Below are 55,158 nucleotides of genomic sequence, written 5' to 3'. Positions count from 1 at the left end.
GCCGATCCCGCGCGCTGCGCCGGTCACGACGACCACGCGGTCGGTCAGGTCGAGGTGCATCGTTGCTCCCGTCGTCGGTGCCTTGAATGGGCATACTATTCGAGCATGACGGATCAGCGTGTGCTCTGGGTCACGGGTGGGGGCAGCGGCATGGGGGCCGCGGGTGCAGAGGCGGCGGCACGGGACGGCTGGACCGTGGTGCTGAGCGGGCGTCGCGCGGACCGACTCGAGCAGGTCGCAGGCGCCATCCGGGCAACCGGCGGGACCGCGGACGTCCTGCCCCTCGACGCGAACGACCCCGCAGCCGTGGCCGCCGCACGTGACGTCGTGCTCGAGCGGCACGGCCGGCTCGACGGACTCCTGCTGGCGGCCGGGCTCAACGCCCCGCGACGCCGGTGGGACGACCAGTCGCTGACCGACTTCCGGGCGATCGTGGACACGAACCTCACCGCGGTCGTCACCGTCGTGGACGCCGCGCTGCCGGCACTCCGCTCGTCCGGCGGTGTCGTGGTCGTCGTGTCCTCGTACGCCGGGTGGTCCTTCCAGCCCGGGGCCGGCGTGGCGTACTCGGCGAGCAAGACCGCGCTCGGATCGGTCGTCCGGAGCCTGAACCAGCAGGAGGCCGAGCACGGCGTGCGTGCCACACACCTGTGCCCGGGCGACGTCGCGACGGACTTCCTGGACCAGCGGCCGGAGGTCCCCGACGCGGCCGCCCGCCAGCGCATGCTCCAGCCGGAGGACGTGGGGCGGACCGTCGCCTTCGTGCTCGGGGCGCCGGCTCACGTCCGCGTGGACGAGCTCGTGCTGTCGCCGGTCTCCCAGCGGTGACGAGCACCTTCGATCGGGTCCTCGACCAGGTCGGTGACGCCGTGGTCTCCGGCACCCTGGCCGCGGGGAGCCGCCGGAGCGTCGACGACCTGGTGGCCTGGACGGGTGCCAGTCGCAGCATCGTCCGCGAGGCGGTGCGTGTCCTCGTCGCCCTCGGCCTGCTCACCGCCAGGCGCCGGGTCGGCGTCACCGTCCTCGATGCGGATCGGTGGGACGTCCTGGACCCGCGCGTGGTGCGGTGGCGCCTGCGGGGCCCGGACGGCGACCGGGTCGCGGTCGAACTCCGCGAGCTGCGCGCAGCGGTCGAACCCGCCGCGGCCGCCGCAGCAGCCCGGCGAGCGGCGCTCGACGCCTGTGCGGACCGACGGGAGGCGCTCCGCACCACCGCGGACGAGCTCGCGGCCGCCGCGACCCGCGACGACCGCCCCGACTTCGTGACCGCGGACGTGCGGCTCCACGCGCTCGTGCTCGACCTGTCCGGCAACACGCTGTACCGACGCCTGCACCGGGTCGTGGGCCAGGTCCTGCTGGAACGCGGGAGCATCCGTCCGGACCGGCACGACGTCGGCCTCCACCTCGCGCTCGCCGGTGCCGTGGTGGACGGACGCCCGGACGACGCGGCCGCGGCGATGCGGGCGATCGTCGACCGGACGTGAGCGGCGCGCCGCCGACCTGCGAAGATGGAGGCCGGTGCGCTCCCTCCGGTGCCCGTGGAGGGTGAGTCGTGGACGCAGCACAGGACCTGGTCGTCCAGCTCGTCGGCACCCCGTGGGCCTTCCTCGTGGTCGGCCTGGTGCTCGCCGTCGGCAGCGTGGCGGTCTTCCTCCCCAGCCAGGCACTCGTCGTCGCGATCGGCACGCTCCTGGTCGGTGGCGACGGTGGGCTCGTGCCGGTGCTCTTCCTCGTCGTCGCGGCGTCGATCGGCATGGTCCTCGGCGACCTCGGGCTGTACCACCTGGCGCGCTCCGTCGACCTCGGTTCGCGGTCCTGGTTCGCGCGTCCGAAGGTCCGCGCGGCCCGCGACGCCATCGACGGCCGCTACCGTGCCGCTCCCGGTCGCATCGCGGTGCTCGGACGCTTCATCCCGATGGGCCGGTTGACGACGAACCTGGTCGGCGCGGACAGCGGGCTCGATCTCCGGCGCTTCCTGGTCAGCTGCGTGCTCGCCGACGTCGTGTGGGCCGCGTACTGCGTCGGCATCGCCGCGGCCACGGGGCGCTGGAGCCGCGAGCAGCCCTTCCTCGTCACGACCGTCGCCGTCGTGGCGTCGATCCTGCTCGGCTTCGCGATCTCCGCGATCGAGAAGGCCGTCCGACGACGCAGTGAGGCCGCCGCCGCAGCCTGAGGAAAGTAGTGTGGGCACCCCGTTCGAAGGAGAACCCGTGCTGCTCGACGACCTCGTGCCGGACCCCGACGCGCTCGACCGCATCGCCACCGGCAGCACCTGGGCCGAGGGCCCCTGCTGGATCCCGACCACGCGGACGCTGCGGTGGTCCGACATCCCCGGCGACCGGATCCTGCAGTGGCACGCCGACTCCGGGGAGACCTCGGTGTACGCCGACGGTGTCGAGTTCACCAACGGCCGCACGCTCGACCGCGACGGCAGCGTCGTGCAGTGCTCGCACGGCCTGCGCCGGGTGGAGCGTGACCGCGACGGGGTCGTCACACCGATCGTCGACACGTGGAACGGCGTCCGGTTCAACTCCCCGAACGACGTCGTCGTCGCGCGGGACGGCGGTGTCTGGTTCACCGACCCCGCCTACGGCATCACCCAGCCGCGCGAGGGACACCCCGGCGTCCGCGAGTACGGCGACCACTGGGTGTTCCGGTGCGGACCGGCGGGCGAGGACCTGCGGCCCGTGGCGACCGACCTCGACGAGCCGAACGGCCTGGCGTTCGACCCGGACGAGCGGGTGCTGTACATCGCGAGCTCGTCGGGCGACGAGCCGGTCATCCGCGCGTACGACCGCCGGGGCGACCTGCTGAAGAACGGTCGGGTGTTCGCGCGGCTCGAGCCGGGCGAAGGCGCGCCGGACGGCATCCGGGTCGACGTGCACGGCAACGTCTGGTCGTCGTCCCACCGCGGCGTCGTCGTGTTCGACCCGGCCGGGGCACGCATCGGCGAGGTCGCCGTCCCGGAGGTCACGTCGAACCTGTGCTTCGGTGGCGACGACGGCACGACGCTCTTCCTGACGGCAACGACCTCGGTGTACCGGATCGTCACGACGACGCGGGACGCTGCCGTATCCTGACTCGGCCATGCAGTGCGACTACTTCGACCGCGGGGTGTGCCGGTCGTGCACGCTCATGGGCCAGCCCTACGCCGACCAGGTCCTCGACAAGGAACTCCGGACGCGCGAGCTCCTGCACGACGCCGTCGAGGCCGCCGGGGGTCCCGGTGCGGTCTCCTGGTCACCGGCGATCACGAGCCCGGAGTCGGGGTACCGGAACAAGGCGAAGATGGTCGTCGGCGGGTCCGTCGAGCACCCGACCGTCGGCATCCTCGACCACCGGCAGCGCGGGGTCGACCTGCGGCACTGCGGGATCTGCACCCCCGGCATCCGGCACGCGCTGCCCGTCCTGGCCGGGTTCGTCACCACCGCGGGGCTGATCCCGTACGACGTCGCCGCACGCCGCGGTGAGCTGAAGTACGTCCTGGTCACCGAGTCGCCCGACGGCGAGCTGATGATCCGGTTCGTGCTGCGTTCGGAGGGGCAGCTGCCGCGACTCCGACAGCACCTCGACACCCTGCGCGCCGCGCTGCCGAACGCGGTCGTCGTGACCGCCAACCTGCTGCCCGAGCACAAGGCCGTCACCGAGGGCGACCGCGAGGTCGTGCTCACCGAGCAGGAGACCCTGCCGATGCGCCTCGGCAGGATCACGATGCACCTGCGGCCGCAGAGCTTCTTCCAGACGAACACCGGCGTCGCGACCGAGCTGTACGCGCAGGCCTCGACCTGGATCGACGAACTCGATCCCGCGTCGATGTGGGACCTGTACTGCGGCGTCGGCGGGTTCGCGCTGCACGCCGCTCGTCCCGGCCGCGCGGTGACCGGCATCGAGTCGAGCGCCGAGGCGATCCGCTCGGCGAAGCAGTCGGCGCGTGAGGCCGGGCTCGAGGGCGTCCGGTTCGCCGCCGACGACGCCACGGAGCACGCCCTCCGGACCCGTCCGGATGCGGTGCCCGAACTCGTCGTGGTGAACCCGCCGCGTCGCGGGATCGGCGAGCGGTTGTCGACCTGGCTCGAGGAGTCGGACGTGCAGCACGTCGTCTACTCGAGCTGCAACCCGGTGACCCTGGCGAAGGACCTGGCCCGCATGCCGTCGTTCCGGCTCCGACGGGCCCGGGTGCTCGACATGTTCCCGCAGACCGGCCATCTCGAGGCCGTCACGCTCCTGTCGCGGGCGTGATCCGGGCCTCCCGGTCGTCATTGCCAGGGAATTGCCAAGGTGACGTACCCGGGTACGGGTCGATGACCATGGCCATGGGAATCGAGGCGTACAGGTTTCCGCCAGGGGTACATAGCATGAACGGGTAGAACCGTTTGTCTCAGTTTGATAACGGTGAAGAGTTTCCTATGGTTGCCGACCGAGGTGCCGCCGGCCCGATGACCACTGCCCCCGGTGGCGCACCCCACAACTGACCGCGATCGGTCGGGGTGGGCAGTGGATCCCGCAGCAGATGCGGCTCGTGACCCCGGTGGAGCAATCACATGAAGAAGCTTTCCCGTACCCGCACCATCGTCGGCGGCCTGGCGTTCGCCGGCATCGCCGCGACCGGTGTCGGCCTCGCGGCAACCCCCGCGAACGCAGCGTCCGGTTCGACCTGGGACCAGCTCGCGCAGTGCGAGTCCGGCGGCAACTGGGCCATCAACACCGGCAACGGCTACTACGGCGGCCTGCAGTTCAACCTCGGCACCTGGCAGGCGAACGGTGGCGCTGGCAACCCCGCCTCCGCCAGCCGCGAGGCCCAGATCGCCGTCGCCGAGCGCGTCCTCGCCTCGCAGGGCTGGGGTGCCTGGCCCGCATGCTCCGCCCAGCTCGGACTGAGCGGCACCAGCGGTGCGGCTCCCGCAGCGGCCGCGCCGGCGCCCGCGCCGGCTCCGGCTCCGGCCGAGCAGGCCGCCCCGCAGCCGGCGGCTCCGGCTCCGGCCCCCGCCGAGCAGGCTGCCCCGCAGCAGGCCGCGCCGAGCACCACCGAGTCGACGCCGGCCCCGGCAGCGACCACGCCGAGCAAGCCGGCCCCGGTCAAGACGAGCGGCAAGACGTACACGATCGCCTCGGGTGACACGCTCGACACGATCGCGACGAAGCTCAAGATCGAGGGCGGCTGGAAGCAGCTCTGGGCCGCGAACACGTCGACCATCGACGACGCGAACCTGATCTACTCCGGCCAGGAGCTCCAGCTCCCCGCCTGATCTCTCCGCAGACCGAACACGACGACGCCCCACGACCTCGAGTCGTGGGGCGTCGTCGTGCGCGAGGCGGGGGCTACTGCGGGTTGTCGGTGAGCCAGCCGGCGACGTCGTCGGAGCGGAGCGCCTGGGACAGCGAGGAGACCTCGAGCCCGTTCAGCGTGACGATCGACTGCCCGTCCGGCGAGGTGCCGGAGCCCGCGGTCGGCACCGTGAAGGTCACCAGGTCGTCTGCTCCGACGCCCCGGAGCGACCAGCCCAGTCCGACCAGTCGTGAGAACGACAGGCCCGCGTCGACCGACAGGTGCTCGCTCGTCGCGGTGACGAAGTCCTGGATGCGCCCGGGGTTCGTGACGGTGTCGCGGGACAGCAGCCCGTCCACGACGCCGCGCATGAACGCCTGCTGGTTGCGGACGCGGGTGTGGTCGGCGTCGGCGAAGGCGTAGCGCTCCCGGACGAAGGCGAGCGCGGCGGCCCCGTCGAGCCGGTTCGCCCCGGTGGTGAAGTCGTGGCCCCGCGCCGAGAACGCCACGGGTGAGTCGACCGTGACGCCGCCGAGGGCATCGGTCATGTCCTCGAACCCGGCGAAGTCGATCTCGGCAACGTGGTCGATCCGGACGTCCAGGAGCTGTTCGACGGTCTGGGTGGTGAGGGCGACCCCGCCCCAGGAGTACGCGGCGTTGATCTTCGCCCGCCCGTGTCCGGGGACCTCGACCCACGAGTCACGCATGATCGACATGAGGTACACGTGCTGTCGATCGGCGGGGACGTGCGCGAGCATCAGCGTGTCCGACCGCCCCCCGAGTTCGGGCCGTGCACCCTCGGGGCCGCCCTGTGCGCGGGCGTCGGACCCGATGAGCAGGATGTTCTCGCCGCCCGTGGCGCTGGGCCGTGCACCGTCGGGGAACGGGTCGGCGATGGTGTCACGACCGGCGTCGAAGCTCCGCGCGAGCCCGCCGACGAAGACACTCGCGACGACGGCGACCACGACGGCGATGCCGACGAGTGAGCCGAGCGTCGCCACCAGGGCGACCAGGAAGGGCCGTCGCCGGCGCGTGCTGCGGATGGCGGTGCGGTGGGCGTGGTCAGCGGCCGCCCGGGCCGCGCGACGTTCGGACATGCGGGGGACTCCTGCGGGTTCGGGTCGGCGAGCAACCGACCCGAGGATCTTATCGCATGTGGTATTTCAAGTACAGCGTTTCAGTCCTGCTGTGGTTTCGCCAGGACCTCGCGAAGCGCGACCCGCAGGGCGGCGTCCTCGGGCAGGACCTCGCGCTCGATGTGCCGCGCGGTCTCCCAGGCCGACCGGCCGGCCGGCGTCACGCGGACCACGCGGCGGCGACGGTCCGCGGCGTGCGGGGTGCGCTCGACCAGGCCGTCGCGCTCCATCCGCTCGAGGGTGCGGGACATCGTCTGCGGCTGGACCCGGGCCGTGCGGGCGATGGTGTCGGCGCCGGTCGGGCCGGTCCTGATGAGGATGTCGATCGCGACCACCGCGGCGTGCGAGAGCCCGATGGCCCGGAGTCGTTCGTCCCAGTCCCGCTCGACGGAGCGTGCGGCCGCGGACAGCAGTCGTCCGAGGGGCCACTGCTCGGTCGTGTCCTCCATGTCGTGATTCTACGGTGGGCGGTGCGCGCGATCGTCAAGTAATCAGCATGCTGACGATCGGTGTACGCTCGCCGACGTGTCCCGCTTCCTCCGCATCGTCCTCCCCGCGCTCGTCATCGTGGTCTGGCTCGGCATCGCCTCGGTCGGCGGTCCGTTCTTCGGCAAGATCTCCGAGGTCTCCACCAACGACCAGACCTCGTTCCTGCCCGCCTCCGCCGACGCCACGAAGGTGCAGGAGCGGTCCTCGGAGTTCCGCGACGAGTCCGGGGCACCCGCGATCATCGTCCTCGAGCGTGACGGGGGACTGACCTCGACCGACCTCGCCGACGCGAAGGCGCTCACCACGACGCTGTCCGACCGCGCGGACGTCGAGGCCGTCAGCCCGGTGATCCCGAGCGAGGACGGCGATGCGGTCGAGATCGTCGCGACGCTCACCCAGGACGCCGAGACCGGCGCCGCGGTCGAGGCCGTCCGGGCCGACGTGGACGATGCGCTGCCGTCCGGTCTGCGCGGGTACGTCACCGGTCCGGCCGGGTTCACCGCCGACCTGACCGAGGCCTTCGCCGGCATCGACGGGCTGCTGCTCGGGGTGGCGCTCGCCGCGGTCTTCGTGATCCTGATCATCGTCTACCGATCCCCCCTGCTCCCGGTCCTGGTGCTCGGGACCGCCACGTTCGCCCTCTGTGCCTCGATCCTCGTGGTCTGGTGGCTCGCCAAGGCCGACATCGTGACGGTCAACGGGCAGGTGCAGGGGATCCTGTCGATCCTGGTGATCGGTGCCGCGACCGACTACGCGCTCCTGTACACCGCGCGCTTCCGTGAGGCCCTGCGTGACCACCGCACCGGCTGGGACGCGACGAAGGCCGCGCTGCGCGGGAGCCTCGAGCCGATCCTGGCCTCGGGCGGCACGGTGATCGTCGGGGTGCTCTGCCTGCTGCTGTCCGACCTCAACTCGAACAAGGCGCTCGGCCCCGTCGCCGCCATCGGCATCGCGTTCAGCCTGCTCGCCGCCCTGACGCTCCTGCCCGCGCTGCTGCTCGCGTTCCGCCGTGCGGCGTTCTGGCCCCTCCGTCCCGTGCACGGCAGCGCCCACCCCGTGCTCACCGGCCCCGACGCCCGAGGTGTCTGGGCACGCGTCGGCCGGCTCGTCGCCCGTCGTTCGCGGGTGGTGTGGATCGTCTGCACGGTCGGACTGCTCGCGATGGGCGCCGGCCTGTTCGGGCTCAAGGCCGACGGTGTGCCGCAGAGCGACCTGATCATCGGGTCGTCCCAGGCACGCGACGGGCAGGACGTGCTGGCCGACCACTTCCCCGGCGGCTCCGGCAGCCCCGCGCAGGTGATCGGCGCCGAGCGGGACCTCGACCAGCTCGTCGACGCGATCACGGCGGTCGACGGGGTCGACGGTGTCGTGGCCGCGGCGAAGGACAGCCCCGCCGGCACCGTCCCGGTGACCGGGGACACCGCAGGCAGCGCCGCGCCGACCGTCTCCCGCGGCGACGTCCTGCTCGAGGCGACCCTGTCGGACGCCGCAGACTCCGACGCCGCCGAGCAGACCGTCCGCGACCTCCGCACCGCCGTCGAACGGGTCGACCCGGGCGCGATCGTCGGTGGCGTCACCGCGACGGCGGTCGACACGAACGACACCGGCATCCGCGACCGCACGCTCATCATCCCCGTGGTGCTCGTCGTGATCCTGCTGATCCTGATGCTCCTGCTCCGCAGCGTCGTCGCACCGCTCGTCCTGATCGGCAGCGTGATCGTCTCGTTCGCGGCGGCCCTCGGTGTCGGTGCCCTCGTCTTCGACCACGTGTTCCACTTCCCGGGCGCCGACCCGAGCGTGCCGCTGTACTCGTTCGTGTTCCTGGTGGCCCTGGGCGTCGACTACAACATCTTCCTCATGACCCGGGTGCGCGAAGAAGCACTGCGCCACGGTCCGCGCGAGGGCGTCCTGCGCGGCCTGGGGGTGACCGGCGGGGTGATCACGTCCGCCGGCGTCGTGCTGGCCGCCACGTTCGCGGCCCTCGGCGTCATCCCGATCCTGTTCCTCGTGCAGATCGCGTTCGTCGTCGCGTTCGGCGTGCTGCTCGACACGATCGTGGTCCGGTCACTGCTCGTGCCGGCACTGGCGTACGACCTCGGGCACCGGGCCTGGTGGCCCTCGCGCCTCTCGCGCACGCGCCCTGACATGTGACACGCTAGGCCCATGCCAGTTCCCTCGACGCAGCCCGCCGCAGAGCGCAAGCTCCTCCGTGACACGGTGCAGGACAAGATCCGCGACGCCATCATGGACGGCACGCTCGAACCCGGGGAACGGCTCAACGACGACGACCTCATCGCGTGGCTCGGGGTGTCCCGCACGCCGATCCGCGAAGCCCTCGCCGAACTCGCCCGTGCCGGCCTCATCGAGATGGCGCCGAACCGCTACACCCGGGTCGCGGCGCCGACGAAGGAAGAACTCCTCGACGCGTACCGCACCCTCGGCGTGATCTACGGCGGCGTCGTGCGGCTCGCGGTGCCCCGGTTCACGGACGCGCAGCGCAAGAAGATCGTGAAGATGCTCGACGACGTGCACGCGCGGGTGAGCGCCGACGAGCAGGACAAGGTCGCGCGCGACGGTGCCGGCATCTACGCGATGTGGGCCGACGCGTGCGGCAACCCGTCGCTCGTGCAGCTCTGCGCGTCGACCACGGACGGGCTCTCCTTCAAGCTCCGCGTGCCGGAGCTCGCCGAGCTCCTGCCGGCCGACGTGATCCTGCCCGAGCTGACGAAGCTCAAGGACGCCGTCGTCGCGAAGGACCCGATCGCCGCCGAGCTCGCCATGGAGGCGATCCACCTGCTCCCGTCGCGCGACTAGCGTCACGAGCGCGACCGGTGACGGACAGGAGGCCCGTGGCAGCACCGCGGACACCGTTCCGTCACTCAGGTGGTGACGGCCACTACGGGGTGACCTTCCAGGCGCATCCCATGTCGTCCGTCCACTCGCCGGTTATGGTTTCCCGGTGAGCAACGAACCCGAGCAGACGACCGAGCCCGCGCGCCGCGGTGCCGCGACGCCGCGCCACGGGCGCCAGAAGCGTCGGGCGGGCGTGGTGTTCCCGGCCGTCGCGGGGGTGCTCACGATGGCCCTCCTGCTGGGCGTCGGGTACGCGGGCTACGCGTACAACCAGCTGTCCGACGGCGTCACGATCGTCAACGCGATCACCGGCAAGAAGGACACGAAGGACGACGTCGACGGCAAGGCGCAGAACATCCTGCTCGTCGGCGACGACCACCGTCCGGACAACGCCACCCCGGAGCAGCTCGCCGAACTCAGCACCCAGGACGACGGCGGTGCGACGAACACCGACACGATGATCGTGCTGCACATCAGCGCCGACGGCAGTCAGGCGACGATGATCTCGTTCCCCCGTGACTCGTACGTCGACATCCCCGACGTCGGCAAGGGCAAGCTCAACAGCGCCTTCTACTACGGCACGCTCAACGGCGGTGGGGACACCGGTGGTGCGAAGATGCTCATCAAGACCATCGAGAACCTGAGCGGCCTGCAGATCGACCACTACGTCCGCGTCTCGCTGCTCGGCTTCTACCAGGTGGTCAAGGAGCTCGGACCGGTCGAGGTCTGCCTGAACCAGGCGACGAACGACCCCTACTCCGGCGTCAACCTGCCCGCGGGCAAGTCCTCGCTGAACGCGAAGGAGGCGCTGTCCTTCGTGCGCCAGCGCCACGGCCTGCCGAACGGCGACCTGGACCGCAACGTGCGCCAGCAGTACTTCCTGTCGCAGGAGGCACGGAAGGTCACGTCGGCCGGCACGCTGCTCAACCCCGTGAAGATGGGCAACATCCTCAAGGCCGTCGGCGGATCGATCCAGACCGACACCGACCTGATCGACCTCGCCTCGCAGATGCGCAACCTGCGGCCCGGCAACATCCAGTCGGCCACGATCCCGACCCTCGGCACCCCGACCATCTACGTGAACGGTTCGCCGCTGTCCATCGTCGAGGTCGACACCGTCGGACTGCCCGCGTTCGTGCAGGGTCTGGTGGGGCAGCCCGAGGCGTACACGAAGGCCCGCCGCGCGCAGCCCGCGAACACCTCGGTCACCGTGCTGAACGGCAGCGGGGTCGAGGGTGCTGCGACCGCGGCTGGCCAGGTCCTGACCGCCCGCGGTTTCCAGGTCCCGCCGGCCGGCTCGTCCGCGACGACGAAGACGACGCAGGTGCAGTACCCCGCCGGCCAGGAGGCGCAGGCGAAGGCCGTCGTGTCCGCGGTCCCCGGCGCCGTCGCCGTCCGCACCGCCAGCGTGACCGGTGTCACCCTGGTGCTCGGCACCGACGGCAAGACCGCGAAGCCGGTCGCGACCGAGCCGAGCGCCGGGGCCTCGACGCCGGCGACCGGCGGCTCGGGCTCGAAGCCGACGAAGAAGCCCGCGAAGGAACCGACGCCCAAGTCGACCGACGTGCACAACTACGGCACCGAGGGCACCTGCATCAACTGATGGGAACCCGCCGGGGGACCGGTCGGTAGGTTCGTGGAGTGACCAGCGCCGCACGCCCGATCGTCCTGATGACCTACAACATCAAGAACCCGGACCCCGCGCACGACTGGCCGGCCCGACTACCGGTCGTGCTCGACGTCATCCGTCGACACGACCCCGACGTGCTGTGCGTGCAAGAGGCCTTCGCCCACCAGATGGACGACCTGCGTGCCGGTCTGCCGGACCACGCCGACGTCGGGCAGGGGCGCGAGGGCGGCGACGCCGGCGAGCACGCGGCCGTCTTCTACCGCCGCGACCGCTTCCGCCCGTCCGACGAGGGGTCGTTCTGGCTGTCGGACACCCCGGACGAGCCCGTCTCGAACACCTGGGGCAGCCTGTACCCGCGGATCGCGAACCACGCCCGGTTCCTCGACGCCGAGGGCCCCGCGTTCACCGTGCTCACCACACACCTGGACCACGAGCCCGGACCGCACGGTGACGAGGTCCGGGGCCGGAGCGCCGCGCTCATCGCCGAACGGTTGGCCGGCACCACCGGGCCGGTCGTGTTCGCCGGGGACTGCAACGAACCCGCGGGCACCGGCACGGCATCGCGGGTGTTCGCCGAAGCCGGGTTCGAAGACGCCTGGCTGGCTGCGGGTGACCCGTCCGACCGCACCGCCACGTTCAACGACTGGCAGCCTCCGGTCGACTCGGCCGAGCGGATCGACTGGGTGCTCACCCGGGGCATCAACGCCGTGGACCGCGTGGTGATCGACCACGACGGCCCCGAGACCTGGTTCGCCAGCGACCACTTCCCGGTGATCACGACCCTGCGGGTCTGAACCGGTTCAGCAGCTGCGCTCTGCTCGCTGTCAGCAGCTGCGCTGCGCGTGGACGGGCATCGGTGAACCGAGCACCGTGACGGTCGTCTCGTTCGTCAGCGCGGAGACCCCGTTGGTCCCGGCATCGTCGGTGCGCTTGCCCGACTCGTGGTCGTCACCGTCGTCGTGGTGCCGGTCCGCCCACCCTTCGCGGAGCAGGAGCTGCCAGGCACGCGAGTCGTCCGATCCGAAGGAGACGCGCTCGGAGCGGGGCGCGTCGGCGATCTCGTCCCCGATGTCGTCGCCCACCCGGACGCCGCCCGGGCCGGTCAGTTCGATCTGCCTGCCGAAGGTGCTGCGGACCGCGTCGCGCAACACCCGGATCTCGACGGCGTTGCCGGCCGCGGCGTCGGTCGTCAGGGCTGCCACGCGGACGGCGCCGCCCCAGGTGTACGTGGTGCCCGCGGGGAAGCACGCCCCGCCGTCGCCCTCGGCCGTCTGCGTCCGCGACGGGGTGCCGAGCAGCCGGTTCAGCACGCTCACGGTCAGGCCGGAGTCGCGCATCGAGGACTCGACGACGGTGTCGTCGCCGTCTCGGAGCACCAGGGCCTCGGCGTCGAGCTCGATCGAGTCCACACGGCGGAGGTCCGCGTTCGTCACGTGGACCGGAGCGGCGTCGTGCGAGGTCTCGGCAGCGACGGCCACGTCGACGCCGAGCCCGGTGGTGCCGTCGAACGCGAGCGCACCGGCCGAGAAGGCGAGCACGGCGGCGCCGAGCGCCAGCAGGGTCCGAGGAGTCACCGTTCGACGGTACGACCTCGGTCGGGGCAGAACGACAGGTGTTACCGAATCGGGGCCGGCCCGTCACCGGACCGTGACAAACGAGGATCACGCACCTGCGGCCCCGGACCGGAGCGGACGGCGGGCGCAGTCCGCTCCGCGCACCGGGGGACAGCCTCCTGGACGGCCCGCAGCGACCCCCTGCGTACCGTCGGCGGCATGACGGACCAGCAGAACGACCAGACCGGGCCTGACCAGTACGTGATGCAGGACCCCACGAAGATGTACGCCGACAAGAAGCCCGACGAGCAGTACCTCGAGGGTGCCGGCACCGACGCGGAGATGGCGCAGAACGTCCCCGCCGACCACGGTGAGGACACCTACCGGGGCTCGGGTCGTCTGACCGGCCGCAAGGCGCTCGTCACCGGTGGCGACTCCGGCATCGGTGCCGCCGTCGCCATCGCCTACGCCCGTGAGGGTGCGGACGTCGCGATCTCGTACCTGCCCGAGGAGCAGGAGGACGCCGACCGCATCGTCAGCCTGATCGAGGCAGCCGGTCGCAAGGCCGTCGCGCTGCCGGGCGACATCACCTCGCTCCAGGTCTGCGAGCAGCTCGTGGCCGACGCCGTCGAGCAGCTCGGCGGCCTCGACATCCTGGTGAACAACGCCGGCAAGCAGCAGAACGTCGACGACATCACCAAGATCTCCGACGAGGAGTTCGACGAGACCTTCAAGACGAACGCCTACGCGACGTTCCGGATCACGAAGGCAGCCGTGCCGCACCTGCAGCCCGGCTCCACGATCATCAACACGACGTCGATCCAGGCGTACGCTCCGTCGCCGCACCTGGTGCACTACGCGGCCACGAAGGCGACCGTGAACAACATGGCCAAGGGCCTGGCCGCGCAGCTCGCGCCGAAGGGGATCCGCGTGAACGCGGTCGCTCCCGGCCCGATCTGGACGCCGCTGCAGCCGGCCGGCGGCCAGCCGCCCGAGGCGCTGCCGAGCGCGGGCGAGCAGACCTACCTGGGTCGCTGGGGCCAGCCGGCAGAGCTCGCGCCGGCGTACGTGTTCCTGGCGAGCGGTGAGTCGTCGTACGTCGTGGGCGAGACGCTGCACGTCGACGGCGGGATGCCGACGCCGTAGGGCACCTGTTCTGACAGGACTCTGACGGGAGGCGCGGTGCCGGTGGGCACCGCGCCTCCCGTCGTCCGTGTGGTCGGGTCGACGGCGTCTGGTCGCGTCAGCAGGTGACGGAGCGTGCCATCCGCTCGAGGAGCTCGCGCGCGGACATCGCGGCGGCCAGCTCGACCTCGACGGGGTTGATGCCGATCGCCTGCTCGAAGGCGCGGCGCCGGGCCTGGTCGGCGATCGGTACCTCGGGGCGCTGGGGGAGCACCGCGATGGCCCGAGCCGCCGCCTCGAAGGCGCCGACGGGCCGGCCGAGCTGCTCCCACATGGCCCGGACGTCGTGCGCCACCTGGTCGGGATCGCCGCCGAACTCGAACCCGGCGGAGGCCATGGTGGCGAGTCCCTGGGCTGTGGGGTCGTTCGGGGTCATGCCCGCATGGTCGCACGGACGGCCGCGAACCGGCTCGACGTCCGGGTCTGTCCCCCCTTGTGCCGCCACCCGTACCGGGGATGCTGGTGCCCCGGCGTTGTGCGTTCGGCGGCGCCGAGCAGCTCATCGCGCTGTACGAGGGGCTGCAGCTGCAGGCCCTGCTGCGTGCCGAGCTCGACCTCGTGGCGGCGTTCGACCGTGCCGTCGCCCGGCTCGAGCGCGGCTGGATGGAGCGGTACGAGCCGCAGGCCGCCCGCCGTCTGGCGATGTGGGACGACGACGACTCGGGCAGCTGGGAACTCTGACCGGCGGTTCGTCCACGGAGCGCGTTCCTTGCGTCGTCGTGCAGCGCACCGCGGGTACCCCGGGTGTCGTAACCCGACGGAAGGAACCGACATGGCAGCACCGAACCCCATCCAGGTCCAGAAGTACCTGAGCGGCATCGACTACCCGGCCTCGAAGGACGACGTGGTCTCCACCGCCGAGCAGGAGGGCGCTCCGGACGACGTCCTCGAGGCGCTCCGCGCGATCCCGGACGGCGAGTACGACGCCCCGACCGCGGTGTCGAGCGCGGTCTCGGACGCCGGCTGACGTCGACCGAGCCCGTTCAGTGAGCAGAAGACGTCGGGTGCGATGACCGCACCCGACGTCTTCTGCTCACCGAGCGCACCCCGCCGCGCTCACGAAGCGCCGCCGGCACCACCGCTCCGCGACCCGCGCGGCACCGACCCGTCGCCGGGGTCGTACCCGGTGTCCCGGATGACCCGCAGTGCCCTGGTGTCGTTGTGGACGGAGTGCACGACGACCCGACGGGTGCGTCGGAGTGCTCGCCGGGCACCCGGTGTCGCGAAGAGCCCACCGAGCACCAGGCCCGCGCCGATCCCCAGCGCCACGGACACCGCCGCCACGAAGTCGAGGGCCGCGCTCGACGAACCGGACATGAAGTTCAGCAGGGCGTCGGACACGGCGACACCGGGCAGGAGCGCTCCGCAGAACGCCGGCACCGCGATCGCCGCCACGGCCGTCCGCATCCGGACCGCCGCGTAGGTCGACAGCACGCCGAGCAGGACCGCCGCCAGGAACGTCGCACCGAGCAGCGGCAGGCCGAGCTGCCGCAGCCCCCACAGTGACGCACCCGCGGCGACCGAGAACACCACGGTGACGGGGATCACCCGCGCGCTGGCCTGCTGCACGAAGCAGTTCGCCCCGGCCGACACCACGGTGAGCGAGAGCGAGGCCCACAACGGCAGCGTCTGCGTGACGATGCCGGACGGGTCGACCTCGAGGTGCAGCCACTTCGTCATCGCGATCCCGGCGGGCACCCCCACCACGATCGCCGCGATGACCAGCCCGATGTAGAACGCACGGGCGACCGCCATCGCCCGGAACCCGGAGATCGCGTCCTGGGCCCAGGTCACGAGCGCGACGTGCGGCAGGAGCAGGACCACCAGCGCCGCCACCATGGTCGCGGCGCCGGCCGGGTGCAGCACACCCGCGCCGATCGCGAGGGTGCCGATCACGGACGCCACCGCCCCCTGCGCCCCGGACACGAAGAACTGCGGGTAGCCGCGGCCGGTCAGCCAGCGCCCCGACAGGATGATCCCGAACATCAGCACGAACGCTCCGATGCCCGCTCGCCAACCGCCGCCGGCCTGCATCGCGATCGAGGTGCCCAGGATCGACAGCCCCACGTCGGCGAGCCACGTCGGCCAGCGCGGCGGCATCCGCAGCACCGCGACGAGGGCGCTCACCGCCGAGGTCATGTCGCGCTCGTCGTGGATCAGGTCGTCGACGATCTGGTTCGCCCGCGCCAACCGGTCGAGGTCGGAGCCGTCGGAGCTGACCGTCCGGACCTTGACGAGCGGCGGGACGTCAGCCGGGGCGTACTGGATGGTCACCGAGCTGCCGGAGAAGTCCAGGTCGAGCGGGGCGAGGTTCCACTTCGTCGAGACCGCGACGACGGCCGTCTCGACGCTGCGGGTGTCGGCACCGGAGGCGAGCATGACCTCGGCCAGGTCGAGGCAGAAGTCGACGATCTGCGTCGCCGTGTACTGGTCGCGCCCCTTGGCGTCGGGCTCGACGTGCTCGTAGATCGTGCCGCGCAGCCGGGCCCGTGCGTCGCGCAGGTCGTGCTGCGCGAGACTGCGCCGGCGTGGCCGGGGCGGGCGGCCCGGCTTGTGCGGGCCCGGGGGGTGCTGCTCGGCCATCCCGCCATGGTGCCAGTCGACGGCAGCTGAGTCCGGACGTCCGCTGGACGCGTCCGGATCAGCTCCGGCGGCGCGCGCTGAGTCTGCCGAGGGCGAACGCCGCGACGACCGCGCCCACCAGCACGAGGACCGGTCCGACCGTCAGCTGCCACGGGCGCACGCTCGGGACGAACGTGACGTGGGCCAGGGGCGCGTACGCGAACCATTCCGCCGAGGCCGACGGCGCCGTCAACACGAACACGACCCCGACCACGACGGCCAGCAGGCCGAGCCAGAGGGCGACGAGGGTCGGGGTGGCGAGGAATCGGGGCACGGCACCCAGCGTAGGTGGACGACGGACGGGAGGCCCGGTGCCAGCTGGCACCAGGCCTCCCGTCCGTCACGTCGTGACGGTTCCTGCTTCGCGCGCCTACTGCTCGAAGGTCGCGTGCAGCGTGATCTCGACGCCGGTCAGTGCCTTGCTGACGGGGCAGGTCGCCTTGGCGTCCTCGGCGGCCTTGAGGAAGGCGGCCTCGTCGATGCCGGAGACCTCGCCGCTGACGGTCAGGACGATGCCGGTGAGGCGGAAGCCGCCGTCCGGGTCCGGGCCGAGCGAGACGTCGGCCTTGACGTCGAGGGCCTCGACCGTGCCGCCGGCCTCGCCGAGGACGGCGGAGAACTGCATGGCGTAGCAGGCCGAGTGGGCGGCGGCGATGAGCTCCTCGGGGCTCGTGGTGCCGCCGGCGTCCTCGGCGGTGCGCTTCGGGAACGAGACGTCGTACGTGCCGACCTTCGAGCTCGAGAGTTCGACCTGGCCGGAACCGTCCTCGAGGCCGCCGTTCCAGGCGGTGCGTGCGGTGCGAGTGGGCATGCCCGCTCCTTTCGTGTGGGGGAGTGGTCCCGAGTGGGACCACCGCTCCCGAGTCAATCCGAGAACGCTCGTTCTCGCAACCGGCTCACGGTGAAGACGCAGGTCTGCCCTACGATCGGGCGCATGGGGGACAGTGAGGCCGTGAACTTCCGCAGGTCCGTGCTCGAACAGGGTCCGGCCGACGTGACGAACCCGGTGGTCGCCTGGCTGCGGTTCTGGACGCAGGGATGGCGGTTCCACGGACGGGCGAGCCGTTCGGAGTTCTGGTGGGTGATCGCGCTCGAGCTCGCGCTGGCCGGGGTCGCGCTCTGGGTCGTCGGTGTGCACGGGACCGGAGGGCGGTGGGAGCTGTACGTCGACCCGTTCGGAGCCGTCCCCTCACCGCAGGTCTCGTTCGACCTGGTCGACCGCGGGCGGGACGGGTCGTTCGGTTGGGGGGCCGGCAACCGGGCGGTCTGGCCGGACGGGTGGGACCTGGTGCTGCTCGTCCCGACGATCCTGACCATCGTGCCCCGGTGGTCGCTGCTCGTGCGGCGGCTGCACGACCGGGACCACACCGGGCTGTGGATCCTGCTCCTCGTGTTCACCGGACCGATCGGGTGGCTCGTGGTGATGGGTATGGCCGCGAGCCGGTCCCGTCCGGGTGGGGCGCGGTTCGACCGCGGTCTGCTCGGCGGCGGACGCGACCTCGAGGCAACTGGACGACACATGTCGTCCACGACGACAGGTGTAGCGTGAAGGGCGATCAAAGGAGACACCCATGCGCGCCGTCGTGTTCGAGCAGTACCAGACCTTCCCGTCCCTGACCGAGGTCCGGAAGCCCGTACCCGGACCCGGTGAGGTCCTGCTCAAGGTCGCCGGCGCCGGTGCCTGCCACTCCGACGTCGCCGTGTACCGCGAGTTCCAGCAGGGGCAGCCGGGAGCCCAGGCCCCCGCCTTCGTGCTCGGCCACGAGAACTCCGGCTGGGTCGAGGCTGTCGGCGACGGGGTGACGGGCTTCGCCGAGGGTGACGCCTACCTGGTCTACGGACCGGTCGGCTGCGGGCACTGCTCGTACTGCTCGAAGGGCCAGGACACCTACTGCGAGAACGCCGCGACGAACCCGTACATGGGCATCGGCCTCGGTCGCGACGGCGGTATGGCGGAGTACGTGAGCGTCCCGGCGCGGAACCTCGTGCCGCTCGGCGACGCCGACCCGGTCGCCGCCGCACCGCTGAGCGACGCCGCCCTCACGCCGTACCACGCGATCAAGAACTCCCTGCCGAACCTGGCCGGCGGCGGTCGCTTCGCACTCGTCGTCGGGCTCGGTGGCCTCGGGCAGATCGCCGTGCAGATCCTGACGGCGCTCACCGGCGCCACGGTCATCGCGACCGACATGAAGCAGGACGCGATGGACCGCGCGGCCGCCCGCGGCGCGATCACCGTCCCCGGTGGCCCGGACCAGGCGGAGCGCATCCGCGAGATCACCGGCGGACGCGGTGTCGATGCGGCGTTCGACTTCGTCGGAGCCACTCCCACGATCGGGGTCGCGCAGGCCTCGATGGCGGTCGGCGGCCGGTTCACCGTCGTCGGGATCGCCGGCGGCACCACCGAGTGGAACTTCTTCGCGACGCCGTACGAGTCGACGATCACGAACACCTACTGGGGCACCATCGAGGACCTGCACGAGGTCGTCGCGATGTACCGCGCCGGGCAGATCGTGCCCGACGTCGAGCGGTACGCGCTGTCCGACGCGCTCGAGGCGTACCGGAAGCTCGAGGCCGGCGAGCTCTCGGGCCGCGCGGTCGTCGTCCCGACGCTCTGAGCCGGGCTCGGGCGTCCCAGGTGGAATCGGGCGTCCCTGGTCAGAAGTTTCGACCAGGGACGCCCGATCCCTCTTTCCAGCGCGGGTGCTCTGGGAAGGAACGAGCGCCGGTCAGCGTCCCGCGGCGTACCCCTGGTTGCCGCGGGGGTTCGCGGCGGCGCCGAGGACACCGGTGTCCGGGTCGCGCGTGACGCACGTCAACCGGCCGAGGCTCCAGTCGCCACCACGCGTGACGACGTGTCCGCGGGCCTCGAGCGCGGCGATCACCTCGTCGCCCAGGCGGTCCTCGACCACCAGGCCCGCGGGCTCCCAGGTGCGCGGCCAGAACGACCCCGGGAACGACGTGGTGTGCAGGGCCGGGGCGTCGATGGCCTGCTGCGGGGAGTACCCGCCGACGATCCAGCGCAGCAGGAACAGCAGCTGCCACTGGTCCTGCTGGTCACCGCCGGGGGAGCCGAGCGCCGCAACCGGCTGCCCGTCGCGGAGCACCAGGGTCGGCGTCAGCGTGGTGCGGGGGCGCTCGCCGGGGCGCAGGGTCGAGGCCGTGTCCGGTTCGAGCCACGTCATCTGCAGGCGGGTGCCGAGGCAGAACCCGAGCTCCGGGATCGTCGGTGAGGACTGCAGCCAGCCGCCGGACGGGGTCGCGCTGACGATGTTGCCCCAGCGGTCCACGACGTCGATGTGGCACGTGTCGCCGCGGGTCTCGCCGTCGGGGGTCACGAACGGCTCACCGCGGTCCTCGACCGGAGCAGCCGGGGGGACGTCGCCGTCACGGTCGCGGGCGACCTGCACGGTCGGTTCGCCCACGCCCGCCGCCGCGGCGGAGCCGGAGGACGTGCGGATCGGCGGCATGGCGTGTCCGACCCCGGCGATCGTGCCGGGCCGGAGTTCGGCCGACGCACGCTCGCCGATGAGGGCGCGGCGTTCGTCGGCGTAGGCGTCGGAGAGCAGGACGTCGAGCGGGACCTCGCCGTCGCCGTAGAAGGCCTCGCGGTCGGCGAGCGCGAGCTTCTGCGCCTCGACGATCGTGTGCGCACCGAGCTCGGTGGAAGGGTCGAGCAGGGCGTCGTCGAGCGGTTCGAGCAGCCGCAGGGTCTGGAGGAGTGCCGGGCCCTGGCCCCACGCGCCGGTCTTGGCGATCGTGCAGTCCCGGAACGCCACCGTCGTCGCGGGTTCGTACGAGGCCCGGAACGCGGCCAGGTCGGACGCGCGGATGACGCCGGCGTGGTCGGTGCCCGACGCGTGCCGGTGCGGTTCGCGGACGAACCGGTCGATCGCCTCGGCGACGAACCCCTCCGCCCACTCGGACCGGGCCGCATCGATGCGGCCGGTCCGGCTGCCGGCGCCGGAACCGGCGTCGACCAGTCGGTCGAGCACGGTGGCGAGCGCCTCGTTGCGCACCAGGTCCCCGGGGACCGGCACCGCGCCTCCCGGCAGCCACTGCGTGGCGGAGGTGGGCCAGTGCTCCTCGAACAGGTCCCGCACGGTCGTGATCGTCCGGACCACCGCCGGTGTGACCGGGTGGCCGTCGCGGGCGTACCCGACGGCCGGTGCGAGGACGTCGGCCAGCTCCCAGGTGCCGTGGTCACGGAGCAGCAGGAGCCAGGCGTCGACCGCGCCGGGGACGGCCGCGGCCAGCGCGCCGGAGCCGGGGACCAGGTCGAGCCCCTCGGCGCGGTAGTGCTCCGGTGTCGCACCCTCGGGAGCCGGACCCTGCCCGACCAGCACCGTCGGCGTGGGGTTCGCGGCCGTCGCGAAGACCGCCGTCAGGTCACCGCCCGGGCCGTTGAGGTGCGGCTCCACGACGTGCAGGACGAAGGCCCCGGCGACGGCCGCGTCGAACGCGTTGCCACCACGTTCGAGCACGGACTGGGCGGTCGCCGTCGCGATCCAGTGCGTCGAGGCCGCCATCCCGAACGTGCCCCGCAGGTCAGGTCGAGTGGTCTGCGCAGGGGGCTGGACGAAGGCAGGATTCGGCGTCGGCATGCCCCCATCCTGTCCCGCGGTGACCGGTCCGGTGCTGGAGACCCCCCGTCCGCGGGGTTGTGCACCCCGTGCAGAAAAGCGAACATCGTTCGGCGACTCGTGCAGGGCGAGCGCCGAACGGCCGCGCGCTCGTGTGGTCGGCCCGAGGCAGGGGATCCATGACCACCACTCCGTCGACCGTCGCTCGTGCGCGCCGACTCCCACGCATCGCCGGCGCCGTGATGGCACTGGCCCTGGCGGCCGGGGCAGTCGTCGCGACGGCCGAGCCGGCAGCGGCCTCTGCCGTCTGGGTCGGCTCGGTCCCCGCCGGCACGAAGATCCTGCCCGGCGACCAGGTCACGTCGCCGAACGGCCAGTTCAAGCTCATCATGCAGGGCGACGGCAACCTGGTCGAGTACGGCATCGGCAACCGCGTGCTGTGGGCGTCGAACACCGCCGGCAACTCCGGGGCGATCGCCGTCGTGCGCAAGGACCGCGCCCTCGACATCACCCGGAACGGCAAGCGCCTGGTGCGCTGGACGTCGGCGGGCACCGCGAGCTCCACGGCGTTCAAGGTCCGCGCCGACGGCACGATGGCCCTGCTCGCCGGCAAGGCCGTCGTCGTGGGCTGGACCGGGTTCCAGGACCGCGTCGCGTCGGGCAACAGGATCCTCGGCGGGACGGTCCTGCGCTCCGACACCTCGAACACGCGGATCCTCAACATGCGCACCGACGGCAACCTGGTGCAGAAGGTCAGCGGACGGGTCGTCTGGCAGTCGCGGACCGGCGGCCACCCGGGTGCCTGGGCCGAGCTGCAGACCAAGGGCAACTTCGTCATCTGGACCCGTGACGCGTCGCGCAAGAAGGTCGCGATCTGGAGCTCCCGCACCAGCACCGCCGGGTCGGGCAACCTGCTCGTGCAGGTCGACGGCAACGTGGTGCTCTACGGGGCGAAGGACACCCGTGTCTGGTCGAGCCGACCGGTCACCGGCCTGGCCTGGCCCGTCAACGGCACGAAGATCACCGGGCGGTACGGCGACGACCGCGGCGCCGGGCACGTCCCGCGCTACCACCAGGGCACCGACGCCCCCGTGCCGGTCGGCACTCCCGTGTACGGCTCGGGGACGGGCACCGTGACGCGGACGGTCGCGAACGACGGGGCCTACGGCAACTACATCGTCGTGACGTACGGCATGACGACGGTCCTGACGGCGCACCTCAGCAAGATCGAGGTGAAGCAGGGGCAGATCGTGAAGCTCGGCACCGAGATCGCGAAGTCCGGCAACACCGGGCAGTCGACGGGGCCGCACGTGCACGTCGAGACGCGGCGGAACGGCGTGCTTGTCGACCCGCTGAAGAACATGCACTTCCGCTGACGCGGGGCGGGGCGGGGAGTCGTTCGTCGTTCGCACGTCGCGTGTGTCGCACGCGTCCTCGCCCCGCGCATCGAGTGAGCAGAAAAGGTCGGGTGGCTCGAGGGCACTCGACCTTTTCTGCTCACTCGATGAAGGGCCTCGCACGGTGCGAGGAGCCCGCTGTCCCGGATCGGCTTCGTCGCCGAGGTCGATCAGGATGACGTCACCGTGGTCATCCGCGCCGAGCTCGAGCCTGACCTGGCGCGCTCGCTCGAGGAAGCCACGGCGCTGCGGGCCGAGGCCGAGGCGAAGGAGGCTCGAGCGCTCTCGCTGCGGCGAGCGATCGCTGTCTCGCTGAAGGACGACGGCCTCACCCTGCGGGACATCGCGGTCGTCCTCGGCGTCTCCTACCAGCGCGTGCACCAGCTCGTGCACGAGGACGAGCGGGCGCTGGCTGCGTCGTAGCCCGCGGCGCGGATAGCCTGGGCGGGATGAGGAAGCGCGGCGGGACCGGGATCGTGTTGGTGGCGATCGGGGTCCTTGCGGGGGTGCTGTCCGGACTGTTCGGCGTCGGCGGTGGGGTCATCGTCGTGCCGGCGCTGATGGCCTTCGCACAGATGGACCAACGACGGGCCTCGGCCACCTCGCTCGTGGCGATCGCCCCCGCGGCCGTCGTCGGGGCGATCGCGTACGCCGTGCAGGGCGAGGTGCACTGGTTCGCGGCCCTGACCCTGGCGATCGGCAGCGTCATCGGCGCCCCGATCGGCGCACGACTGCTCCGTGCCCTGCCGCTCCGCGTGCTCCCGTGGATCTTCGTCGGGTTCATCGCCGTCGTGCTCGTCTCGCTGTTCACCACGGTGCCGACCCGCGGTGGCGAGGTGCACTTCGGGGTCGTCGAGGCGATCGTCCTGCTGTTGCTCGGGCTGCTGTCGGGTGTGCTGTCCGGGCTGGTCGGGGTCGGCGGTGGGGTCGTCATCGTGCCGGGCCTCGAGGTCGTGCTCGGCGCCGGTGACCTGCTGGCGAAGGGCACGTCGCTGCTCACGATGGTGCCGACGTCGGTGTCCGGGACGGTCGCGAACCTGCGGCGCCGCGCCGTCGACCTGCGCGTCGGGCTGACGGTCGGCATCACCGCCGCCGTCTGTTCACCGGGCGGCGCGGTACTGGCACGCCTGGTCGATCCGCAGGTAGGCACCTGGTTGTTCGCGGCGTTCCTGGTGGTCGTCGCGGTCATCGTGCTCAGCCGCGGGCGCCGGAGAGCGCCGCAGGCCGACGTGAGCGACGGGGCGGCCGCGTGACGGGCCTCCAGGCAGGGCGTGACGCGGAGGCAGTGCTGGTGGCGTTCGCCCGGACCACCGGCGACGTCGCCGCGGCCCGCAGGGTCGCCCGGCAGTTCCACGACCTCGACGAAGGGGAACGCTCGGCGCTGCTCTGGAGCGAGGACGACGGCGCGAAGCTCGTCGCGGTCCTGCTGCTCGTGCAGGCGATGCGGGCGTACCCCGACACGGAGTTGACGGACGAGTACCTGTCGGCGGCGAAGGCCGAACGGTTCGAGGACCCGGTGCTCGTCGACCTGGCGGCCGAGGAACTCGTCGGCGCACCGTTGCTGGGCGCCTCGACCGGCCCGCTGTTCGCGCTGGCGAAGTCCGACGTGGCGATGGTCCGGCGGATCGCGGTCGTGGCGACCCTGGCGTTCGTGAAGCAGGGCGACGCCGAGGTGCCGCTCGGGATCGCCGGACGCCTGGTGCGGGAGCGCAGCGAGACGGTGCAGACGGCGCTCGGGTTGGTGCTGCGCGAGACGGGGAAACGGGCGTCCGAGGCGGCGCTGGTGGCGTTCCTGGAGCAGAGCGGCCGGTTCCTCAGCCCGGCGGCCCGCCGGACGGCGACCGAGCACCTGCCACCGACGGAGCGGGACCGGCTGCGGGGCTGACCGGCGTCCGCCGAGCGGTGCGCCGACGTCCGGCGAGCGACGCGCCGACGTCCGCCGAGCGAGACGCCGGCGTCCTCCACGCGACGCGCCGCCGTCCGCGCGCCGACCCGCGCAAGGGGGACCCGGGGCTGGGAGCGTCCACGGGTCGGACGCGTACCGAGGAGGGGAACGCGAGTCGTGCCTCCAGGCCGGCTCGAAGCGACCACGAGAGGAACGCAACGTGCGCGCATTGACCTACCAGGGCACCGAGAAGGTGTCCGTCGAGACCGTCCCCGACCCGACCATCCAGGAGCCGACCGACGCGATCGTGCGGATCACCTCCTCGGCGATCTGCGGCTCCGACCTGCACCTGTACCGCGTGCTCGGCCCGTACATCGACCGCGGCGACGTCCTCGGCCACGAGCCGATGGGCGTCGTGGAGGAAGTCGGGTCCGGCGTCACCAACCTGAAGGTCGGCGACCGCGTCGTCATCCCCTTCAACATCTCCTGCGGCCACTGCTGGATGTGCCAGCACGGCCTGCAGTCCCAGTGCGAGACCACCCAGGTGACCGAGTACGGCACCGGGGCCTCGCTGTTCGGATACACGAAGATGTACGGCCAGGTCCCCGGCGGCCAGGCCGAGTACCTGCGCGTGCCGCACGCCGACTACGGCCCCATCGTCGTGCCGGACGACGGCACCCCCGACGACCGCTGGCTGTTCCTGAGCGACATCCTGCCCACCGCGTGGCAGGCCGTGCAGTACGCCCAGGTGCCCGAGGGCGGCACGCTCGCCGTGCTCGGCCTCGGCCCGGTCGGCCAGTTCGCCGCCCGCATCGGCAAGCACCTCGGTTACCGCGTGCTCGCCGTCGACCCCGAGCAGGTCCGCCGTGACCTGGGGGCGAAGCACGGCGCCGAGGTGTTCGACCTGACGAAGGACATGGTCCCCGAGCTCGTCGACCTGACCGACGGCCGCGGCCCCGACGGTGTCGTCGACGCGGTCGGTATGGAGGCCCACGGCAACCCGATGGCGGGCTTCGCGCAGCGCGCCGCCGGCCTGCTGCCGGACAAGCTCGCGCAGAAGGCGATCGAGACCGCCGGTGTCGACCGCCTGGCGGCCGTGCACGCGGCGATCGACCTGGTCCGTCGTGGCGGCACCGTCTCGCTGAGCGGTGTCTACGGCGGCATGGCCGACCCGATGCCGATGATGACGCTCTTCGACAAGCAGATCACCATCCGCGAGGGCCAGTGCAACGTGAAGCGCTGGATCGACGACATCATGCCGCTCGTCTCGGACCCGTCGGACCCGCTCGGCACGCTCGACCTGACGTCGCACCGTGTCTCGCTCGAGGACGCGCCGCACATGTACGAGGTCTTCCAGAAGAAGCAGGACGACTGCGTCAAGGTCGTCCTCGACCCCGCGATGGCCGCAGCCTGATGCGGATCGTCGTCGTCGGCGCGACCGGCAACGTCGGGACGGCGGTGCTCCGTCGGCTCGCGGCGGTGCGCGCCGACGGCGACGGTGACGCCGCTGGCCGTGACGCGGTCGGGCCTGACGCCGCTGGCCGTGACGGCGGTGGACGTGACGCCACCGGCCGTGACGGCGCCGGCGTCCAGATCGTCGGCGTCGCCCGGCGGCTGCCGGACCTGCGTGCGGAGCCGTACGACGCCGCCGTCTGGCACGCCGTCGACATCGGTGCCGCGGACGCCGTGGACCAGCTCGCCGCCGTGTTCCAGGGTGCCGACGCCGTCATCCACCTGGCGTGGGCGCTGCAACCGACGCACGACATCCCGGTGCAGTACCGCACGAACGTGACGGGCACGGCGAACGTCCTGGCCGCCGTCGCACGTGCCGAGGTGCCCCAGGTGGTGGTTGCGTCCTCGGTGGGTGCCTACCGCGGGGTGGACGTCGACGGCAAGCGGACTCCCGTGGACGAGAGCTGGCCGACGGACGGCATCCCGACGGCGACGTACTCGATCCACAAGGCCGCCAACGAGGCGGCGATGGACGCGTTCGAGGCCGACCACCCCGCCGTGACCGTCACCCGGCTGCGCCCGGGGCTGATCTTCCAGCGGGACGCCGCCGCCGAGATCCGCGGGCTGTTCCTCGGACACCTCGTGCCGATGTCGATCGTGCGGTGGATCCGCTGGCTCGTGCTGCCGCTGCCCTACCCGTTCGTGTTCCAGGCCGTGCATGCCGACGACGTCGCCGACGCCTACTGGCGCGCGGTCGACCGACGGGCGGGTGGGGCGTTCAACATCGCCGCGACGCCCGTGCTCAACCCGCCGAGACTGGCTCGGGCCTTCGGCATGCTCGGCGCCGTGCGGATCCCGTTGGGGCTGCTGCGCGGGATCGTGACGCTGACGTGGCGGCTGCGGTTGCAGCCGACGGACGCCGGGTGGATCGACATCGCGGCCGGTGTGCCGATCATGCGCACCGACCGTGCCCGGTCGGTGCTCGGATGGGAGGCCCGACACACCTCCGAAGAAGCGTTGCGTGCACTCGTGGCTGGCTTCGCGGACGGTGCGAACGTGCCGGGGTCGGGGCCGCTGCGCGGCTGAGCGGGGTCGGGCTGGCTGGGGTGGGGTGGTCGCCCTGGGTGCGGCTCGCGCTGCCGGGTCGGATCGGGCGTACCGGGTGCTTCCGGGCGTACCGGGTCGGGAGTTCCGACCAGGGACGCCCGTTTCCACCTTCCATCGCGGGCGTTCTGGGAAGGAACGGCCGCTCGTGTTCCCCGTCTCGCGCTACGCTTCGCTCGTCGTTGTGAGAAGGGGGAGCGCGATGGTGCTCAGTGGTTCAGCGTTCGGTGAGATCGACGGGCCGGGTGGCTCGGGGATGCCCGATCTGTTCGACGGCTGGTTCGGCATCGCCTTCGGGGTCGTCGTCGCCCTGGCGATCCTGACGACCCTGACGATCGCCGTCCTGGCGCTCTACCGGGGCAAGCGGATGGCCGACCGCGGTCAGAACCCGCTCACCATGCAGGAGGACATCGCGTACCAGGCGATGCAGAGCCGCACGTTCGCACCGGACAAGCCGCTCGAACAGCGCCTCGCCGAACTCGACGACCTGCACGCCCGCGGCGTGATCTCCGACGAGGAACACCGCAGCGCCCGAGCGGAAGCCCTGCGCGGACGATGATCGCCTCGGAAGAACTCCGCAACCCCCTCATCCCGCCGGTCTACGACCTCGTCTGGACCCTGCTGATGGTGCTCGTCGTCGTGGCGGTCATCGCCGCCGTGTGCATCGCGGTCGTCCGCAGTCGGCGCCCGCACGGTGCGCGCCGGACCTCGCCGGAACAGCGGCTCCTCGAACTCGACGAGCTGCACGCCCGCGGGGTCATCAGCGAGGACGAGCGCCGAGCCGCGCGGGCGGAGGCCCTGCGCGGTTAGCCTGGGCGGGTGCTGCTGCCGACGGACCTGCTCGGGGTGTGGGAACTCCACCGCACCGTGCACGACCACCGCGCCGGTGCCGCGGGGACCGTCACCGGGACCACCACCCTGACCCGGGTCGGTGACGACGAGGTGCGCTGGGACGAGTCCGGCGTGATGACGTTCGACGGCCGGACGACCCCGGTCTCGCGCACCCTCGTCCTGCGGCGCGGCCCGGACGGCGGCTGGACCGTGCACTTCTCCGACGGTCGGGTCTTCCACGACTGGGTCTGGGGCACGAGCGTCGCCCACGCCTGCGCTCCGGACGACTACACCGGGGCCTTCGACGGCGACCAGGACCGCTGGAGCGTGCGGTGGGAAGCGCGCGGCCCCGCGAAGGACTACCGGCTGGACAGCGTCCTCACCCGACCCCGGTCCTGATCCCGGTCGGGGCCCGCGGGGTCGGCGGTCACCGACAGACTGGGTGCATGGCACGTTCCTCCGGCACCGACGCCCCGCGCATCACCCTGACCGAACCGATGAACCTGGAGGACTGGGCGCCAGCTCCCGGTGACGTCCTGACGGGCGACCGCATCGAGGGCAAGCGCATCGACGTCCTCGACCTGACCGGCGAGCGGCTGCCCGACCTGGAGATCGAGGAGTGCGTCATCGACACGCTCCGGGGGGACGATGCCGACTTCCGTGGGCTCCGCGTCCGTGACTCGATCATCGACTCGCTGGACGCCCCGATCCTGCGGGCATCGAGCAGTACGTGGCGCGAGGTCCGGGTTTCCGGCGGGCGGGTCGGGTCGGCGGAGTTGTACGACTCCGGGCTGAACGGCGTCGAGTTCGTCGGCATGAAGTTCGGGTTCGTGAACCTGCGTGGCTCGACGATCACCGACGTGGTGTTCCGCGACTGCGTCATCGACGAGCTCGACATCGCCGACGCGAAGCTGCTGCGGGTGTCGTTCGACGGCAGCAGCATCCGTGCCGCCGAGGGGTCGAACACCCGCATCGACCACGTCGACCTGCGCGGAGCCGACCTGGACCGGGTCGAACGGCTCGAGGGGTTCCGCGGGGCCACGATCGGCGCCGACCAGCTCTACACGCTCGCGCCGCTGCTGGCTGCACAGGCCGGCTACCGCGTCGACTGACCGAGCCCGGGTTTCGCGCTCACCGACACTGCACGCCCGCCAGGCCCCACGGACTGTCGCTCAGCGCGAAACATCGGCCGCACCGACGCCCGCACCGACCCCGGCCAGCGCCTCCGCCAGGTCGGCCTGCACCAGGTCGCCGTGCACCGCCGCGCCTGTCTGGGTGCCGGCAGCCGCCGACGCGATGACCGTCGCCATCGGGGCCGTCACGTTGCCGGCCGCGTAGACACCCCGAACCGCCGTCTGCCCGGTGGCGTCCACGGTCAGGGCCGTCCCGAACCGGAAGTCACCCATGAACTGGTCGGTGGCGGTGAGGCCCAGCCCGGACAGGAAGCCCACCCGTGCCTCGGGCCGGCTCGCCGTGGCCAGGGCATCGAGTTCGACCGACGAACCGTCGCCGAGCCGGATGCCGGTCAGCCGGTCACCCTCGGACACGACGGCGGCGACGGGGCCCTCGACGACCGAGATGCCGCGGGCGGCCAAACCGGCCAGGGCGGTGTCGTCCATCAGTGCCGGATCGGTCAGGAACACGGTCACCCGCTCGCTCAGCGCCCGGAACATGAGCGCGTGGTGTGCGCCGTTCGGCGTCGTGACCAGGACCCCGATCCGCTGGTCGCGGATCTCCCACCCGTGGCAGAACGGGCAGTGCACGACCCCGCGCCCCCACTGCTCGGCCAGGCCCGGGACCTCCGGCAGGACGTCCACGGCGCCGGAGGCGACGACCAGCCTGCGTGCGGTGACGACCGCGCCGGAGTCCAGCGTGACCGAGAAGCCGACCGTGTCGTGACCGTCACCGGTCGTGGCGGACGTGGCCACGATCCTCCCGGCCGTGACCCGGACGCCGTAGGCGGCGACCTCGTCGCGACCGATGCGGAGCAGCTCGGTGGGTGCGACGCCCTCGTGGCCGAGGTAGTTGTGCGCGCCGGCCGCCGGCGCGTTGCGGGGCTCGCCGGAGTCGACGACGAGCACCGAGCGCCGCGAGCGGCCGAGGATGAGGGCGGCGGACAAGCCGGCGGCCGAGCCGCCGATGACGATGACGTCGAAGTGTTCGGGCATGCGCTGATCATGCGGCGGGAGCGACTGCGACAGCAACGAAGTTTGCCGGTATGGCAACATGGGCGCCATGGGACACGGCAACCGGGACGCGACCGCCCCGCGCTCGACAGCCGAGGTCGTCGACGGGGTCGGCCCCCGACTCCGCGCGCTGCGCGTCCATCGCGACGTGACGCTCGCCGCGCTGTCCGAACAGACGGGGGTGTCGGTGAGCACCCTGTCGCGGCTCGAGTCCGGGCAGCGGAAGCCCACGCTGGAACTGCTGCTGCGCCTCGCCCGGGCCTACATGGTGCCCCTCGACGACCTGGTCGGCGCACCGCAGACGGGCGACCCTCGCGTGCACATGAAGCCCGAGGTGCACGGAGGCCGCGTCGTCGTGCCGCTGACGAAGCGCACCGGCGGGGTGCGCTCGTTCAAGCAGCTGTTCCCGCCGAACACCCCCGGTGGCGAACCGTCGCTCAAGACGCACGAGGGCTACGAGTGGCTCTACGTGCTGTCCGGACGGCTCCGGCTCGTGCTGGGGGAGCACGACCTCGACCTCGGGCCCGGCGAGGTCGCCGAGTTCGACACCCACACCCCGCACTGGATGGGCAACGTGACCGACTCCGTCACCGAGGTGTTGTGCCTGTACGGGCCGCAGGGCGAACGAGCCCACGTGCGGTCTCGTCCGGCCCGCTGACCGGTTGGGTCAGTCCGTGAAGACGTGCCCCACGACGTCGTCGAGCAGATCGGTCGTCTCGATGTTCGACTGCTGGATGTGGATGCCGATGTCGCCCCGCGCGAAGTACGTGTCGCCGTCGGTGACCGGGTACTGCGAGTTCTTCGAGACCTTCTGGCACAGGAACCCGTCGGACTCGTCGTCGCAGTCGTAGCCCTTCGTGGCGAGCTGCTCCAGCGCGTCGCGGGCGGCCGCGGGGTCGACGGCGTCGACCGCGATGGACAGGTACGAGGTGTCGGCCTGCGGCTCCCGCCACACGCAGTACAGGCGCTTGCCGTCGCCCAGCAGTGCCGGGGTGAACGAGCTCTTCGGGATCGCGATCGGGTCGCCGACGACCGACGGGTCGTTGAGCGGTGCCGAAGCGAACGCCTCGTCCCACTTGCCGGGTGTGATCAGGTCGGTGCAGCTGGCCGGGACCGTGGCCGTGTCGACGTCGTCGTCCGCGTCCGCGTCCTCGGAACTCGTGGGGTCGGGACTCGGCGCCGTCGTCGGGTCGGCTGCGGAGGTCGCGGTGGCGCTCGCCGGTCCGGCCGGTCCGGCCGGTCCGGCCGGTCCGGCCGGTCCGGCCTGGGCGCAGCCGGTCATGGCGAGGCTCGCAGCCACCAGGGCAGTGAGCACGATCGTGTGGCGCATGGTTCCCCTTCGTCCGGTCGCGTCAGGTGATGACCGTCGCTCACGAACGTACCGACCGGGGGCCGCGGTGGCTGAGACCGTCACCGATTCGTTGTCCCCCGACCCAGTCGGTCAGCGGCTGCGCCACCACTGCGGCGACCGCGACCGTGCGCGCAGCCGTCGCGCCCACCGGCGCACCGGGTTCGCCCGTCGGCCGTTCACGCGGAACGTGTGGAAGGCACGTCGCGTCCGGACCCAGACGGACGGGAGGCCCGCCAACGGTCGCGCAGACACCTGCACCGTGAGCACGGGGTCGGCCACCACCCGCCAGGCCGGGTCGAGCTGCATGCTCAGGTCGACGTCGTCGTGCACCTCGGCGTCGCCGCGGTGCACCCTGCGGGCGACCGCGGCCCAGGTCGACCGGCGCATCGCCATGGCGGACCCGAACAGCGGCGGGCGCCCGAGCGCGCTCCACATCAGGACGAAGTACGGGCCCATGTACACGGCGTCCCACAACCGTCGCACCACGGGGCCACCGCCCCGGGGTCTGCCCGGCCCGGTCACCGCGACGACCTCGGGGTCGGCCAACAACCGGACCGCGTCGGCGATCCAGGACGGCGGTGGGACGGAGTCGGCGTCGAGCCGCACGATGACGTCCCCTGACGCACGGTCGTAGCCGCGCGCCGATGCCCGGGCGATCCCGCGCACCGGTTCCGTGAGGACGACCGCACCGGCGCCCCGGGCGACCGCCGCGCTGTCGTCGGTGCTGCCGTTGTCGACCACGACCACCTCGTCGGCGGGCCGGGTCTGGACCGCGAGGGCGGTGAGGCACCGGCGCAGGTGCACGGCGTCGTCCCGCACGGGGATCACGACCGAGACACGGGGCATCCGTCGATCCAACCGCCTGTCAGCTGTGCGGATTGTCGGACCGCGTCCCCCACTGTCCCGGGCCGCCGATCACCGCGCGGTAGCGTTCCGGGCATGGACCCGATCGACGCGCTCGCCGCCGAACTGCGGCAGTCCATCGGACGCGTCGTGCGCGCCGCACGACGCGAGGCGGACGCGCTGCCGGCCACGCACGCCACCACCCTCGGGTTCCTGCAGCGTGAGGGCCCCATGACCATCGCGGAACTCGCGCGACGCCGTGGCGTGAAGCACCAGGGGCAGTCCCGCACGGTCGGCGAACTGGCCGGGCTCGGGTTCGTCGACCGGGCCGCGTCGGACACCGACCGGCGGGCAACGGTGATCCGGATCACCGACGCCGGCCGGGCCGCGCTGCAGCACGACACGGACGCCCGGACGGACTGGCTGGCCGAGGCGCTCCGTCAGGAGACCGACGCCGAGGAGCGCGCCCTGCTCAGCCGCCTGCCCGAGCTGTTCGAGCGGGTCGCGCGCCGGGCGGACTGAACGCGCCCGCACCTCCGGCACAGCAGGACTTCTACAACACCGCTGTACGGTCGACGGCATGGAGTTGACGAAGTACAACCACGCCACCGTCGTCCTCGAGCAGGACGGCGTCACCCTCGTCATCGACCCCGGGGTCTTCACGCCCGAGGCCGTCGACCTCGTCCGCGGTGCCGCGGGCGTCCTCGTCACGCACGACCACCCCGACCACTTCGACATCGACGCGCTCCGTGCGGGACTCGCCGCGGACCCCGACCTCGTCGTGCGCGGCCCGGAGACCGTCGTCGAGCAGCTCGGCGAACACCACGGGCGGGTCCGAGCGGTGCACGCCGGTGACACGATCGCCGTCGGACCGTTCTCCGTCCGGGTCTTCGGTGAGCAGCACGCGGTCATCCACCCCGACATCCCGTCCACCGCGAACGTCGGCTACCTGGTGGACGACGCGGTGTTCCACCCGGGCGACGCGTACCTCGAGCCCGGCGTCCCCGTGCCGACCCTGCTGCTGCCGACCAGCGGCCCCTGGACGAACACCGCCCAGGCCGTCGACTACGTCCGCGCCGTGGCACCCGAGCGGGCGGTGCAGATCCACGAGGCGATGCTGAGCGAGCTCGGTCAGCAGTCCGCCGCGCGCTTCCTCGGGCCCGACGGTCTCGGGCCGGTCCCGGTCCTGATCCTGCCTGCGGGGGAGACGATCACCGTCTGACGGACGCGGGTTGCCCCTGGGAGGCGATCCGGGCCTCCCGAGCAGCATGGAGGGATGGCCGACGCACCCACGACAGCAGTCCTCTTCGACATCGACGGCACCCTCGCCGACTCGAACTACGCGCACATCGACGCGTGGTGGCGAGCGTTCCTCGCGGCGGGGGAGTCCGTCGACGCCTGGCGCATCCACCGCGCCATCGGCATGGACTCGGCGAAGCTGCTCGAGACGCTGCTGCCGGACGCGTCCCAGGAGACCCGCGACACCGCGAAGCAGTTCCACACCGCCTACTACGCCGAGCAGATGCCGCGGCTCCGGCTGCTGCCGGGTGCGCGCGAGCTCCTGCATGCCGTCGCCGAAGTCGGGCACGCCGTCGTCCTGGCGACCAGCGCCCCCGAGCGCGAACTCGCCCGCCTGCGCGACCTGCTCGACGCGGGCGAGTGGGTCACCGCCGAGACCAGCTCCGAGGACGTCGAGCAGGCGAAGCCGGACCCCGGCATCATCCGGGTGGCGCTCGACAAGGTCGGGGTCTCCGCCGACGACGCTGTGATGGTCGGGGATGCCATGTGGGACGTCGAGTCCGCCGGCAAGGTGGGGGTGCGGTGCGTCGGCGTGATGACCGGTGGCATCGGCGGTGACGAACTCCGCGCTGCCGGAGCGGCAGAGGTGTACGACGACGCTGCGGCTGTGCTCGCGGCGTTCCGCGCCGGCGAGGGTCCGCTCGCGGCACTCGGTCGGCGCGCCTGACGGGCGGCGCGCCTGACGGGTGGCGCCGGTCGTGCTCGACGGCCGTCCTCGGTTTCTGTGACGTCGGTCGCCCGTGCCAGGATCGACGTTCGTGATCACGATCGAACGCGTGTCCTGGGACGACCCCCGCAGCGTGGTGCTCCGCGCCCGCATGGACGACGAGATGCACGAGCGCTACGGGTCGGCGAACGCCGGCGAGGACCCGGCGGTCACCGCCGAGCGCAGCCGAGCGCTGAGCGTCGATCCGTCGACGGTCGTCACGTCGATCCTGGCCGTCGACGAGTCCGGCGAACCGGTCGGGCACATCGCCGTCCGACGCCTGGGGGACGAGGTCGAGCTGAAGCGCCTCATCGTGCTGGCGTCCGCGCGCGGCAAGGGTGCGGCGACCGCACTGCTCGACGAGTGCGAGCGCGTCGGTCGCGAACTCGGCGCCCCGCGGCTCATCCTGCAGACCGGAGACAAGCAGCCCGACGCCGTGGCGCTCTACCGCAAGACCGGCTGGGACCAGATCGACGTCTACGAGCCCTACGCCGCGACGATGCCGTGGTCGTTCTGCTTCGAGAAGGCCCTGTAACTCGACCCGGTCCACATTGCACTTTCACCACGAGAGTGCAATTCTTGCTCGGTGAGCACCACCGAACGCACCCGAGCGCTCCGCCGACGCATGATCGGCGAGGCGCGTCGGGCGACGGTCGAGCACGGGCTGCACGGCTTCACGATCGAGCAGCTCTGCGAGACCGTCGGGGTGTCGCGCCGCACGTTCTTCAACCACTTCGGGTCGAAGGACGACGCCGTGCTCGGCATCGAGCTCAACGCCGACGTCGAGGCGATCGACGCCTACGCCGCGGGCGGCATCGTCCCCGCGGGACTCGACCCCCTCGACTCGATCGTGGCGCTGGCCATCGACCAGTTCCACCGGGTCGGCATCGCCCGCGCCGACGAAGCCCTGGTCCGCCGGGTGTTCGAGCGGGAGCCGGCGCTCGTCGCACGGTTCCTGTCGGCGACCGACGTGCAGCTCGCCCGGGTCACCGTGGCGCTCGGACGGCGGTTCGGGTGGGACGACCCCGCCGACCGCCGACCGCGTCTGGTCACCGAGACCGCGGCGGCGCTCCTCAAGGTCACCGCGACCGAGTACTTCGACGACGCGTTCGACGAGGCCACGGGGCCGACGTTCGACGCGCTGCTCATCGAGAACCTCCGCCTGCTCAGGGCGGTCACCACGACCGAACGGGAACACACCACATGAGCGCCACCGCGCCGGGCACCACCAAGCGTGCCCGCCCAGGCTCCGACGGACCGCTGCTCCTGACGCAGCGTCGCATCTGGATCATCTTCTCCGCCCTGATCGCGGGGATGCTGCTCTCCAGCCTCGACCAGACCATCGTCTCCACCGCGATGCCGACCATCGTCGGGGAACTCGGCGGCGTCGCGCACCAGGCCTGGCTGACGACCGGGTACCTGCTGGCCTCGACCATCGTGATGCCCGTCTACGGCAAGTTCGGCGACGTCCTCGGTCGTCGCAACCTGTTCCTCATCGCCATCGCGCTGTTCACCATCGCGTCGGCCGGGTGCGCGTTCGCCACGGACTTCACGCAGCTCGTGGCGTTCCGTGCCATGCAGGGACTCGGTGGCGGTGGCCTGATGATCCTGTCGCAGGCGATCATCGCGGACATCGTGCCGGCGTCGCAGCGCGGCAAGTACCTCGGTCCGCTCGGGGCGATCTTCGGTCTGTCCGCCATCGGCGGCCCGCTGCTCGGTGGCTTCTTCGTGGACCACCTGACCTGGAACTGGGCGTTCTACATCAACATCCCGGTCGGCATCGCGGCGTTCTTCGTGGCGTGGTTCGCGCTGACCCTGCCGAACAAGAAGGCCACGAAGCGCATCGACGTGCTCGGGGTGCTCTTCATGTCCGCGGCGACCACGTGCCTGGTGTTCTTCTCGGAGTTCGGCGGCAGCAAGGACCACGGCTGGGACGCCCCCGAGACCTGGGCCTGGTTCGCCGGTCTCGTCGTCTCGGCAGCGCTCCTGGTGTTCGTCGAGTCCCGCGCGCAGGACCCGGTGCTCCCGCTGTCGTTCTTCCGCAACCGCACCTTCCTGCTGGCGACCGGCATCGGCCTGGTGCTCGGAATCGGCATGTTCGCGGCGATCGGGTTCGTCCCGACGTTCCTGCAGATGGCCTCGGGCACCTCGGCCGCGGTCTCCGGCCTGCTGATGCTGCCGATGATGGCCGGCCTGATCGGGACGTCGATCGCATCGGGTGTCCTGATCACCAAGACCGGCCGCTACCGGATGTTCCCGATCGTCGGCACGGTGCTGGTGGCCATCGCGATGCTCGCGATGACCCAGCTGGCGGCGGACACCCCGATCTGGCTCATCTGCGCCTACCTGTTCGTGTTCGGTGCGGGGCTCGGCCTGATCATGCAGGTGGTCGTCCTCGTCGCGCAGAACGCCGTTCCTGCCGAGCAGGTCGGGACCGCCACGTCGACGAACAACTACTTCCGCGAGGTCGGTGCCTCCCTCGGCACCGCCGTCTTCGGCGCGCTCTTCACCGCGCGGCTCACGACGTCGCTGACCGACGTGTTCCGCGGTGCCGGTGGCTCGGCGACCGATGCGGCGTCGTCGGCGGGCAGCATCGACCCGTCGACCGTCGCAGGGCTGCCGCCGGCGGTGCAGGACGGCGTCGTGAACGCCTACGCCGACTCGCTCGCACCGGTGTTCTGGTACCTGCTGCCGTTCATCGCGGTGGCGTTCCTGCTCGCGCTGTTCCTGCCGCAGATCACACTGTCCGACACGGCCGGCATGGTCGCCCGTGGCGAGGCCGTCGGCGGTGACGAGGCCGACGAGCTCGAGCGGGCCCAGCGCGCGGCCCGGACGGCGGGGTCGGAGTCCGTCTCGTCGGGTGGTGAGACGCCGGCGTCCCGCCGGGACGCCTCGGATTGAGCGAGACGCCGCCGGATTCGGCGGCGTCCAGCGGATCGCGGGGCGCGTTGTGGAGACGACGGCGTGCTGACGGGAGGCGCGGTGCCAGCTGGTGCCGCGCCTCCCGTCGGTCGTCCGGTCGCGCTCACTGCCGCAGCCGGCGTTTCGTGCCGGGCGACACCTCACGCGTTCCAGCGCGCGTGCGCTGCCGCTGAGCGCGTGAGGTCGCGGTCGCCCGGCGCTACGCGCCGGTGCTCGCGCGCGGCACGAGCCGTGTCGGCAGGGCCGCGGGCTCGGCGGCCGTGCCGTCGAGCGTCGCGAGGAGTCGCAGTGCCGCAGCCCGACCGAGGTCAGCGCCGGGCAGTGCCACGCTCGTCAACGCCGGCGCGGTGACCGACGACGACGGCAGGTCGTCGAAGCCCGCGACCGCGAGTGCGCCGGGGACGGCGATGCCGAGCGCGCCAGCGACCCGCAGGACCCCGTAGGCCAGGGTGTCCGCGGCCGCGACGACGGCGGTGACGTCGTCGTCCTGCCAGGCCTCGATGACGTGCTCGGTGGCCGAGGCCGCGGCCTCGACGGTCAGGTCGGCACGGGCGGTGACCTCGGAGACGGTGATGCCGGCGTCTGCGCAGGCCTGCTCGAACAGGTCGCGGCGCACGCCGAACGTCGCCGCCCGTGAGGTGCCGTCGAGGTAGCCCACGTGCCGGTGCCCCTGGTCGTGCAGGTGTGCGACGAGCTCGTGCACGCCGGTGGAGAGGTCGTAGTTGACGGCCTCGGGGCCACCGGGGGCGTCGAGCAGCACCACGGGGACGCTCGCCGACATCGGCTCGTCGGCGGCGGGGGCGTCGACCAGGATGCCGGCGGGCCGGAGCCGTTCGAAGCGCCGGACGTCGGCCGCGACCGGCTGCGCGCCCCGTTCGGTGACGGAGAGCACGAGCTGGAACCGGTCGCCCAGGGTGTCGCGGACGCCACGGATGACCTCGGCGAAGAACGGGTTCGACAGGTCGGGGGCGATGAACACGACGAGGTCACCGCTGCCGCGCGCCAACGAGCTGGCGGCGTGGTCGACGACGTAGCCGAGGTCGTCCACGGCGTCGCGAACCCGTGCGGCGATGGGAGCCGAGACCCGCCCGCGGTCCTTGCCGTTCACGACGAGGGAGACCGTGGCGATGCTCGTGCCCGCACGCTCGGCCACCATCGCAGCGGTCACACGACGGCTCGGGGTGGCGGGGGAGGGCACCCGTCGATGCTAGCGAGCGCGGTGCTCGAACTTGACGTCAAGCGTTTGACGTGTTTCGATGTCAAACGCTTGACGCGCCGCGTCGCCAGCGTTCTGCCGGCCCGTGGATCCCCACCACGTCGAGCACTCACCTCGATTCCCCGAAGAAGTGGAGCGCCCAGCGTGCCCGATGCGACCCAGCCCGCCGCGAAGATCATCCTCGACTGCGACCCCGGACACGACGACGCCGTGGCGCTCCTGCTCGCCCACGGCAGCCCGGCGATCGACCTGCTCGCCGTGACCACCGTCGTCGGCAACCAGACCCTGCCGAAGGTCACCCGCAACGCCCTGGCCGTCGCGCGGATCGCCGGCATCACCGGGGTGCCGTTCGCCGCCGGTGCCGCCCGCCCGCTGCTGCGTCAGATCGAGGTCGCCCCGGACATCCACGGCGAGAGCGGCCTGGACGGCCCGATGCTCCCCGAGCCGTCGTTCGACCTCGACGAGCGCCACGCCGTCGACCTGATCATCGACACCGTGATGGCGCACGAGCCCGGCACGGTCACCCTCGTGCCGACCGGCGGCCTGACGAACATCGCCCTCGCCGCCCGCAAGGAGCCCCGCATCGTCGAGCGCGTCAAGCAGGTCGTGCTCATGGGCGGCGGCGTGCACGTCGGCAACTGGAGCCCGGTCGCCGAGTTCAACATCGTCATCGACCCCGAGGCCGCGGCCATCGTGTTCGAGGCCGGCTGGGACGTCGTGATGGTCGGTCTCGACCTGACGCACCAGGCCCTGGCCACCCCCGAGGTCGCCGCGCGCATCGCCGGTGTCGGCACCGCCCCCGCCGCGTTCGTCGGTGAGCTGCTCGACTTCTTCGGGCAGACCTACAAGGACGCCCAGGGCTTCGACGCCCCGCCGGTGCACGACCCCTGCGCCGTCGCCTACGTGATCGACCCGACGATCGTCCGTGCCGTGAAGGTCCCGATCCGCGTCGAGACCCAGGGTGCCCTGACCCTCGGGATGACCGTCGCCGACTTCCGCGCCCCGGCGCCCGAGGACTGCCGCACGAGCGCCGCGATGGAACTCGACCACGGCCGGTTCTGGGACCTGGTCGTCGACGCGCTCGAGCGCATCGGCGAGACGGCCGACACCGGCTGGACCCCTCGTGCCGCCGCCGACGCCGTCGAAGCCGGCATCACCACGACCCCGGAGCACTGAACCCCATGACCACCACCTCGACGAAGAAGTCGATCGGCGCCCTCACCGCCGCGCTCCTCGCCGCGTGCATCGCGTTCCAGCTGAACGCGAGCATGCTCAGCCCCGCGCTCGTCACGATGGCGCGCGAGCTCCACACCGACGACGCCACCATCGGCCTGTCGCAGACCCTGTACTTCACGCTCGCGGCGCTGTTCTCGCTGTTCCTGCCGCGGCTCTCCGACATCGTCGGTCGCAAGCGCGTGCTGCTCGGCATGCTCGCCGTGATGCTCGTCGGCAGCATCGTCGCCGCGCTCGCGGTGAACGTGCCGATGCTGTTCGCCGGCCGGATCATCCAGGGCGTCACGGGTCCGGTCGTCCCCATCTGCCTGCTCGTCCTGCGCAACGAGATCAGCGACCCGAAGCGCTACGGCGCCGCGCTCGGGCTGCTGACCGCGGTGAACGGCGGCATCGCGGGCGTCGACGCCCTGGCCGGCGGGTGGATCGCGACGAACTTCGGGTTCCGCGGGATCTTCTGGGTCATCGCCGTCGTCACCGTCCTCGCCCTGTTCCTGGTCGCCGTCTGGGGCGTCGAGTCGAAGCCCTCCGCCGGCACCCGGATGGACTGGATCGGTGTCGTCCCCCTCGTGGTCTCGGTCGGGGCGCTGCTCACGGCGTTCAACGAGGCCGGCAAGCTCGGCGCGGCGAACCCGGCCCTCGTGATCGGCGGCGTCGTCGTCGCGCTCGTCGCCTTCGCCGTGTTCTGGGCCGTCGAGTCGCGGGTGCGGGAACCCCTGGTCGAGACCCGGTTCCTGAAACGCCGTGCGACCTGGGCGCTCCTGGCGACGACGTTCCTGACGATGACGGGCGTGTTCGCGGTCGTCAACGGCCTGGTCACGTCGCTCGCGCAGAACGGCGACGCCGGCTTCGGCATGGAGCCCGACCTGGCCTCGCTCGTGTTCCTCACCCCGTACGCGCTGGTCGGCTGGATCGTCGGACCCTTCGCCGGGCGCCTCGCCCCGACCATCGGGTACCGCGCTGTCCTGCGCTTCGGCCTGATCGGCAGCATCGTCTCGACCGTCCTGATGGCGCTCGTCGGGGTGCACTCCCTGCCCGTGCTGGTCACCGCGACCGTGCTGATCGGCATCACCTACGCCGGCATCGCGAACATTATCCTGAACGGCCTGGGCATCGTGCTGTCGCCGGAGTCGAACCCCGGGTTCCTGCCCGGCCTGAACGCCGGTGCGTTCAACCTCGGCGCCGGCGTCAGCTTCGCCGTCCTGCCCGCGCTGCAGATCGCGCTCGGCGTCGGCGGTTCCGCGGGCACCGCCGGGTACTCCGGTGGCATGCTGCTCGGGGCCGCGATCACGACCGTCGCGCTCGCGATCTCGTTCCTCATCCCCCGTCCGGAGGGCGCCGAGACCACGTCCGTCGCCCCGCAGAAGGAGACCGTCCGTTGACCGAGAGCATCGTCGTCGTCGGGTCGCTCAACGCGGACCTGGTGGTCCGCACCGAGCGCTTCCCCCAGCCCGGTGAGACCCTGCAGGGCTCGGACCTCGCGATCCTGCCCGGCGGCAAGTCCGCCAACCAGGCGGTGGCTGCCGGGAGGCTCGGGGGCACGGTGCGCATGATCGGTGCGGTCGGTGACGACGGGAACGGTGCGCTGCTCCGCGACTCCGTCGCGGCTGCGGGTGTCGACACGACGCACGTCGCCGTCCGTCAGGGAACGGCGACCGGCACCGCCGTCATCACGGTCGACGCCGCAGGCGAGAACACCATCGTGATCTCCGCCGGGGCGAACGGCACGCTGACGCCGGAGGACGTGCCGACCGACGCCTTCACCGACGCCGCGGTGCTGGGGCTCTGCCTCGAGGTGTCGATCGACGTCGTCCTCGCCGCCGCCCGGGCTGCGCACGCCGCCGGGGTCACGGTGCTCACGAACCTGTCGCCCTTCGGCGCGGTGCCGGCCGAACTGCTCGAGCTGACCGACGTGCTGCTCGTGAACGAGCACGAGGCCGCCGCGCTCGGGGACCACGGTGTCGCGCGGTCGATCGTCACCCGCGGTGGTGCCGGCTGCGTCGTGCACGATCGCGGTGCCGAGCCGGTGTCGATCGACGCCGTGCGGGTCGAGCCGGTGGACACCACGGGCTGCGGCGACGCCTTCATGGGTGCGGTGGCGCTGCGCCTGGCCACCGGGGACACCCTCGTCGACGCCGCCCGGTTCGCGGTGGGGGTCGGGGCGTACGCCGCGACCAAGCCGGGCGCGCAGGCCTCGTACCCGACCACCGCCGAGCTGGAGGCGTTCCTGCGGGCGTGACCCGCGCCTCCCGGCCGTGGGGTGACTGCGCGGCCCACTAGCGTTGGGTCCATGCGCGTGGGAGTCCTCGACATCGGGTCCAACACCGGCCACCTGCTCGTCGTGGACGCCCACGGCGGCGCTGCGCCGCTGCCGGCGTCCTCGTTCAAGCAGCCGCTGCGGCTGGCCGAGCACCTCGACGACTCGGGCGCGGTGACCCAGCAGGGGATCGACGCCCTGACCACCTTCGTCGCCGACGCGGTCCGCGTCGCCGAGGAGCGCGGCTGCGAGGACATGCTCGCGTTCGCCACCTCGGCGGTGCGCGACGCCGGCAACTCCGAGGCCGTGCTCGCCCACGTCGAGGCCTCCACCGGGGTCGAGCTGGCCGTCCTGTCCGGCTCGGACGAGGCCCGGCTGACGTTCCTGGCCGTGCGCCGCTGGTTCGGCTGGTCCGCCGGTCGCCTGGCGGTCTTCGACATCGGCGGGGGCTCGCTCGAGATCGCCGGCGGTGCCGACGAGGCACCGGACGTCGCGTGGTCGATGCCGATCGGTGCCGCCCGGCTGGCGCGCTCCTACTTCTCGGCCGGCACCCCGACCGAGGACGACGTCCGCCGCATCCGGCACGAGATCCGCGTGGAGATCGCCCGTGACGCCGGACGGTTGCTCCGCTCGGGGCGTCCGGACCGGGCCGTGGCGACGTCGAAGACGTTCCGGTCGATCGCCCGCGTCTGCGGGGCCGCGCCGTCCGCCGCCGGACCACTCGTGCCCCGTGCGCTCGACGGCGCGGTGCTGCGGCAGCGCCTGCCGGAGCTGCTGACGATGTCGGTCGACGAGCTCGCGGCGCTGCCCGGTGTCTCACCGAGCCGCGCACACCAGGTGGTGCCCGGCGCGCTCGTCGCCGAGGCGTGCCTGGACATCTTCGACCTGCCGGCCCTCGAGATCTGCCCGTGGGCACTGCGCGAGGGCGTCATCCTCGAGCGGCTCGATCAGCTGTCGGTGCTCGGGACCCCGTAGCGACCCGTCGATCTAGCCGCGCGGCTGCCGGACCGGCTGCTGCCGTTGCTGTTGCTTCGGCGGTGCGAGCAGCCACGGACGGATCAGCTTCGTCACGAACGGCAGCACCCAGAACGTCATGATCGGCGTGAGCACGACGGTCGTGATGAGCACCCGGGGCAGGATCGCGACGTGCGCGAACGCGGGGACGAGCCAGGCCATCAGGTACGTGAAGGCGAGGTTCACCGGGAAGAAGCCGAGCCAGATGCTCACGGACTGCTTCCACCGCGGGGGAGCGCTCGAGGCCGGAGCGTCCTGCGGGACGTCGAACCACCCCTCGATGCCGGTGCGCTTCTCGACGCGGGACTCCACCACCAGGTCACGGCCCAGGTCGAGCCACCGCAGCCGGTCGTCGGAGTTCTCCCACGTCGCCAGGGAGTCGTGGTCGGCGAACCGGTAGAGCATGTGCCACTCGCGCGACTGCGCCCGGGAACGCACCCACCCGGAGCCGAGGAAGCCCGGGTAGCGGTTCGCCAGGTTCACCCCGGACTGCACCCAGCGGGTGGCCTCGGGGATGCGGTCGGGTTCGACCAGGCGGGTGACGGAGACGGTGACGGGTGGGCCATCGGTCGCGGGTGGCGACGACAAGGCCCCAGGCTCTTCTGGAGTCATGTGCCCAGTGTCGCGGACCCGTGTTTCCGGCTCGTGACACGTGCCTCGCGCGCCGGCTGAACGGATCCGCGTCGTCCTTCGACCACCGTCCCAGGTGGGTGCAAGACGATCATCTGGCGAACGCACCACCGAGAGGACCCCGATGCCCCACCCCGAGCCCACCACCACCCTCATCGCCACCGTCGACGGGCCCGACGGCGGCACGTACGAGGTGCGGCGGCTGACGCTCCCGGTGGGTGCGTCGACCGGCTGGCACCGGCACGACGCACGCCAGACCGGTCTCGTGGTGCGCGGTGCGCTGACGCACGTCACCGAAGAGGCCACGCGTGTCGTCGGGCCGGGGCAGGCCCTGGTCGAGGAGCCGCGCATCGTGCACGACGGTCGCAGCACCGGCACGGAGGACGCCGAGCTGCTCTACGTCGCCCACCTGCCGGCGGGCGCAGCGGCGTCGACGCCGGGCGAGGCGCCAGCGAGCGAAGGGCCGGTCCGCAGCGCGCTCGTGACGGTCCCGCTGGGCCGCCCGCAGTTCGTGCACGCGCTGCGCTACACCGCGATGTACGCGCCGAAGCCGTTCGCCGAAGCCCTGCTCGTGTATCGGGACAACGGCACGTACACGATCCTGTCCCCGGGCGAGGACCACCACGGCTGCTACGTCTCGGCGACGGACCCCGCCGAGGGGATGCGGCACGTCGCGTTCATGTCGTGGCCGTCCGCGGACTGGGGCCGGAACATCGCATCGCACACCCTGACCTTCGAGGCGGCGAGCGGCGCGTTCACACAGGAGCTCCGGTTGCCGGGTGACCCGGTCCCGCGGGCGCAGTACGGGTACGCGGTGCCCGTCGAGGACCCGGAGTCGATCGACACCGGCGCCGGGTGGGCAGCGCTCCGCCAGCAGTACGCCGAGGTGTTCACCACGCTCGAGCGCCTGGCGGGCGGCGGGTCGACCGCGGCCTGACCCGGAAGGAGTCAGCTCGCCTGCTTCTTCGCGGCGGGCTTCTTGGCGGGCGCCTTCTTCGCCGGTGCCTTCTTCGCGGGGGCCTTCTCCGTCGTGCTCTCGGCAGCCTTCTTGGCCGGTGCCTTCTTGGCCGGTGGCTTCCTGCCCGACCCGGACGTGCCCGAGCCGGCACCGGATGACGACCGTGCGGCCGACGACGAACGCGACCCCGAGCCTCCTGTCCGCTTCTTGTCGACGGACGCACGCAGGGCGGCCATCAGGTCGAGCACGTCACCGCCCTCGTCGTCGTCGTCCTCGTCGTCCTGCGCGCCGAAGGTCTTCTCGGTGTCGATGTCGTCGCCCGCCTCGAGCTTGGCGTCGATCAGCTGCTGCAGTTCCTCCTGGTAGGAGTCGGTGTAGCGGTCGGGGTCGAAGTCGGTGGACATGCTCTCGACGAGCGAGGACGACATCTTCAGCTCGTTGGCGCTGACCTTCACCGTCGTGTCGAGGGTCTTGAAGTCGGCGGCGCGGACCTCGTCGCCCCAGAGCAGCCCCTGCAGCAGGATGACCTCGTCGTGCACCCGGAGCACCCCGAGCCGGGTCTTCTGCCGCAGGGTGAACTGCACGATCGCCAGGCGGTCGGTCTTCGCCAGGGTCTCGCGCAGCAGCACGTACGCCTTCGGCGAGCGCGAGTCGGGCTCCAGGTAGTAGGTCTTCTCGAACATCATCGGGTCGACCTGCTCGACGGGGACGAACTCGAGCACCTCGACCTCGTGCGACTGCTCCTCGGGGAGCTGCTTGAAGTCGTCCGCGGTGAGCACCACGGTCTTGTCACCGTCGTCGTAGGCGCGCTGGATGTCCGCGTACTCGACCTCGTGGCCGAACTCGCACACCCGCTTGTACCGGATGCGGCCCTTGTCGTCGTCGTGGACCTGGTGCAGGGACACGTCGTGCGTCTCGGTGGCCGCGTAGACCTTGACGGGCACGTTGACGAGCCCGAACGCGATGGAGCCCTTCCAGATCGACCTCATGCGCACATGATGCCCGCCCGCACGCGTGCGTGCCCGGAGCCGACGGTTCCTCCACAGGTCCGCCGTCCGGGGGATCGTTCCACGGATGTCCGGTTCGCTGGACCGCCGCGAGGCCGGCGCGAGCACGATGGGCCCATGAGCCAGCTCGACAAGCAGGACCCGCGCGACCAGTTCCCCCGTCCGCCGTTCCCCGCGCAGACCCAGCAGGGGTCCGGGCTGGCGAGTGCGATGGACCCCGCCCCCGACCACGGCGAGACGAGCTACCTGGGCACCGGGCGGATGCGCGGGTACCGGGTGCTCGTCACGGGCGCGGACTCCGGCATCGGGCGCGCCGCGGCGATCGCGATGGCGAAGGAGGGCGCCGACGTCGCCCTGAACGCCCTGCCCGAGGAGCGCGAGGACCTCGAACAGGTCCGCGACGTCATCGGTGACCTCGGGCGCAAGGCCGTGCTGTTGCCCGGCGACCTGACGGACGAGGCATTCTGCGACGTCCTGGTGCAGGACGCCGTCAGCGAGCTCGGTGGCCTGGACGCGCTCGTGCTGGTCGCCGGCCACCAGCAGGTGCACCAGGACGTCACCGAGCAGAGCACCGAGGACTTCGACCGGACGATGAAGGTCAACCTGTACTCGCTGTTCTGGCTCGTCCGCGCTGCCGTCCCGCACATGGCGCCGGGCAGCTCGATCGTCACGACCAGTTCGGTGTCGGCGTACCAGCCGCAGGACCGCATGATCGACTACGCCGCGACGAAGGCCGCGATCATCACGTACACGAACGGGCTCGCGCGGCAGCTCGCCAGCAAGGGCATCCGTGCCAACACGGTGGTGCCCGGGCCGGTGTGGACGCCCCTGCAGCCGATCAGCTACCCGGGCGACGAGATCGCGGCGTACGGCCAGGACACCCCGTTCGGGCGTCCCGCCCAGCCCGTCGAGCTCGGCAGCGCCTACGTCTACCTGGCCGGGCCCGAGTCGTCGTACACGTCCGGCACGACCCTGACGGTGGCGGGAGCGACCGGGGTGGCGCTGTGAGTCCCGCCTCGCGCAAGACCGTCGTCCTGGTCGGGGACCGGCGGCTCGCGCTCACGAACACCGACAAGGTGCTCTACCCCGAGACCGGCACCACGAAGGGTCGGGTGATCGAGTACTACGAGCGGGTCGCGCCGTGGATGATCCCGCACGTCAAGGACCGCCCCGTGACCCGGAAGCGCTGGGCCAACGGCGTCGACGGCAAGGTCTTCTTCGAGAAGAACCTGCCCGACTCGGCCCCCGACTGGGTGCGGCACCACACCATCCACCACTCGGAGCACGACAACGAGTACCCGATCGTCGACGACCTGCCGACCCTGGTGTGGATGGCGCAGCAGGCCGCGCTCGAACTGCACGTCCCGCAGTGGCGGTTCGGTCCCCGCGGCGCGCAGCAGCACCCGGACCGGCTCGTGCTCGACCTGGACCCCGGTGACGGCGTCGGGCTGCCCGAGTGCGTCGAGGTCGCCGTGGCCGCGCGCGAGATCCTGCACGGCATGGGACTCGACCCGTACCCGGTGACGTCCGGCTCCAAGGGCATCCACCTGTACGCGGCCCTCGACGGCAAGGCGACGACTGCGCAGGTCTCGGACGTCGCCCACGAGCTGGCCAAGGCCCTCGAGACGGACCTGCCGGACCTGGTGCTGTCGTCGATGAGCCGTGCCGAGCGGACGGGCAAGGTCTTCGTCGACTGGTCGCAGAACAACGGCAACAAGACGACCATCGCCCCGTACTCACTGCGCGGCCGCGAGCGGCCGACGGTCGCGGCGCCTCGCACCTGGAAGGAGCTCGAGGAACGCGGGCTCGCGCAGCTCACGTTGGACGAGGTCCTCGAACGCCTGGAGGTCCGTGGGGACTTCCTGCACCCGGTCGCCTCCGCCTCGCTGGCCGTCGGGCGCGACGACCACGGTCACTGGGACAGCGACCGGACCGAGCGCGCGAACGACGCCGAGCAGCCCGCCCGCGACCGGCTCGCCGCCTACCGGGCCAAGCGGGACGCCTCGAAGACGCCGGAACCCGTGCCGGAAGGTGCCCCGACGGTGCGGAAGGACGGCACACCGACCTTCGTCGTCCAGGAGCACCACGCCACCCGTGACCACTACGACTTCCGGCTCGAGCACGACGGCGTGCTGGTGAGCTGGGCCCTGCCGAAGGGCGAGCCGACCGACCCGGGCAAGAACCACCTGGCCGTGCAGACCGAGGACCACCCGCTCGAGTACGGCTCGTTCGAGGGCACGATCCCGAAGGACGAGTACGGCGGCGGCACGGTCACGATCTGGGACGACGGCACCTACGAGCTCGAGAAGTGGCGCGAGGGGCAGGAGGTCATCGTCACCCTGCACGGTCGGACCGGCGGCGCTCGCCGCCTCGCGCTGCTGCACACCCGCGGCCGGGGCGGGGGCGACGAGAAGAACTGGCTCATCCACCGCACGAAGGAACAACCCGAACGGCTGGCGGACGGCGGCAGCGGTGCCGGGCCGGCGGTGGCGCGCACCGCACCCGGCGGGTCCGACGGGCGGCGACGGATCACCCGGGCGGCGGACGCCGAGACCCCGCCGTCGGAGCGCCGGACGATGCAGGCGACCCTGGACAAGGGCGAGACCCGGCTGGACCCGGCGGACTGGGCGTTCGAGATGAAGTGGGACGGGGTGCGGGCGCTCGCGACCGTCCGCGACGGATCGGTCACCGTGCGCAGCCGCAACGACAACGACCTGACGGCGCAGTACCCGGAACTGCAGGAACTGGGGGAGCGGGCCGGGGTGGACGGGGTCTTCGACGGTGAGATCGTGGCCGTCGACGACCGCGGCCGACCATCGTTCCAGCTGCTCCAGAACCGGATGGGGCTGACGAAGGCGCGTGAGGTCCGGAGCGCGCAGGAGACCACCCCGGTCCGGTTCCTGCTCTTCGACGTGCTCGAGGCGGACGGGCACGAGCTGACTCGGCTCGGGTACGACGCCCGGCGCCAGGCGCTCGAGACCGTCGTGCAACCGGGTGGTGCGATCGACGTGCCGCCGGCGGTGCAGGGTGAACTCGACGCGGTGCTGGCCGCCTCGCGCGAGCAGGGCCTCGAGGGCGTCGTCGCGAAGAAGCGGTCGTCGAAGTACGCCGAGGGCCGTCGGTCCGAAGCCTGGCTGAAGCGCAAGCACCACGCCACCCAGGAAGTCGTCGTCGGCGGCTGGAAGCCGGGCAGCGGTCGGCGTGCCGGCGGGATCGGATCGCTGTTGCTCGGGGTACCCGGCCCGGACGGACTGGAGTACATCGGCAAGGTCGGCACCGGGTTCCGCGACCGCGACCTCGACGAGATCGGCGATGTCCTCGCACCACTGGCACGGAAGACCTCACCGTTCGTCGACGTCCCACGGCCCGACGCGCGGGACGCCCACTGGGTCACGCCGGAGCGCGTCGGCGAGGTCGAGTTCGCCGAGTGGACGGGTGACGGGCGGCTCCGGCAACCGTCGTGGCGGGGATGGCGGGTCGACAAGGACCCGGACGACGTCGTGCGGGAGTCCTGACGCGCTGGCCGGCCGCGGCCGGCGCATGCATCCGCATGGGTCCGCCCCTGGCGAAATTCCGTCCCCCGTGCGACGCTCGGGCGGGGGACGATTCCGGCAACGACGCCGGGGTCCGGCCACGGGCTGTTACGTTCGCCGAGACGAAGGGGGCTCAGGGGATGAACTCGAGCAAGTACCTGCCGCCGTTCACGGCCGCAGAACGCGTCGCGATCACCGGGGACGACCTGTCGCAGCGGATCGTCGAACCGCGCAGCAGCACCACGGAGACCGAGGTCCGGTACGCGGACTTCCTCGCCGACGAGGACGACGACTGACGAGCACGGTGGCCTGACCCGCGCGGCGGCCCGGCGGCTCCGTGGTGGCGGAACGGGTCGGCGGACCCGACGGCCCGCACGCTGTATCAGGGAGCGCACGGACCGCCGCCGGGGCACGCGGCCAGCCGGTTCAGGGAGACCGGCCGCACGGCCCCGCACCGGGCGCGCAGCAGCGCAACCGGTGGGTCCACTGGTGGGACGCACCGAGTGAGCGGATCGTCACACGCGAAGACGAACGAATCGCCGGGCGACCTGGATGGTCGCCCGGCGATTCCGTCGGTGTGGGGAGTGCTTTCGGGACAGTACCGGGTCAGTACCGGGTCACGCCGCGGGGGCGGGTCCGTCGGCGGGCTCCGCGTGGTCGGCCACGGGGGCGTCCTCGTCGATGAGCGCGTCCTCGTCCGGCTCCACGACCTCGGCCGCGGCGGCCTTGGCCTCGTCGATGGACTCCTGAGAACGGCGGAGCAGGTCGTCGTCGTGTGCTGCCTGATCGGTCATGCCCAGCAACCTACGCGGGCGTCCCTGTGTCGGCGTCCCGACGTCGCGCACCGTTCGTCGGGTCGTGGCGGCCGGTCTGCGGCGGCTCGAAGTCGACGGCGGACGTCGGTGCGGGCGTCGAGGGCATCGCCGGGGCAGCCGGGGCACCGAAGGCGTCAGCGGCGTCGAGCACCGCACGGGTGGCGGCGACAGCGGTGCGGAGCGCGTCACGGACGGGCATCGCACGGTGCGCCGGGGTCCGGACCTCGACGCCCCACGGCTCGTCGAACCCGAGTTCACGCACCGTCCGGACGAGGCCGGGCAGGTCCCACGCCCCGGCACCGGGCAGGTACCGCGCGGTCCGGGACTCCTCGGCCAGGGTCATCCCGCTCGGGGTGTGCAGCAGTCCGTCGCTCAGCTCGACGGCTGCGAGGACCCCCGGTGCGACGCCCTGCCGGATCGACGCGAGGGTCGAACCGCCGCGGAGCGCGTGCATGGCGTCGAGGAGCAGCCCGCCGTTCGGGTGCCCGGCAGCGGCGACGAAGCGTGCGGCCCGTTCGATCGTGGGCAGGTTGGACCACGGCTCCGGCTCGAGCACGATCTGCGCCCCGACGGCCTCGGCCTGGTCGGCGAGCGCGACCCAGTCGTCGGCCATCGTCGCAGGGGAGGCTCCGGGCAACGAAGTGTCGGCACGGACCACCACCTGCCAGGCGCTCAGGGTCGCGGCGGCCTCGAGCACCACCCCGCGATCGGCGTCTTCGTCCTGGGTGCGGCTCGCGCAGGTCCACCACCGGTCGAGCGGTCCGAGCTGGACCCAGACGATGCCGGCCCCGTCGAGCATGCGGCGGAGTTCGGCGAAGCCCGTCGTGGCACGGACCTCGTGCAGGTCGTCGAGGGACAGTGACAGGCCGGCGAACCCGGCGGACCCCACCGCGTGCACGCGGTCGCGGACGCTCTCGTCGCCCGCCCACGTCCAGGACGTGGCGAGCAGGTCGTGTTCCAGCACGGTCGTACCTCCGGCAGTCCCGGGGTGTCCGCGTCGCCCCGTCGCGATGCGCCGCCCCGTGTCCGCCGCGGGCCCCACCCGCGACGATGCCCAAGGATTACCCGTGCTGCCTGCGAAGGCTCCCAGCCCGTCGACACATCGGCGACACGTGGCTCAGACGATCCGGGTCCGGACCTCGCCGACACCGGCGATCGTGCCGATGAGCACCGAGCCGCGTTCGAGCACGCCGACGCCGTCGGGGGTGCCGGTCATCAGCAGGTCGCCGGGCGCGAGCGACACCGACCGCGAGACCGCCGCGATCGTCTCGGCGACCGACCAGATCTGGTCGGCCAGGTCGCCCGCCTGCCGGAGTTCCCCGTCCACCGTCAGCTCGATCGCGCCGCTGGTCGGATCGACCGCGTCCGCCGGGGTGATCGCGCCGATCGGTGCCGATGCATCGAAGCCCTTCGCGGTGTCCCACGGGCGCCCGAGTCGCTTCGCCTCGGCCTGCAGGTCACGGCGGGTCAGGTCGATGCCGACGGCGTAGCCCCACACGTGGGCGAGGGCACCGGCGACGGCGATGTCCGCGCCGCCGGTGCCGATCGCGACGACGAGCTCGACCTCGTGCTCCAGTTGCTGGGTCAGGGGCGGGTACGGGGTGTCGGCGTCGTCGACCACGACGGCGTCGGCCGGCTTGGTGAAGAAGAACGGCGGCTCGCGATCCGGGTCGTGGCCCATCTCGCGGGCGTGCGCCGCGTAGTTCCGGCCGACGCAGAACACACGGCGGACGGGGAACCGCGCGCCCGTCGTCGTGGGCACGGTCGGGAGGCTCGGGGCCGGGATGACGAGTTCGGTCACGGTCCCAGCGTGGCAGGCTCGCATGGCGTCGGTTCAGCCCTCACCGAAGGACGCCTCGTCCTTGAGCTTCCGCGCTCGTGCGCGCTCCTGGCGTTCGCGCCATTCGATCCGCGCCTGACGGAGCTCTTCCTCGGCGCCCTTCGCCCGCATCATGGGCCCGTAGTGCGGGTCTGCCAGCAGTGCGGGCGTCGTCAGTTCACGTCCGTCGAGCCAGCGCTTGAAGTCCTTGTCACTCAGCTTCGAGATCATCGTTCGCTCCTTCGATCGTCGCTGCGGTCAGGTCGTCGAGCGCCCGGCCGACCCAGCGGTCGTCCGCGGTCGTCCAACTGCGGCTCACCAGCGCAGCTGCCATCACACCGGCGGCCGCGCGCGTTCCTTCGTCGTCCGAGGTCGCCCGGTCGGCGACCCACGACCAACGCTGCCACCACAGGTCGCGGTGCACCGAGAACTCTGCATTTCGCCGTCCCGCGCGCCCGTCGAGCACCGAGGCGACGAGCGCCCCCAGTGCAACGGACGCGCTGGTGACCGACACGAGCGCGCTGATCCAGCCGATGTCCATGCCGGAACCCTGACAGCACGGAACCGGCCACGCGGCGGGCGTGACCGGTCCTGTGGAGGGTGCTCCGGGCCTCCAGGCCTGTGGAGGAGTGCGTCAGTTGCCGGGCGCGGCCGCCTCGGTCTCGCCCGCACCCGGGTCGCCGCCGGTCCCACCGCTGGCGGGTTCGTCCTGCGGCCATCCCGCGAACTCCCAGCCCGCGAGCGACGGGTGGTCCTCGCCCTTCGTGTACGCGAACGCCCGTGCAGCGTCACGCGCCTCGGACAGCTTCGTGAGCAGGTCGGCGTGCGCCTCGGCGTCCACCCGTGTCAGGGCGTCGTGGGCCAGGGCGAAGCGGTCCATCTCGTTGCGCATGAGCATGTCGAACGGCGAGGTCGTCGTGCCCTGCTCGAGGAACCCGTGCACGTGCAGGTCGTCGTGCCCGTTCCGGCGGTACGTCAGCTGGTGCACGAGCGTCGGGTACCCGTGGAACGCGAAGACCGTGGGCGTGCCGGGCAGGAAGAGCGCGTCGTACTGCTCGTCCGGGATCGGGTGCTCGTGCTTGCGCGGGTCGCCGATCGCCAGCAGGTCGACGACGTTGAGGACGCGGACACCGACCCCGGGTGCGTGCTTCCGGATGATGTCCGTGGCGGCGACCGCCTCGACGGTGGGGACGTCACCGGCGCACGCGAGGACGACGTCGACCCTGCCGACGGCCTGCTCGGTGCCGGCGAAGTCCCAGACCCCGAGTCCTGCGTCGGCGTGCGCGACGGCGTCCTCGAGGGACAGGAAGACCGGCTCCGGGTGCTTGCCCGCGACGATCACCTCGATGCGGTCCGTGGTCTCCATGGCGTGGGCGGCGACGGCGAGCAGGGTGTTGGCGTCGGCCGGCAGCTTGATCCGCACGAGGTCCTGCTGCTTCGACGCGACGACGTCCAGGAACCCGGGGTCCTGGTGGGAGAAGCCGTTGTGGTCCTGCCGCCAGACGTGCGACGACAGCAGGAGCGACAGGTTCGACACCGGTGCCCGCCAGTCGATGTCGGTCGAGGACTCCAACCACTTGGCGTACTGCCCGACCATCGAGTCGATGATGTGGGCGAACGCCTCGTAGGTGTTGAGCATCCCGTGCCGACCGGACAGCACGTACCCCTCGAGCATGCCCTCGAGCAGGTGCTCGGACAGGACCTCGGTGACCCTGCCGCGGGGGGAGAGGTGCTCGTCGCCCGGCGCACGCTGGGCACGCCAGACGCGGGTGGTGACGTCGAACACGGCGTCGAGCTTGTTCGAGATGGTCTCGTCCGGACCGAACAGCCGGAAGGTCGAGGCGTTCTTCTCGATCAGGGCGGCGAGCCAGGGGCCGAGCGTGCCCGTGGCGGACGCTTCGGTGCCGGCCTCGACCGCGTACGGCTCGAGGGGTGGGCGGTCGAGCGCGGTCCGCAGCCGGCCGCCGTTGCCGTGCGGGGTGGCGCTCATCCGCTCGTCGCCGGTCGGGCGGATCGTCGTCATGATGCCGACCGGGTGGCCGTCCTGGTCGAAGAGCTCCTCCGGGCGGTACGAGCGCATCCACTCCTCGAGCTGGGCGCGGTGACCGTCGTCCTCGCGCACGGCCGGCAGTGGCACCTGGTGTGCACGGAAGGTCCCCTCGACCTGTTCACCGTCGACCACCTTCGGGCCGGTCCAGCCCTTCGGGGTGCGCAGCACGATCATCGGCCACCGCGGACGCAGGGCCGCGGCGCCGGCGGGCTGGCCGGCGGCGGCACGAGCGGCCTGGGCACGTGCGGCGGCCTGGATGTCGTCGATGCCGGCGAGGGCGCGTCGCAGGGCGCCGTCGAACAGGGCGTGGACCGCGTACGGGTCGTCGTCGACGCGGCTGGAGTCGACCACGATCGGGTCGTACCCGAGCCCGCGGAAGTACGCGGTGAGGTCCTCGTCGGGGATGCGGGCCAGGACCGTCGGGTTCGCGATCTTCCAGCCGTTGAGGTTGAGGATCGGCAGCACTGCTCCGTCGGAGACCGGGTCGAGGAACGTGTGCGCCTGCCACGACCCGGCGAGCGGACCGGTCTCGGCCTCACCGTCACCGACCACGCACGCGACGACGAGGTCGGGGTTGTCGAGCGCCGCACCGTACGCGTGGGAGAGCGAGTAGCCGAGCTCGCCGCCCTCGTTGATGGACCCGGGGGTCTCCGGGGCGGCGTGCGAGGGGATGCCGCCGGGGAACGAGAACTGACGGAAGAACCGCTGCAGGTCGACGTCCTGGTACAGCTCGTTCCACGTGCCGTCCAGCCAGGCGTTCGCGTTCATCGCCGGGCCGCCGTGTCCCGGGCCGCAGATGTACAGGAACTCGCGACCGGTCTCCGCGATCAGCGCGTTGCAGTGCGCGTAGACGAGGTTCAGGGCGGGCGAGGTCCCCCAGTGCCCGAGCAGCCGCGGCTTGACGTCGTCGGGTTCGATCGGCCGGGTGAGCAGCGGGTTGTCCAGCAGGTAGATCTGCCCGACCGTCAGGTAGTTGGCGGCGCGCCACCAGGCGTCGACCGCCCGGAGCCGGTCGGTCGTGGAGATGTGTGCTGGAGCCATGGGTACACGGTACGAAACGCCGGGTTGCTGCACCTCAGGAAACTCGTCCAAACCGTTCGGGCAGCGGCGCCGAATGACTTGCACAGGGCAAAAGCCCAGGGCGCTCTCCGGTCGCAGTTGGCCGGTACTCAGCGCGTGCACAGTGCACGTTCGGCCACCGGCCGGAGCGCCTCCAGAGCAAAGGACTGATCACGATGCGTAAGAGCCTCAAGACCTCCATCACCCTCGCCACCACCGGCGCCCTCGTGCTGGGCGGTGCCGCGTTCGGCATCTCCTCCGCCCAGGCCGCGACCCCCGC

At 72.0% G+C, this 55,158-nt stretch carries 61 protein-coding genes (1 of these 61 only partly in view); 40 read left to right on the top strand and 21 right to left on the bottom strand.

What is annotated here, in order from left to right:
- Positions 1–60, bottom strand: the start of a protein-coding gene (locus tag ASF75_RS16635; protein ID WP_042539867.1) for an SDR family NAD(P)-dependent oxidoreductase. 693 nt of this gene lie to the left of the window's left edge; 60 of the gene's 753 nt are visible here — the first part of the coding sequence; it begins with the start codon at positions 58–60; its stop codon lies beyond the left edge, outside the window.
- A 45-nt stretch (positions 61–105) separates the two neighbouring features.
- Between ASF75_RS16635 and ASF75_RS16630 the strand changes: the two genes are divergently transcribed.
- The 6 genes from ASF75_RS16630 (at position 106) to ASF75_RS16605 (ending at position 5,246) form a co-directional block, all read left to right on the top strand.
- Positions 106–828, top strand: a complete 723-nt coding sequence (locus tag ASF75_RS16630) for an SDR family oxidoreductase (RefSeq protein ID WP_056073227.1) — start codon at positions 106–108, stop codon at positions 826–828.
- Positions 825–1,484, top strand: coding sequence for a FadR/GntR family transcriptional regulator (locus ASF75_RS16625; protein WP_017887549.1), 660 nt, complete (start codon positions 825–827; stop codon positions 1,482–1,484). Before ASF75_RS16630 ends, ASF75_RS16625 begins: the two co-directional genes overlap by 4 nt.
- Before the next feature lie 68 nt (positions 1,485–1,552).
- Positions 1,553–2,173: a DedA family protein gene (locus tag ASF75_RS16620; protein WP_042539863.1), complete on the top strand. Its 621-nt coding sequence runs from the start codon at positions 1,553–1,555 to the stop codon at positions 2,171–2,173.
- Positions 2,174–2,213: 40 nt separating this feature from the next.
- A complete protein-coding gene (locus tag ASF75_RS16615; protein WP_031259976.1) occupies positions 2,214–3,080 on the top strand; it encodes an SMP-30/gluconolactonase/LRE family protein in 867 nt (288 codons plus the stop codon).
- A 7-nt stretch (positions 3,081–3,087) separates the two neighbouring features.
- A complete protein-coding gene (gene rlmC, locus ASF75_RS16610; RefSeq protein WP_056073223.1) occupies positions 3,088–4,239 on the top strand; it encodes a 23S rRNA (uracil(747)-C(5))-methyltransferase RlmC in 1,152 nt (383 codons plus the stop codon).
- Positions 4,240–4,541: 302 nt separating this feature from the next.
- Positions 4,542–5,246: a transglycosylase family protein gene (locus tag ASF75_RS16605; RefSeq protein ID WP_017887545.1), complete on the top strand. Its 705-nt coding sequence runs from the start codon at positions 4,542–4,544 to the stop codon at positions 5,244–5,246.
- Positions 5,247–5,319: 73 nt separating this feature from the next.
- On the opposite strand, the gene ASF75_RS16600 is transcribed toward ASF75_RS16605, so the two are convergent.
- Complete coding sequence (locus ASF75_RS16600; protein ID WP_017887544.1) at positions 5,320–6,363, bottom strand: LCP family protein; 1,044 nt, start codon at positions 6,361–6,363, stop codon at positions 5,320–5,322.
- A gap of 80 nt (positions 6,364–6,443) precedes the next feature.
- A complete protein-coding gene (locus ASF75_RS16595; protein ID WP_017887543.1) occupies positions 6,444–6,851 on the bottom strand; it encodes a MarR family winged helix-turn-helix transcriptional regulator in 408 nt (135 codons plus the stop codon).
- 76 nt (positions 6,852–6,927) lie between these two features.
- On the opposite strand from ASF75_RS16595, the gene ASF75_RS16590 reads away from it, so the two are divergent.
- From ASF75_RS16590 to ASF75_RS16575, 4 genes are all read left to right on the top strand, one after another.
- Positions 6,928–9,042, top strand: coding sequence for an MMPL family transporter (locus tag ASF75_RS16590; protein WP_056073220.1), 2,115 nt, complete (start codon positions 6,928–6,930; stop codon positions 9,040–9,042).
- A gap of 12 nt (positions 9,043–9,054) precedes the next feature.
- Positions 9,055–9,705 carry a GntR family transcriptional regulator gene (locus ASF75_RS16585; RefSeq protein WP_017887541.1) on the top strand — a complete coding sequence of 217 codons (651 nt, stop codon included), beginning with the start codon at positions 9,055–9,057 and terminating at the stop codon, positions 9,703–9,705.
- Positions 9,706–9,850: 145 nt separating this feature from the next.
- On the top strand, positions 9,851–11,347 hold the full coding sequence (locus tag ASF75_RS16580; protein WP_017887540.1) for an LCP family protein: 1,497 nt from the start codon (positions 9,851–9,853) through the stop codon (positions 11,345–11,347).
- Between the two features lie 38 nt (positions 11,348–11,385).
- Positions 11,386–12,168, top strand: coding sequence for an endonuclease/exonuclease/phosphatase family protein (locus ASF75_RS16575; protein WP_056073217.1), 783 nt, complete (start codon positions 11,386–11,388; stop codon positions 12,166–12,168).
- Positions 12,169–12,198: 30 nt separating this feature from the next.
- Here the strand turns inward: ASF75_RS16575 and ASF75_RS16570 are convergent, their stop codons facing one another.
- A complete protein-coding gene (locus ASF75_RS16570; protein ID WP_056073214.1) occupies positions 12,199–12,948 on the bottom strand; it encodes a hypothetical protein in 750 nt (249 codons plus the stop codon).
- 198 nt (positions 12,949–13,146) lie between these two features.
- Between ASF75_RS16570 and ASF75_RS16565 the strand changes: the two genes are divergently transcribed.
- Positions 13,147–14,073, top strand: a complete 927-nt coding sequence (locus ASF75_RS16565) for an SDR family oxidoreductase (RefSeq protein WP_042540542.1) — start codon at positions 13,147–13,149, stop codon at positions 14,071–14,073.
- A 97-nt stretch (positions 14,074–14,170) separates the two neighbouring features.
- On the opposite strand, the gene ASF75_RS16560 is transcribed toward ASF75_RS16565, so the two are convergent.
- Positions 14,171–14,488: a hypothetical protein gene (locus tag ASF75_RS16560; protein WP_017887536.1), complete on the bottom strand. Its 318-nt coding sequence runs from the start codon at positions 14,486–14,488 to the stop codon at positions 14,171–14,173.
- 86 nt (positions 14,489–14,574) lie between these two features.
- Here ASF75_RS16560 and ASF75_RS16555 point away from each other — a divergent pair, with 86 nt between their 5' ends.
- Positions 14,575–14,793: a hypothetical protein gene (locus tag ASF75_RS16555; RefSeq protein WP_156155385.1), complete on the top strand. Its 219-nt coding sequence runs from the start codon at positions 14,575–14,577 to the stop codon at positions 14,791–14,793.
- A 91-nt stretch (positions 14,794–14,884) separates the two neighbouring features.
- Positions 14,885–15,079: a DUF2795 domain-containing protein gene (locus ASF75_RS16550; protein ID WP_027467172.1), complete on the top strand. Its 195-nt coding sequence runs from the start codon at positions 14,885–14,887 to the stop codon at positions 15,077–15,079.
- A gap of 89 nt (positions 15,080–15,168) precedes the next feature.
- On the opposite strand, the gene ASF75_RS16545 is transcribed toward ASF75_RS16550, so the two are convergent.
- The 3 genes from ASF75_RS16545 to ASF75_RS16535 form a co-directional block, all read right to left on the bottom strand.
- Entirely contained in the window at positions 15,169–16,695 is a 1,527-nt protein-coding gene (locus ASF75_RS16545; protein ID WP_017887533.1) for a threonine/serine ThrE exporter family protein, read from the bottom strand.
- Between the two features lie 58 nt (positions 16,696–16,753).
- A complete protein-coding gene (locus ASF75_RS16540; protein ID WP_042540548.1) occupies positions 16,754–17,008 on the bottom strand; it encodes a hypothetical protein in 255 nt (84 codons plus the stop codon).
- A gap of 96 nt (positions 17,009–17,104) precedes the next feature.
- Positions 17,105–17,545, bottom strand: a complete 441-nt coding sequence (locus ASF75_RS16535; protein WP_042541027.1) for an OsmC family peroxiredoxin — start codon at positions 17,543–17,545, stop codon at positions 17,105–17,107.
- Positions 17,546–17,668: 123 nt separating this feature from the next.
- On the opposite strand from ASF75_RS16535, the gene ASF75_RS16530 reads away from it, so the two are divergent.
- Both ASF75_RS16530 and ASF75_RS16525 read left to right on the top strand, forming a co-directional pair.
- Positions 17,669–18,283, top strand: coding sequence for a DUF805 domain-containing protein (locus ASF75_RS16530; RefSeq protein ID WP_056073211.1), 615 nt, complete (start codon positions 17,669–17,671; stop codon positions 18,281–18,283).
- A gap of 22 nt (positions 18,284–18,305) precedes the next feature.
- Positions 18,306–19,349, top strand: coding sequence for an NAD(P)-dependent alcohol dehydrogenase (locus ASF75_RS16525; RefSeq protein ID WP_056073207.1), 1,044 nt, complete (start codon positions 18,306–18,308; stop codon positions 19,347–19,349).
- A 111-nt stretch (positions 19,350–19,460) separates the two neighbouring features.
- Here the strand turns inward: ASF75_RS16525 and ASF75_RS16520 are convergent, their stop codons facing one another.
- Positions 19,461–21,335, bottom strand: a complete 1,875-nt coding sequence (locus tag ASF75_RS16520) for a gamma-glutamyltransferase family protein (protein WP_056073205.1) — start codon at positions 21,333–21,335, stop codon at positions 19,461–19,463.
- A 158-nt stretch (positions 21,336–21,493) separates the two neighbouring features.
- Here ASF75_RS16520 and ASF75_RS18295 point away from each other — a divergent pair, with 158 nt between their 5' ends.
- The 10 genes from ASF75_RS18295 to ASF75_RS16470 all read left to right on the top strand — a co-directional run bounded on the left by ASF75_RS18295 (position 21,494) and on the right by ASF75_RS16470 (position 29,095).
- Positions 21,494–22,690: a peptidoglycan DD-metalloendopeptidase family protein gene (locus ASF75_RS18295; protein ID WP_017887527.1), complete on the top strand. Its 1,197-nt coding sequence runs from the start codon at positions 21,494–21,496 to the stop codon at positions 22,688–22,690.
- Positions 22,691–22,897: 207 nt separating this feature from the next.
- On the top strand, positions 22,898–23,134 hold the full coding sequence (locus ASF75_RS16510) for a sigma factor-like helix-turn-helix DNA-binding protein (RefSeq protein WP_056073201.1): 237 nt from the start codon (positions 22,898–22,900) through the stop codon (positions 23,132–23,134).
- Positions 23,135–23,160: 26 nt separating this feature from the next.
- Positions 23,161–23,964 (top strand): sulfite exporter TauE/SafE family protein, encoded by an 804-nt coding sequence (locus tag ASF75_RS16505; RefSeq protein WP_056073198.1) that lies wholly within the window; start codon positions 23,161–23,163, stop codon positions 23,962–23,964.
- A 38-nt stretch (positions 23,965–24,002) separates the two neighbouring features.
- Entirely contained in the window at positions 24,003–24,596 is a 594-nt protein-coding gene (locus tag ASF75_RS16500) for a DNA alkylation repair protein (RefSeq protein WP_235517733.1), read from the top strand.
- A 220-nt stretch (positions 24,597–24,816) separates the two neighbouring features.
- Positions 24,817–26,010: a zinc-dependent alcohol dehydrogenase gene (locus tag ASF75_RS16495; RefSeq protein ID WP_017887523.1), complete on the top strand. Its 1,194-nt coding sequence runs from the start codon at positions 24,817–24,819 to the stop codon at positions 26,008–26,010.
- Positions 26,010–27,134 carry an NAD-dependent epimerase/dehydratase family protein gene (locus ASF75_RS16490; protein ID WP_042541017.1) on the top strand — a complete coding sequence of 375 codons (1,125 nt, stop codon included), beginning with the start codon at positions 26,010–26,012 and terminating at the stop codon, positions 27,132–27,134. The genes ASF75_RS16495 and ASF75_RS16490 overlap by 1 nt, the downstream gene beginning before the upstream one ends.
- Positions 27,135–27,408: 274 nt before the next feature.
- Positions 27,409–27,711, top strand: a complete 303-nt coding sequence (locus ASF75_RS16485) for an SHOCT domain-containing protein (protein WP_156463926.1) — start codon at positions 27,409–27,411, stop codon at positions 27,709–27,711.
- The gene (locus ASF75_RS16480) at positions 27,708–27,962 is read left to right on the top strand and encodes a hypothetical protein (RefSeq protein ID WP_017887520.1); all 255 of its coding nucleotides are present in this window, start codon (positions 27,708–27,710) and stop codon (positions 27,960–27,962) included. Before ASF75_RS16485 ends, ASF75_RS16480 begins: the two co-directional genes overlap by 4 nt.
- 9 nt (positions 27,963–27,971) lie before the next feature.
- Complete coding sequence (locus ASF75_RS16475; RefSeq protein ID WP_056073193.1) at positions 27,972–28,382, top strand: DUF6314 family protein; 411 nt, start codon at positions 27,972–27,974, stop codon at positions 28,380–28,382.
- A 47-nt stretch (positions 28,383–28,429) separates the two neighbouring features.
- Entirely contained in the window at positions 28,430–29,095 is a 666-nt protein-coding gene (locus tag ASF75_RS16470; protein ID WP_017887518.1) for a pentapeptide repeat-containing protein, read from the top strand.
- 60 nt (positions 29,096–29,155) lie between these two features.
- On the opposite strand, the gene ASF75_RS16465 is transcribed toward ASF75_RS16470, so the two are convergent.
- On the bottom strand, positions 29,156–30,151 hold the full coding sequence (locus ASF75_RS16465) for an NAD(P)/FAD-dependent oxidoreductase (RefSeq protein WP_056073190.1): 996 nt from the start codon (positions 30,149–30,151) through the stop codon (positions 29,156–29,158).
- A gap of 58 nt (positions 30,152–30,209) precedes the next feature.
- Here ASF75_RS16465 and ASF75_RS16460 point away from each other — a divergent pair, with 58 nt between their 5' ends.
- On the top strand, positions 30,210–30,827 hold the full coding sequence (locus ASF75_RS16460; RefSeq protein WP_056073188.1) for a helix-turn-helix domain-containing protein: 618 nt from the start codon (positions 30,210–30,212) through the stop codon (positions 30,825–30,827).
- A gap of 9 nt (positions 30,828–30,836) precedes the next feature.
- Here the strand turns inward: ASF75_RS16460 and ASF75_RS16455 are convergent, their stop codons facing one another.
- Both ASF75_RS16455 and ASF75_RS16450 read right to left on the bottom strand, forming a co-directional pair.
- Entirely contained in the window at positions 30,837–31,499 is a 663-nt protein-coding gene (locus ASF75_RS16455) for a hypothetical protein (protein WP_056073185.1), read from the bottom strand.
- Between the two features lie 111 nt (positions 31,500–31,610).
- Positions 31,611–32,366: a glycosyltransferase gene (locus ASF75_RS16450; RefSeq protein WP_056073181.1), complete on the bottom strand. Its 756-nt coding sequence runs from the start codon at positions 32,364–32,366 to the stop codon at positions 31,611–31,613.
- Between the two features lie 93 nt (positions 32,367–32,459).
- Between ASF75_RS16450 and ASF75_RS16445 the strand changes: the two genes are divergently transcribed.
- The 6 genes from ASF75_RS16445 (at position 32,460) to ASF75_RS16420 (ending at position 37,269) form a co-directional block, all read left to right on the top strand.
- Positions 32,460–32,885, top strand: coding sequence for a MarR family winged helix-turn-helix transcriptional regulator (locus tag ASF75_RS16445; RefSeq protein ID WP_056073177.1), 426 nt, complete (start codon positions 32,460–32,462; stop codon positions 32,883–32,885).
- A gap of 58 nt (positions 32,886–32,943) precedes the next feature.
- Positions 32,944–33,585: an MBL fold metallo-hydrolase gene (locus ASF75_RS16440; protein WP_056073174.1), complete on the top strand. Its 642-nt coding sequence runs from the start codon at positions 32,944–32,946 to the stop codon at positions 33,583–33,585.
- Positions 33,586–33,639: 54 nt separating this feature from the next.
- A complete protein-coding gene (locus tag ASF75_RS16435; RefSeq protein ID WP_056073171.1) occupies positions 33,640–34,329 on the top strand; it encodes an HAD family hydrolase in 690 nt (229 codons plus the stop codon).
- A gap of 91 nt (positions 34,330–34,420) precedes the next feature.
- The gene (locus ASF75_RS16430) at positions 34,421–34,903 is read left to right on the top strand and encodes a GNAT family N-acetyltransferase (RefSeq protein WP_235517732.1); all 483 of its coding nucleotides are present in this window, start codon (positions 34,421–34,423) and stop codon (positions 34,901–34,903) included.
- A 51-nt stretch (positions 34,904–34,954) separates the two neighbouring features.
- Positions 34,955–35,575: a TetR/AcrR family transcriptional regulator gene (locus ASF75_RS16425; protein WP_056073166.1), complete on the top strand. Its 621-nt coding sequence runs from the start codon at positions 34,955–34,957 to the stop codon at positions 35,573–35,575.
- Positions 35,572–37,269 carry an MDR family MFS transporter gene (locus ASF75_RS16420; RefSeq protein ID WP_017887508.1) on the top strand — a complete coding sequence of 566 codons (1,698 nt, stop codon included), beginning with the start codon at positions 35,572–35,574 and terminating at the stop codon, positions 37,267–37,269. Before ASF75_RS16425 ends, ASF75_RS16420 begins: the two co-directional genes overlap by 4 nt.
- Before the next feature lie 220 nt (positions 37,270–37,489).
- Here ASF75_RS16420 and ASF75_RS16415 read toward each other — a convergent pair whose 3' ends face one another.
- Positions 37,490–38,488, bottom strand: a complete 999-nt coding sequence (locus tag ASF75_RS16415) for a LacI family DNA-binding transcriptional regulator (RefSeq protein ID WP_235517730.1) — start codon at positions 38,486–38,488, stop codon at positions 37,490–37,492.
- Positions 38,489–38,650: 162 nt separating this feature from the next.
- On the opposite strand from ASF75_RS16415, the gene ASF75_RS16410 reads away from it, so the two are divergent.
- Genes ASF75_RS16410 through ASF75_RS16395 form a run of 4 tightly spaced genes read left to right on the top strand, consistent with a single transcriptional unit; the run spans position 38,651 to position 42,968 of the window.
- Positions 38,651–39,682: a nucleoside hydrolase gene (locus tag ASF75_RS16410; protein WP_056073163.1), complete on the top strand. Its 1,032-nt coding sequence runs from the start codon at positions 38,651–38,653 to the stop codon at positions 39,680–39,682.
- A 5-nt stretch (positions 39,683–39,687) separates the two neighbouring features.
- Positions 39,688–41,118, top strand: a complete 1,431-nt coding sequence (locus ASF75_RS16405) for an MFS transporter (protein ID WP_056073160.1) — start codon at positions 39,688–39,690, stop codon at positions 41,116–41,118.
- A complete protein-coding gene (locus tag ASF75_RS16400; protein ID WP_056073158.1) occupies positions 41,115–41,975 on the top strand; it encodes a ribokinase in 861 nt (286 codons plus the stop codon). The genes ASF75_RS16405 and ASF75_RS16400 overlap by 4 nt, the downstream gene beginning before the upstream one ends.
- 51 nt (positions 41,976–42,026) lie before the next feature.
- A complete protein-coding gene (locus tag ASF75_RS16395) occupies positions 42,027–42,968 on the top strand; it encodes a Ppx/GppA phosphatase family protein (RefSeq protein ID WP_056073155.1) in 942 nt (313 codons plus the stop codon).
- A 12-nt stretch (positions 42,969–42,980) separates the two neighbouring features.
- Here ASF75_RS16395 and ASF75_RS16390 read toward each other — a convergent pair whose 3' ends face one another.
- On the bottom strand, positions 42,981–43,619 hold the full coding sequence (locus ASF75_RS16390; protein WP_056073152.1) for an antibiotic biosynthesis monooxygenase: 639 nt from the start codon (positions 43,617–43,619) through the stop codon (positions 42,981–42,983).
- 142 nt (positions 43,620–43,761) lie between these two features.
- Between ASF75_RS16390 and ASF75_RS17465 the strand changes: the two genes are divergently transcribed.
- On the top strand, positions 43,762–44,574 hold the full coding sequence (locus ASF75_RS17465) for a cupin domain-containing protein (RefSeq protein WP_082509805.1): 813 nt from the start codon (positions 43,762–43,764) through the stop codon (positions 44,572–44,574).
- A gap of 11 nt (positions 44,575–44,585) precedes the next feature.
- Here ASF75_RS17465 and ASF75_RS16380 read toward each other — a convergent pair whose 3' ends face one another.
- Entirely contained in the window at positions 44,586–45,584 is a 999-nt protein-coding gene (locus tag ASF75_RS16380; RefSeq protein ID WP_056073148.1) for a Ku protein, read from the bottom strand.
- 135 nt (positions 45,585–45,719) lie between these two features.
- Here ASF75_RS16380 and ASF75_RS16375 point away from each other — a divergent pair, with 135 nt between their 5' ends.
- The 3 genes from ASF75_RS16375 (at position 45,720) to ASF75_RS17800 (ending at position 49,431) form a co-directional block, all read left to right on the top strand.
- Positions 45,720–46,610 carry an SDR family oxidoreductase gene (locus tag ASF75_RS16375; RefSeq protein WP_017887499.1) on the top strand — a complete coding sequence of 297 codons (891 nt, stop codon included), beginning with the start codon at positions 45,720–45,722 and terminating at the stop codon, positions 46,608–46,610.
- A complete protein-coding gene (locus tag ASF75_RS16370) occupies positions 46,607–49,117 on the top strand; it encodes an ATP-dependent DNA ligase (protein ID WP_056073145.1) in 2,511 nt (836 codons plus the stop codon). Before ASF75_RS16375 ends, ASF75_RS16370 begins: the two co-directional genes overlap by 4 nt.
- A 158-nt stretch (positions 49,118–49,275) precedes the next feature.
- Positions 49,276–49,431, top strand: coding sequence for a hypothetical protein (locus tag ASF75_RS17800; RefSeq protein WP_017887497.1), 156 nt, complete (start codon positions 49,276–49,278; stop codon positions 49,429–49,431).
- Positions 49,432–49,752: 321 nt separating this feature from the next.
- Here the strand turns inward: ASF75_RS17800 and ASF75_RS17795 are convergent, their stop codons facing one another.
- From ASF75_RS17795 to ASF75_RS16345, 6 genes are all read right to left on the bottom strand, one after another.
- A complete protein-coding gene (locus ASF75_RS17795) occupies positions 49,753–49,929 on the bottom strand; it encodes a hypothetical protein (protein ID WP_017887496.1) in 177 nt (58 codons plus the stop codon).
- A gap of 10 nt (positions 49,930–49,939) precedes the next feature.
- Complete coding sequence (locus ASF75_RS16365) at positions 49,940–50,914, bottom strand: sugar phosphate isomerase/epimerase family protein (RefSeq protein ID WP_017887495.1); 975 nt, start codon at positions 50,912–50,914, stop codon at positions 49,940–49,942.
- A 153-nt stretch (positions 50,915–51,067) separates the two neighbouring features.
- Entirely contained in the window at positions 51,068–51,751 is a 684-nt protein-coding gene (locus ASF75_RS16360) for a fumarylacetoacetate hydrolase family protein (RefSeq protein WP_017887494.1), read from the bottom strand.
- A 33-nt stretch (positions 51,752–51,784) separates the two neighbouring features.
- On the bottom strand, positions 51,785–52,000 hold the full coding sequence (locus ASF75_RS16355; protein ID WP_017887493.1) for a hypothetical protein: 216 nt from the start codon (positions 51,998–52,000) through the stop codon (positions 51,785–51,787).
- Entirely contained in the window at positions 51,981–52,310 is a 330-nt protein-coding gene (locus ASF75_RS16350) for a hypothetical protein (RefSeq protein ID WP_017887492.1), read from the bottom strand. The genes ASF75_RS16355 and ASF75_RS16350 overlap by 20 nt, the downstream gene beginning before the upstream one ends.
- A gap of 93 nt (positions 52,311–52,403) precedes the next feature.
- A complete protein-coding gene (locus ASF75_RS16345) occupies positions 52,404–54,860 on the bottom strand; it encodes a phosphoketolase (protein ID WP_056073143.1) in 2,457 nt (818 codons plus the stop codon).
- Positions 54,861–55,158: the final 298 nt, after the last annotated feature.

The organism is Curtobacterium sp. Leaf154, from assembly GCF_001424595.1.
In the GTDB taxonomy this organism is placed as follows: Bacteria; Actinomycetota; Actinomycetes; order Actinomycetales; family Microbacteriaceae; genus Curtobacterium; species Curtobacterium poinsettiae.
Note: the sequence above shows the minus strand (reverse complement) of the source record. Positions and strands in the feature narration are given on the sequence as shown.

Bases quoted from the DNA above. Each gene is read 5' to 3' on its own strand.
- ASF75_RS16630 (WP_056073227.1), top strand. From the start codon at position 106: ATGACGGATCAGCGTGTGCTCTGGGTCACGGGTGGGGGCAGCGGCATG.
- ASF75_RS16535 (WP_042541027.1), bottom strand. From the start codon at position 17,545: ATGCCCACTCGCACCGCACGCACCGCCTGGAACGGCGGCCTCGAGGAC.
- ASF75_RS16520 (WP_056073205.1), bottom strand. From the start codon at position 21,335: ATGCCGACGCCGAATCCTGCCTTCGTCCAGCCCCCTGCGCAGACCACT.
- ASF75_RS16405 (WP_056073160.1), top strand. From the start codon at position 39,688: ATGACCACCACCTCGACGAAGAAGTCGATCGGCGCCCTCACCGCCGCG.
- ASF75_RS16600 (WP_017887544.1), bottom strand. From the start codon at position 6,363: ATGTCCGAACGTCGCGCGGCCCGGGCGGCCGCTGACCACGCCCACCGC.
- ASF75_RS16545 (WP_017887533.1), bottom strand. From the start codon at position 16,695: ATGGCCGAGCAGCACCCCCCGGGCCCGCACAAGCCGGGCCGCCCGCCC.
- ASF75_RS16505 (WP_056073198.1), top strand. From the start codon at position 23,161: ATGAGGAAGCGCGGCGGGACCGGGATCGTGTTGGTGGCGATCGGGGTC.
- ASF75_RS16480 (WP_017887520.1), top strand. From the start codon at position 27,708: ATGATCGCCTCGGAAGAACTCCGCAACCCCCTCATCCCGCCGGTCTAC.
- ASF75_RS17795 (WP_017887496.1), bottom strand. From the start codon at position 49,929: ATGACCGATCAGGCAGCACACGACGACGACCTGCTCCGCCGTTCTCAG.
- ASF75_RS16345 (WP_056073143.1), bottom strand. From the start codon at position 54,860: ATGGCTCCAGCACACATCTCCACGACCGACCGGCTCCGGGCGGTCGAC.
- ASF75_RS17800 (WP_017887497.1), top strand. From the start codon at position 49,276: ATGAACTCGAGCAAGTACCTGCCGCCGTTCACGGCCGCAGAACGCGTC.
- ASF75_RS16485 (WP_156463926.1), top strand. From the start codon at position 27,409: ATGCCCGATCTGTTCGACGGCTGGTTCGGCATCGCCTTCGGGGTCGTC.
- ASF75_RS18295 (WP_017887527.1), top strand. From the start codon at position 21,494: ATGACCACCACTCCGTCGACCGTCGCTCGTGCGCGCCGACTCCCACGC.
- ASF75_RS16465 (WP_056073190.1), bottom strand. From the start codon at position 30,151: ATGCCCGAACACTTCGACGTCATCGTCATCGGCGGCTCGGCCGCCGGC.
- ASF75_RS16395 (WP_056073155.1), top strand. From the start codon at position 42,027: ATGCGCGTGGGAGTCCTCGACATCGGGTCCAACACCGGCCACCTGCTC.
- ASF75_RS16525 (WP_056073207.1), top strand. From the start codon at position 18,306: ATGCGCGCCGTCGTGTTCGAGCAGTACCAGACCTTCCCGTCCCTGACC.
- ASF75_RS16605 (WP_017887545.1), top strand. From the start codon at position 4,542: ATGAAGAAGCTTTCCCGTACCCGCACCATCGTCGGCGGCCTGGCGTTC.
- ASF75_RS16550 (WP_027467172.1), top strand. From the start codon at position 14,885: ATGGCAGCACCGAACCCCATCCAGGTCCAGAAGTACCTGAGCGGCATC.
- ASF75_RS16565 (WP_042540542.1), top strand. From the start codon at position 13,147: ATGACGGACCAGCAGAACGACCAGACCGGGCCTGACCAGTACGTGATG.
- ASF75_RS17465 (WP_082509805.1), top strand. From the start codon at position 43,762: ATGCCCCACCCCGAGCCCACCACCACCCTCATCGCCACCGTCGACGGG.
- ASF75_RS16490 (WP_042541017.1), top strand. From the start codon at position 26,010: ATGCGGATCGTCGTCGTCGGCGCGACCGGCAACGTCGGGACGGCGGTG.
- ASF75_RS16470 (WP_017887518.1), top strand. From the start codon at position 28,430: ATGGCACGTTCCTCCGGCACCGACGCCCCGCGCATCACCCTGACCGAA.
- ASF75_RS16380 (WP_056073148.1), bottom strand. From the start codon at position 45,584: ATGAGGTCGATCTGGAAGGGCTCCATCGCGTTCGGGCTCGTCAACGTG.
- ASF75_RS16355 (WP_017887493.1), bottom strand. From the start codon at position 52,000: ATGATCTCGAAGCTGAGTGACAAGGACTTCAAGCGCTGGCTCGACGGA.
- ASF75_RS16375 (WP_017887499.1), top strand. From the start codon at position 45,720: ATGAGCCAGCTCGACAAGCAGGACCCGCGCGACCAGTTCCCCCGTCCG.
- ASF75_RS16585 (WP_017887541.1), top strand. From the start codon at position 9,055: ATGCCAGTTCCCTCGACGCAGCCCGCCGCAGAGCGCAAGCTCCTCCGT.
- ASF75_RS16450 (WP_056073181.1), bottom strand. From the start codon at position 32,366: ATGCCCCGTGTCTCGGTCGTGATCCCCGTGCGGGACGACGCCGTGCAC.
- ASF75_RS16530 (WP_056073211.1), top strand. From the start codon at position 17,669: ATGGGGGACAGTGAGGCCGTGAACTTCCGCAGGTCCGTGCTCGAACAG.
- ASF75_RS16420 (WP_017887508.1), top strand. From the start codon at position 35,572: ATGAGCGCCACCGCGCCGGGCACCACCAAGCGTGCCCGCCCAGGCTCC.
- ASF75_RS16560 (WP_017887536.1), bottom strand. From the start codon at position 14,488: ATGACCCCGAACGACCCCACAGCCCAGGGACTCGCCACCATGGCCTCC.
- ASF75_RS16445 (WP_056073177.1), top strand. From the start codon at position 32,460: ATGGACCCGATCGACGCGCTCGCCGCCGAACTGCGGCAGTCCATCGGA.
- ASF75_RS16440 (WP_056073174.1), top strand. From the start codon at position 32,944: ATGGAGTTGACGAAGTACAACCACGCCACCGTCGTCCTCGAGCAGGAC.
- ASF75_RS16350 (WP_017887492.1), bottom strand. From the start codon at position 52,310: ATGGACATCGGCTGGATCAGCGCGCTCGTGTCGGTCACCAGCGCGTCC.
- rlmC (WP_056073223.1), top strand. From the start codon at position 3,088: ATGCAGTGCGACTACTTCGACCGCGGGGTGTGCCGGTCGTGCACGCTC.
- ASF75_RS16390 (WP_056073152.1), bottom strand. From the start codon at position 43,619: ATGACTCCAGAAGAGCCTGGGGCCTTGTCGTCGCCACCCGCGACCGAT.
- ASF75_RS16435 (WP_056073171.1), top strand. From the start codon at position 33,640: ATGGCCGACGCACCCACGACAGCAGTCCTCTTCGACATCGACGGCACC.
- ASF75_RS16460 (WP_056073188.1), top strand. From the start codon at position 30,210: ATGGGCGCCATGGGACACGGCAACCGGGACGCGACCGCCCCGCGCTCG.
- ASF75_RS16595 (WP_017887543.1), bottom strand. From the start codon at position 6,851: ATGGAGGACACGACCGAGCAGTGGCCCCTCGGACGACTGCTGTCCGCG.
- ASF75_RS16455 (WP_056073185.1), bottom strand. From the start codon at position 31,499: ATGCGCCACACGATCGTGCTCACTGCCCTGGTGGCTGCGAGCCTCGCC.